The sequence below is a fragment of the Brevibacillus parabrevis genome (assembly GCF_003710905.1).
In the GTDB taxonomy this organism is placed as follows: Bacteria; Bacillota; Bacilli; order Brevibacillales; family Brevibacillaceae; genus Brevibacillus; species Brevibacillus parabrevis.
The window spans coordinates 1-57,671 of the sequence record NZ_RHHV01000032.1 but is presented as its reverse complement, the minus strand read 5'-3'; the positions used below and the strand labels follow the sequence as shown (position 1 = coordinate 57,671).

Below are 57,671 nucleotides of genomic sequence, written 5' to 3'. Positions count from 1 at the left end.
GAGCGCTCTCGTCTGCATCCTGTTTGCCATCGAGTGGCCGCGTCTGTCGCGCTTGCCGAGGCGAGACAAAATGACCTTCATCGCCTTGGTTTTCATCGGCTGGGTGCTGTCCATGTTCGATTTGCCGAATTTGCCGGGACCCACCACGATGATCAATGAAATTTTCGAGCCGCTGGGTCACTACTTGGAATAAAAAAGGGTGGGGTGCTTGCTAGAACAGGGAAAAATCTCTTCCGCGCAGATGGGAAAAATGATTTTCCTGGCTGTCATTGCTTCGGCTGTTACAGCTGTGCCGAGTTATAGCGGAAAATACGCGCAAAATGATTTGTGGCTGTCGCCTGCCTGGGCGTCCTTGACCGGCTTTTTAACGGTGTATGCCGCCATAGCCTTGAACAAACTGTACCCGCAAAAATCCGTCGTCGAATACAGTACCGACATTATCGGTACGATTCCGGGAAAGCTGTTCGGGCTGCTCATCCTGTTTTTTTACATCCACATGACAGGATTGATCGCCAGAGGGTACGCCGAGTTTATCATCGGCAATTTTTTGCCGCAGACACCGATCAGCATCGTCATTATCACGATGATCGCCGTCTGCGCCTACGCTGTGAAAGCAGGAGTAGAATCGATCGGCAGGACGGCACAGCTCTTTTTCTTTTTCTTTATGTTTCCGCTCATTCTCATGCCTTTTTTGCTCCGGGACATGAAGCCCGATTTTCTGTTTCCCATGCTGGAACACGGCTTGCTCCCTTCGCTGAAAGGGGCACTGATCCCGCAAGGCTACTTCAGCGAGGCGTTTCTGATGAGCTTTTTTTTGCCCTTCGTGACCGATCGGGGCAAAGGCATGCGCTCGGGGATGCTGACGATTTTGGGAATTGCGCTGATGCTGACCTGTATCAATCTGTTTATTTTGCTGGTGTTCGGGACGCAGGCTGCGGATTACTTGTATCCGGTCATGGTTGCCTTTCGCTACATCAGTATTGCGGACTTCTTTGAAAATCTCGACTCTGTGGTCATGACCGTCTGGATTCTCGGGATGTTCGTCAAAATATCAATATTTTACTACGCTACTGTGCTGGGAACGAGTCAATGGCTCGGGCTTGCCGATTATCGCCCGATTGTGCTCCCGATCGGTATCCTCATCGCTGCCCTCAGCTTCTGGTCCATCCCCAACCTCAATCAGGCAAGTCGCTTCGATGTAATCTCGTTTCCGTTTTACGGGCCGCTCATGCAGACGATCTGTCCGCTGCTTTTGCTCGGTTTGGCCCTGCTGCGCAAAAAAGGCAAACAGCAAAGCCAAGCGCAAATGACCATGGCACCTGAACAAGCCCATACCCATACCGAAAAGCAAGAAGGATGAGAAACTATGCTTGAAACGGGAAAAATTTCAGCCTTGCAGATGGGGATGATTATCTATCCCGTGCTCGTGTCTACCGCGATGCTTGGAGGACCTAACGTCATGGCTCAAGCGGCCCGGAACGATTTGTGGCTCACGCCGTTTTGGTCATCGCTCATCGGCTTTCTCAGCGTGTTTATCGCGATCCAGCTGCATAAGCGGTTTCCCGGCATGACGATTATCGAGCAAGGAAAAGCAATCGCTGGAACGGTGCCATCTGCGATCATGGGCCTTTTGTACCTGCTCGTCTTGTTGCAGGTAAGCGGCGTCATCGTGCGCGAGTATGCGGATTTCATCGCGATTTTTTTGAAGGAAACGCCGCTCAGTGTCATTTCGTCCGCGCTGATTGTCGTCTGTGCTTTTGCCGTCAAAGGCGGGGTCGAAGTTCTCGGGCGAACGGCGCAAGTTTTCTTTCCGATGTTCATTGTTCCGCTGCTGTTGATGATCGGCCTTGTGTTTCCTGCTCTGGACCCCGGCAATTTGTTTCCTGTCCTCGATCGCGGACTGTTGCCGTCGATCAAAGGGGCCATCACGCCGCTCGGCTGGTACAGCGAAGTGTTTTTGATTTCGTACTTGTTGCCGGTGCTCGCCAATCGCCCGCAGGGGACAAAAGCTGCGGTGTGGACTGTGGCAGGAGCGATGATTACCATGACTATCGTCAATTTGGTCACGCTGTTTTTGATGGGGGATGCTTTGCCGAATATTTTGTTTCCGATCATGGATACCGCCAGATATGTGAGTATTGCCGATTTTTTTGAGAACATGGAATCGGCTGTCATGGCGATCTGGGTGATCGGCGCCTTTATCAAAGTGTCGATGTTTTACTACGCGACGGTACTGGGAACAGCCCAATGCCTGAATCTCACCTGTTACCAGCCGCTTATTTGGCCGATCGGTTTTTTGATCGTGCTGTTCAGCTTTTGGGGAATCCCCAGCTTCGCGGAGCTGGGGGCGATCACCCTGATTGCGATTCCCGCCATCCTCGCGTGGTCTTTCTGCTTCTGGCCGGGATGTCTGCTGCTTTATGCAATCGTGCGTGGAAAGCGCAGCAAAGCGAAGGAGGTTCCGTCAGGATGAGAGGAGTCGTTCTGGTTTTGCTGGTTTCCTGTGCGCTGCTTGGCGGATGCTGGGATCGGACGGAAGTCAACGACCTCGCAATCATTACCGCTGCTGCTGTGGACAAGGCGGGAAAAGACGAAATCGACCTGAGCATCCAAGTGTTTATTCCAAAAGAAGTGGGAGGAGGCGGGCTGGGAGTGCCGACGGGCAGCTCGACCAGGGAGCTGACCACGGTTCTGAGCGGAAAAGGAATCAATATTGCCGACGCGATGTCCAAAGTGCAGGCGAAGCTCTCCCGCAAAGTGTTCTGGGGGCACTGCAAAATTTATTTGTTCGGCGAAGAGATCGCCCGGGAAGGGATAGCCGATCATATTGATTTTCTCGTGCGTCATCCTGAACCACGCAATCGTGCCTATTTGTACATATCAAAAGGAAAAGCAGTCGAGACACTCGGAATCGAAAGCGTCCTGGAGCGCTCTACAGCAGAAGCGTTGCGCGAATACGCGAGCCTGCATATCGGCATGCCTGTAACTTTGATCGACTTTCGCAACATGCTCAAAAGCGAGGCGCAAGCAGTAGCCATTCCCTATATACAGGAAGGGAACAAATTGAAAGACAAGGAGCAAATCCAGAAAAACACGCCGCTGCTCGGAACCGCCATTTTTAAAAAGGACAAGCTGGCAGGAGTCTTGACATCGAAAGCTACGAGGGGGCTGCTCTGGCTGCGCAATGAAATCACCCGGGCATCCATCAGCGTAGACCTGCCAGAGGGCCAAGGGCTTGTCTCTGTCGTACCGATTCGGGCGACGACCAAGCTGATTCCGCGCATTGCGAATGGAAAGTGGTCGATTTTGGTCAAAATTGATACGGAAGGCGACATCGTGGAAAACGCGACGAAGCTGAACATGATGGAGCCGAGCAGCATCGCGCTCGTGCAGAAATCGGTCAACGACGAAATCAAGTCGCGCATCAGGCTCGCTCTCTTTCATTTGCAAAAGGAGTTTGACGCGGACGCGGGCAATTTTGCCGCTGCTTTTCACCGGAAGTATCCGCAGGAGTGGGAGCAAGCGAAACCGATGTGGGACGCGCTCTACCCGCAAATTGATGTGAACATACAGGTTCAGGCCGCTGTCCGCCGACCAGGACTGATTTCCCGACCTGCTGGCTCAACCGATGAGCATGGAAAAGCGGAAAAGTAGCAAACGAGCATGTACCACGCAACGTACCAGACGAAGGCTGGACAGCAAATCTCGCAGGAGGTGGATGAAGTGGGTGGGAGGTGGCTGGATTTTCTCATAGGCTCCTTTGTTGGCACGCTGGTCGCAGGCATCTTGTTTACGCTTCTTGGAATTGTCACGTTTCGCCCGCTGGTACAGTGGTTGCTCGGCCGCTTTATGAAAAGGTTGATGTCGGATCGCTACCCGGAAAATATTTTTGAAATGGTATCGGCCTTGACCAAAGTCAGCCCGCGCTACGTCCTGGAAAACAGCCTGCGGGCGACGACAGGGCAAGCGATTGAGCGGCCGTTTGGCAGTCCGCGCAAGTTTCTCAACTTTGATGGCTTGATTTTTTCCCCAGCCCAACTGGCGGTGCTGCCCGCTGATGAAGATGCCGAGGTCGACATGAAGCTGACGATTGGCCCGAAGGCAAAAAGACCGCTAACGTTGGATATCCCCTTGATGCCCGGAGCAATGGGATTCGGCATCGGGATCAGCGAAAGTGTAAAGATTGCCATGGCAAAAGGAGCGGCGGCAGCGGGATCGTTGAGCAATACGGGAGAAGGGCCGCTTTTGCCGGAGGAGCGCAAATACGCCAAACATCTCATCATTCAGTACAACTCGGGAAAATGGTCCAAGGAACCGGAAATATTGCGGCAGGCGGATGCGATTGAGATTCATTTCGGACAAGGAGCGACCGCAGCCGCTGCCAGCTTCATTCCTTGCGAGTACATCACAGGCAAAGCCAGCCAATTGATGGGCGTCGAGGGAGAAGAAATGGTCGTCATCCCGTCCCGGCAGCCTGAAGTCAACAGCCCGGAAGACTTGCGCAAGCTGGTCGACAAGCTGCGCACGATGACAGACGGGATTCCGATTGGCGTCAAAATATGCGCGAGCGCTGTCCTCGAGCAGGACTTGGAAATCTCCATCCAGGCTGGGGTTGATTTTATCAGTATTGATGGTGGGCAGGCAGGGACAAAGGGCGGCCCGCCGATTTTGGAGGACGACTTCGGTTTGCCGACGATTTACGCGCTTAGCCGGGCGATTCACTATTTGAAAGAGCGCGGGGTCAAAGACCAGATTACACTGCTCTCGGGCGGCGGCTATACGACTCCGGGCGAGTGTCTGAAGGCAATCGCGCTGGGGGCAGACGGCATTTTCATGGGAACGGCGATGCTCTGGGCGATGACGCATGATCAGGTGACAAAGGCGATTCCATGGGAGCCGCCGACTGAGCTGACGAACTATCCGGGGAAGCTCAAGGACAAATTCGACCCGGAGCAGGCCGCCAAGTATTTGACGAATTTTTTGCTTGCTTTTGTGGATGAAATGGAAATCGCGCTGCTTGCCATGGGGAAAACCTCTTTAAAAGAAGTGACGCCAGACGATCTCGTAGCCCTGGATGAGCTGACGAGCAAAGTGACGAAAGTACCGCTTGCCTTCCAGACGTCTGCGGAAACGGCGGAAAGCGGCATATAGCCAAGAGCAAACGGAATTGGGGAGGGGTTCGCATGAGTCAGGGAATCATTCCGATCAAGGAACAACGACAGCATAAAGGCTGGATGATGACGCAGACGTGGGAGCATTTGCTGTTCGCTCACTGGGCTGTCTCGCCCGACCAGGTGCGCAGCCTGATTCCGGCGGGCCTCGAACTGGATACATACGGTGGGCATGCCTGGATTAGCGTCATTCCTTTTCTGCTGACCGGAGTGCGGCTCCGTCGCCTGTTCCCTGTTCCGTACGTCACTTCCTTCCCCGAAATCAATGTGCGAACGTATGTGAAAGCAGGCGAGAAAGCGGGCGTCTACTTTTTGTCTCTGGACACATCCCATCTGCTTGTGACAAAAATCGCCAAATACTGGTATCGGCTGCCTTATTATCCTGCGCGCATGGACTTTCGCGCCGAGCAAAATCAGATCGATTTTCAGTCCCAGCGCCTATCCGCTCGCGGCGCTTCGCCAGTGTTCCACGGCAGCTACTGGCCTGTCTCGGAGCCTATACTAGCACGGTCGGGAACGCTGGAGCACTGGCTGACGGAACGCTACACGCTCTATTGTCAGTGCAAGCGCACGAACCAACTGCATTATGCCGACGTGTATCATGAGCCGTGGCTGTTACAGACAGCCGCAGCGCGCTTTCGCGAAAATTCGATGCCGATGCCGTTCTCGCTGGACGTAAAGGAGCAGCCCGATTTGATGCTGTATGCCCGCGGGGTTCAAAGCTTTGTTTGGCCGCTGCAGAAGCTGATCTCTTCTACGCAAGGAGAAAACAGCCGATGAAGAAGCGGCTTGCCCTCGTTCTTTGGCTATGCTGTGCCTGTCTTGGCGGCTGCTGGGACCGCGTCGAAATCAATGATGTGGCGCTCGTGACAGCAGTCGCAATGGACTTCGTATCGGATCGCGCTGTGGAGCTGTCTGTGCAAGTATTCGTTCCGCGCTCACTCAGCGGCGGGGATGGAGGAGCAAACGAAGCGATGACGCTGATCCGTTCTGCGGAAGGCGTCAATATTGCCGACGCGATGTCCAAAGTGCAGCTGAAAATACCGCGAAAGGTGTTCTGGGGCCACTGCAAGGTGTACATTTACGGACAAGAGCTGGCCAGGCACGGCTTGGAAGAGTATATCGACTATTACGCCCGCCACCCGGAACCGCGCAACCGGGCTTTTATGTATGTAAGCAAAGGAAAAGCAAGCGAGCTGCTGAAGATTATGCCGCCGCTCGAACGCTATTCGGCGGAAGTCGTGCGCAAACTGTCCGAACTGGAGGTCGGGCTTGCAGTCACGCTGCTCGATTTGCAGAAAATGTTTGCAAATCCGACGAATGCGGCCGCCTTGCCGATGATTGACATGATGAAGCCGCCGAAAAAAGAGCGTCCGCAAGCGACCAATCCGTATTTGTTTGGCACAGCCGTGTTCAAAAACGGCAAAATGATCGGCGCTTTGTCCGACCGGACGACGCAAGGGGTGCTATGGCTCAGAGACGAGGTATCGAGCACGACAGTCACGATCAAGATCAAAGACGAGCGAGGTTTCGTGTCACTAAACCCGATTCGGGAAAAGACCAAATTGACACCGCTGATTGAAAACGGGAAATGGAAGATGCTCGTCGATATTGAAACAGAGGGAGACATTGTGCAAAATGGCACAAAGCTGACCTTGAACACTCCGGAGCAAATTGCCCGGGCAGAGGAAGGGATGCGCGAAGACATCCAGACGAGAATCAGGCTGGCCCTCTCCCAGGTACAAAAAGAGTTCAAGGCAGACATTGTCAATTTCGGCCGGGAGTTTCACCGGAAATACCCGAAGGAGTTTGCAGCCGTGCGCGAAAACTGGGACCAAGTATTTTCCGAGCTGGAAGTGGAAACAAAGATCAAGGCTTTCATCCGGCGGCCTGGTCTGATTTCCGTCCCTGGCGGCTTGCCTGAGGCAGAAGTACAAACAAACTAAGAGAGGACATGTGCTAAAAGACCGATGTCACGCCACGACGCCGGTTTTTTTGTGTGCGCGAAGGCCAAAAGTGGGATAAACATAGGCTTTTTTAACCAGACGAGTACCCCGTATGCGGACTTGCTTGACGCAGGCGGGATGGTTATGATGATAGGATGACACTTGTTAATCATGCAGGAAGGATCTGGTAGTTTCATGAGTCGCAAAGAACGCATAGCCGAACTGGATCTCATTCGCGGCTTTGCCTTTCTCGCTGTCGTCTATCAACACGTCATCGGCATTTTTATCAGGGAGCAGGGCTTGAGCACACAGACGGCTATCGTATACGGAATGTTGTTTCACTTGCTAAAATTCGCCGTTCCGGCCTTTATTTTCATCACAGGGTTGGTATTATTTTACAACTATTGTGAAAAGGTGAATTACATCGGCTTTATGCGCAAGCGGGTAACGGAAATTTTGGTGCCATACGGGATCTGGTCGGCGATTTACATGTCTCTGCAAACATGGCCGCAAGGATGGGAGAGCAGCTTTTTCCGGACGGTGATCAAAAACCTCGTGACGGGAACGTCTTCCTATCATTTATGGTTTGTCGTCATGATCTTCCAGTTTTATTTGCTTTATCCGCTGTGGCAAAAGCTGTTTCGCTTTTTGCATCGTCTCGTCGTGAATCGCACCCGGTTTGTCGTGGTCGGCGCCTTGCTTGCTTTCGTATACGGCGGTCTGATGTGGTTTTCGGCTCGCTACATTCCGGCGCATATGGCCGACTTTGGCGGTGGGCCGCTTGAGCTGTATATGATCAAGTATCGCGACCGCAACGCTTTCTACTACTTCTTTTACTTTTTGTTGGGCGGCGTGGCAGCTGTGGCTTTGCCTGCTTTCCGCGCATGGATCGGCAAGCGCTGGATGTGGATTGCGGCAGCGTTTTGCCTGTTGTACGGCTGGATTGGCTACGAGCTGCTTCAGGTGTTTGCCAGCGGAAGCATCAGCCTAAATGTGGCGACATCGCTCAAGCCGTCCATGTTTTTGTATACGGTGGCGTCGCTTCTTGGCGTTTACGGCTTGGCGCTCTTGATCGGGAAAAAGCAATTGGCTGTGACGCATTGGCTCAGTCTTGTCGGCAAGTATTCGTACGGCGCTTATTTGATGCACGCGCTGGTCTTGACTTACCTTATGAAAGCCGTGCGCGGCATCGGTTTGTTTCACACGGGAGTGATCGGCAGTCTGGTCGTTTTTGTCCTGTGCGCCGCTGTTTCGTTTTTCCTGTCGTACGGGCTGGGAAGACTGCCGTTTGGCGCTCTGCTCGTAGGAGCTGCCGAGAAAAAACGGGTGAGTGAACCTGCGAAAAAACAACTGCCACACGCAGGATAATGGAGAGGATTTCGGCACGTGTGGATGGAACAGTAGTAGGAGCACGAGAGGAGGAAAGAATTACCCCATGCTGTTCGCCTACATTCAGTTGGCCCTATCAATGGCATTGGTAGGAATGAACATTTCCATCGGTAAAGAAATGGTTTCGCACGTGCCCGTTTTCCTGTTTTCCGAGTTGCGGTTCCTGATTGCGATCGCGATTTTGCTGCCGTTGCTCTTTTGGCGCGGCGAGTGGAAGTCGTCCTGGAGCAAGGAAGAGGGGAGCGTCCTGTTCTGGCAGTCGTTTTTCGGCGTCTTTCTGTTCAGTGTTTGCATGTTGTACGGCGTGCAGTGGACGACCGCTACAGCCGCAGGGATTATTACGAGCACGGTTCCAGCCTGCATCGCTCTGTTTTCCTTCTGGATTCTCAAGGAAAAGCTTCAACTGAACAACATGCTGGCGATTGCCCTTTCCGTGGGCGGAATCAGCCTGATTACGTTTACGGGAGGAGCACAGGAGCAATCGCTGGCGAGTATGCTGGGCAACCTGCTTGTGTTTTTGGCTGTCGTCAGCGAAGCGCTGTTCACGATTTTTGCCAAGCGCTTGTCAGGCAAAATTACCCCGTTTCAGATGACCGCCGCGATCAACGCCATCAGCTTTGTCATGTTTTTGCCGTTTGCGATCTGGGAGGCGGTTCGCTTCGATTGGGGAGCCGTACCGGCCCATATATGGTGGCTGTTGCTTTATTACGCGGTTACGGCGAGTGTGCTCTCGTTCTTCCTCTGGTACAACGGAGTGGCGAAGGTGGAGGCATCCAAGGCTGGCTTGTTTACCGGAATGATGCCGATTAGCGCAGCGCTCGTTGCCGTGCTGTTTTTGAACGAAGCGTTTACGTGGATGCATGGGGTCGGGATGGTTCTGGTGCTTGCCTCGATTTTTGTAGGAACGCAGCGGATTCGGCGTACCGAGACGAGAATAGAGGGATGATTCAGTTTGTTGAAAAATATGAATAAGCCGCGGCAGGGGTTGACCTAGCTGGGCGGAGTCGTCGAGCCGTGATTGGCGGCGCGAGCTTTTCGATCCTAGACTGGATTTACGCGTCAGGCTTTCCGTTCATCGGGCTGGTGACGCTCGTGGAAAAACAGCAGAAACATCGCGGCGGACAAGAAAAAAGCGCTTTGGCTAGGGGGCCAAAACGCTTTTTGTGCTTATTTTGCCACTGCTTTTTCCAAGTCTTTGACGCCGCTGTAGATCAATTGGAACAGATCGTCGATGTTGTCCTCTTCGATGCAAGAGAAAGCGATGCGCAGATCGGTTTGGCCGAGAGCGATCGTACCTACGCCGTACTGTTCCAGCAAGTGCTGGCGCAATGCTTCCGCTTCGACGGTTTTCAGCTTGAGGCACATGAAGTAACCGGAGTTGAACGGATAGTAGCCCCAAGCGTCGTCGAATTTGCCGCTGTCGAGCAGTTGCTTCACGCGGTTGGCGCGGCCTCTCATGATTTCCAGCTTCTCCTGTTTTTGTGCCTTGAACTCAGGAGAGGTGAGAGCTTGCAGGACGAATGTTTGCGATGGGTGAGATCCGCTGGAAATGGTTGCGCGGATAATGCCCAATGTTTTTTGCTCCAGCGCGGCGAGCAGGTCGCTGGAAGGAGCTGCATATGTGATAAAGCCGACGCGGAAGCCCCAAACGTATTCTTCTTTGGTCGCGCCATCTACTTTAATAGGGAGGATGCGCGGATGTACGTTTGCCAGGCTAGGGAACAGCGACTCGTGCATGGAGTCTTCGAAGAACAGGCCAAAGTACGCATCGTCTGTTACGGCTACGATGTTGATGCCCGCTTCTGCTCCTTCCTTGAGCGCTGCCACGATTTGACGGCCTTCTTCTGCCCCTGGCGTGTACCCTGTCGGGTTGTTCGGGAAGTTCAGGACGACAATCGCTTTTCCTTTATCTTTTTGCGCCAAAATCGCTTCACGCAATCCGGAGGCATTAAACTTCATCTCATCGTTATACAATGGATAGTAGACCATTTCAGCACCGCGACGGATGGAGAAAGTCAGCTCGTAGTTTTCCCAGTTTTTGTCCGGGATGATGACGCTGTCGCCGTTGTCCGCAAACAGGTCTGCAACCACGCTCAGGCCGTGGGTCAAAGCGTTGGTGACAATCGGATTGCTGAACGTCAGGTTCGCCAGCGAAGGCTGTTCCTCCATCATTTTTTGCCGCCATGCTGCACGCAGCTCAGGCTTTCCGGCGGGAGGAGCGTACTCGTACAAATCTTTTGGCGCATAGGCCGACAGATTGTCTTGAATCACTTTCAGGTGCATCGGTTGGCCGTTTTCCAGGGCGATCCCGATTGTTGCATTGTATTTTTTCGCTTTTGCTTTCGCTTCAGCCGATTGGCTCAGAATTCCTTCTTTTGGAAAGTAAATCAGCTTGCCGATGTTGGACATCATCTCAAAAACGTGTGGATTTTCCCGCTGAATCGTCTCATTCAGCTGTGATGCCAGTGAATGCATGGTAGCCTCCCTCTTCCTTTGGAACATCTGTTTATCATCAACAATAAAGATAGCGCATCTACATGCATTTGTCATCTAGCAGGCAGGGATTTTTCAGATTTTTGAACGGATTCTTTTGACAATGGGTGAAAACGTTTGCTACGTTGTAAACACATAGAGGGGCAGGAGGGATTGTACCGATGGCAGAACGGAGTATCGTTCTATTAGGGAATCCGATTTTGCGCGACAGGTCGAGAAAAGTGACATCCATGACTCCCCAGACAGAAACGATTTTGCAAGACATGAAGCATACGCTGTACGCCAAAAAAGGACGGGCCGGATTGTCGGCTGTGCAAATCGGCGTTTTGCAGCGGCTGGTTGTGCTGGATTGCGGCAGCGGCCTTGTCGAGCTGATCAACCCGGAGATTGTGGACGTGAGCGGCGTTCAGATAGGTCCAGAAGCTTGCCTGTCGATTCCGGGGGTGATCGGGATCGTGAGTCGGGCACGCTCTGTAAAAGTGCGGACAGAGACGCGCAGCGGCGGGAAGCACGTCTTTGAGGCAGAAGATTTTTTCGCGCGTTGTCTTCAGCATGAGCTGGATCATCTGGAAGGAATTTTGTTCATCGATCACGTAGAAGCACTGTACTCTGCGAAAACGGGCAAACAGCTCAGGCCAAAAGACGCCAATGCGATCCTGGCATACAGAAGAGACGTCTACCGACAAGCATGACAAGCGCTTGATGTTTTGCGACAACAAGGAGAATGACAAATGAAGCGTTGGAACATCGTATTAACAGGGTTCGGAACCGTAGGCAAGCAAATCGCGCGACTGCTGCAAGAACGTAAGGACCGTTACCGCCAGTTGTACCAGGCTGACGTCAGGCTTGTCGGCGTCGCCCGCTCAATTGGCGGCTTATACGATCCGCATGGACTTGCGGAAGAGGGCTTGAACGCATTTGCGCAAGAAAAGAAAGCGGCTGCTTCGGCATGGAACGCCGAAGCATGGTTGGCGAAAACAGAAGCGGACATCTTGATCGAAGCCGGGCCGTCCGATGTCCAAACGGGAGGAGCGAGCCTTGGCTTTATCCGCCAGGCGCTTACAAAAGGAATGCACGCCATTGCCGTGTCAAAAGGTGCGCTCGTCGTCGATTACAGCGGCTTGTCCGCTTTGGCAAAAGAGCAAGGCGTCCAGTTGAAAATCAGCGGGGCGACTGCGGCGGCTTTGCCGACCATCGACCTGTTTACCTACAATTTGGCTGGCTGTGAAATCAGGCACGTAGAAGGCATTTTTACCGGAACGACCAATTTTGTGCTGACGAGCATGATGGAAGAAGGGATCAGCAGCGAAGAGGCGATCCGGCGGGCGCAAGCGATGGGAATCGCAGAGCCTGACCCGACATATGACATCGAAGGCTTTGACACCGCATCCAAGCTGACGATTTTGGCCAACGCTGCGTTCGCTGCTCCAATCAAGCTGTCCGACATCCCGCGGGCCAGCGTACGCGAGGTGACACCAGAACAAATAGCGGAGTGGAAACAAAGCGGGCGTGTGCCCAAGCTGGTCGGGACGATCAGGCCGACTGCGGACGGGATTCAAGCGGCTGTAGAATTGAAAGCGGTTGAAGCAAGCCACCCTTTTGCCCGTGTAAAAGGCACTACGAAGGCGATTCGGGTAGAAACCGATGTGATGGGAGATCTGATGGTGGTCGGCGGGAAGTCAGACCCTGTAGCAGCGGCAGCCGCAGCGCTGAAAGACCTGGAACATATTCTCAGCAAGTAAAAGCGCAGTTCCTAAACGTCAACAGCTCTGAGCAAGCTTCGTCTCTTTTCCAGCGATCGGCAGGCATGTATTTGCTGCTTTCACGCGCATACTACCGATGTACCACAAACTATCCAAATAGCGGCGAGGGGGCCATACGATGAAGCAATCATCTGATGTCAATGCCGAACTGCAACAAGTTTCTGCCTATCCGACCAAACAGAAGATGAACCAAAAGGATGTCGCTCTGTTTGACGAGCAGAAAGGTTGCGGCTGCACCCCCGAAGCGAAAAACGCGGCAAATACGGAGCAAGGCTAGCTCCACACGAGAAAAGCCGGGTCTCTTTGTGCGAAGAGAAACCCGGCTTTCGTGTGAAACGATTGTTTTATCCGATAAATTCTTGAACCCAGTAGCCGTTCGTGTATCCGACACCGATTTTGGTAAAGGCCGGGTTCATAATGTTTTTGCGGTGGCCTTCACTGTTCATCCATTGCGTCATGACTTCTTCAGGGCTGCGTTGACCCATGGCGATGTTCTCGCCCGCAGTCATATAAGAGATGCCAAACTGCTTCATCATGTCAAATGGCGAACCGTACGTAGGGCTTGTATGGTCGAAGTAGTTGTTGTTCGACATGTCCGCTGCTTTTGCAAGTGCCACTTTGGACAAAGTAGCGTCCATCGTCACGGGAGCCAGTCCTGCTTTGGCGCGTTCCTGATTGACGAGATCAGCGACTTGCTTGGCGAAATCTCCTGTTTTAGCCTGGTCAGCTTGTCCGGTTGGAGCCGCAGGTGTAGTTGCAACTGGTTGCGCAGGTGCTTGCGGTGCTGTTTGCGCTGGTTTTTGTACGGGCTTTTGCACTGGCTGCTGCTGAACAGGTACTTGCTTTACTGGTGGAACAACAACCTGATTTTGCTGGGCATTGGATGCAAAAGGCAATTGTCCCGCATATGGAATCCATTGATAGGAAAATTGATATGGTGTACTGTTACCGTTTTTCAACGGGCAGTTTGCGGAAGTTGCAGCAGAAGCAGAAGTAGTAAATCCGGTCAAGGCCAAGCCCAATCCCAGAGTCATGGCGATGGCAGTAGCTCCAAAACGTTTCATATTCACATCGTCTCCTTTTTTTGGCCTACGAGGTTAGTTGTCGGATTCGGGTTGAGGAAACAACCCTACGCTCCTTCGAGCGATTCACCCCATAGCGGATTTTGTTGACCCGCGTAAAAGATCCCCCGCACTTCCATTCGTGAGGAAGTTTCGGCGTATTGGTTTGGCATGACCCAGAATATCAGACCATCCCGCCCGAAATAAAGGAGTAATATCTGCCAATCTGCTGGAAACGTTGGTGCTAGTGCGTTTATTTCGCTTCGTCTTCGTCGTCCTTCCACGCTGTCAATCCGCCGAGCAGCGCTTTTGCCTCATATCCGTGCTCGCGCAGCAAAGCTGCCGCTTTTTGGGCTTTATTTCCCGTTGTGCATACAGTGATGATCTGTCTTTCTTTGACGGCCCGTTCTGTTTCTTCATCTAATAGTTTGTCGCCCTGCGCAAGCATGTGCACGTATGGAACATTTCGCGTGTCAGCGAGTTTGCTTTCCACAGTGCCTGTCTGAAATTTGGCTTCGTCGCGAACATCAAGGAACAAAATCGGAGTACCCTTTTCCAAAAGTTGCTTGATTTCTTGCTTTGTATACACTTCTTTTGACATGAATCATCCCTCCAGAACCTTAGTGTATCAGGTGAGAAACGGGCCGTGTAGCATCTAAATAGTTGATTATAGCGTATTTGTATGATAGAATGATAGTATTACTTGAATAATTAAGCCTAATTCATCGAGGTGCATAATGATGCTGATGGATAACGTTTTTGGATTCCCGATTCACACTGGCGCGGTCATCGGAGCCGCAAGGATGGGAGAGAGGAAGGGCTTTCGTCGTTTTAGGTTTTCAAAAAGTTTTGGTTTTAACATGGCAGTTCCGTCCTATGACACTTTCATATTGTCGAAGTAGAATAAATTCACATATCATGAAGGCGTATTGCAATCAGATGTTGGAGTATTTCTTCATGATATGTGAGCTTTATTTGCCTCGGTAAATATGACTGCATATTCAAATTGACTTTTGGAGGTTTTTTTACATGCAATCGAACGGAACAGTTAAATGGTTTAACGCAGAAAAAGGTTATGGCTTTATTCAAGTAGAAGGCGGAGACGACGTTTTCGTACACTACAGCGCAATCCAAGGTGACGGCTTCAAAACTTTGGAAGAAGGTCAACGCGTTCAGTTCAACATCGTAACTGGCAACCGTGGCCCACAAGCTGAGAACGTAACAAAACTGTAAACCTCCTTTATAAAAGAAACTGTCCTGAGTGGACAGTTTCTTTTTTGTGTCTGCGGGAACGAATTAGAGAAACGGATTGTTTACATACGCTCCTTTGGTAGCCATGACGAGCAAATTCGTCGCCATGAATTTCGGTGTGTACGGCATGTCGTGTTCGAGCCACAGGTCGTGGAAAAAGCAGTCGCTACTTTTGGCAAAGTAGACGTACTGGTCAACAACGCTGGCGTCAGTACGGATAAAAAGCTGGAACAGTTCGACGTGGAGCAGTGGAACAAAGTGATGAGCATCAACTTGACAGGCTGCATGCTCGGGATGAAATACGCGGTGCCGGAAATGAAGAAAGCGGGCGGCGGCTCCGTCATTCACATCTCGTCCATCGCTGGCTTGGTTGCCCTGAACTACACGAATGCGTATACGGCGGCAAAAGGAGCGCTTCGTTCGCTTGCCAAAGCGTCTGCTGTCGAGCTTGTCCCAGACAACATCCGCGTCAATTCCGTTCACCCGGGAATTATCGTGACGCCGATGATCCAGGAAGCGCTCAATCACGGGGCTGGACAAATGTTTGAAAGGGGAACACCGTTGCCGCGATTGGGCAAACCGGAAGATATCGCTTATGGTGTCCTGTATCTCGCTTCTGATGAATCCAGCTTCGTAACAGGCACAGAACTGGTCATTGACGGCGGTTGGACAGCCCGATAACGATAAGACAAGGCGTTGGGAGATGCATCCCGGCGTCTTTTTTCTCTACCCATACACGCTTGTTCTCCCGTATAATCGAGAATGCTGTCTTTCAAGCAAGAACGGGGAGGGAACAAGATGGAAGAATGGTTGGAATCGCTGCAAAAGGCCGTTCCGCTGCTGCAACAGGCTGTGAGCGTGAACGAAATCAAAAAAGGACATTCCGCAGACAAAAAATACCGTGTCGATTTGCCAGAAGGGCGTACTGTGGTGCTCCGAGTCGCAAGCGAGCAGCAGGCTGAGCAAAAAGCGCAGGAATTTGCTGTCTTGCAGTCGCTTGCGTCGTATCCGATCCGGGCCTCCAAGCCGCTTGCTTTTGGCGTGCGAAAAGAGCTGGGGATTTGCTACATGCTCGTGAGTTACATCGAGGGCGATGATGCCAGAGATCGCTTGCCTTTTTACACGGAAAGCGAACAGCAGCAGACAGGATTTTTGGCGGGGCAGGATTTGGCAGCCATGCATCAGCTTGCGGCTCCAGCGGCGATCCCGCCTTGGATAGACCGATGCGTGCAAAAGCATCGCAGGTACGTCGAGGCGTATCAAACGTTCTCGCCACCGCTTCCGTACGGAGACAAAATCTTGGCTTACATTGAGCGGCACTTGGCCTGTCTGGAAGGACGGCCGAACCAGTTTTTGCATGACGACTTCCATGTCGGCAACCTGATTGTCCGCGATGGCACTTATGCCGGGGTGATCGACTTTAATCGCTACGATTGGGGCGATCCGGTTCACGAGTTTGTGAAGCTGGCTTTTTTCAGCAAAGAAGTGAGCGTTCCGTTTTGCAACGGTCAGTTGGCCGGGTATTGGAATCATCAGGAGATTCCGGACGAATTTTGGACCTTGTTCAACGTCTATACGGCAATGACCGTTTTCTCCTCCATCATCTGGACCAAGCGAGTTGTGCCCGAGCAGCTGCCGGACATGATCGCGCGGGTCAATCTTATCGTCGAAGAGTACGATGCTTTCGAACGGCGTACTTCGCACTGGTATAAACGGATCGAAAAATAAAAAAGAACTATGGCAACTACCATAGTTCTTTGGGAAAAGGGTGCGACAATTACAGACAGTGGCTGTCGATTTCTACAGTAAGCAGCTGGCTAGGAAGCACAGACAAGCCAACTACTTGACCGCCGCCGACAGACGTACGTCCGTAAGTTGTCAGAAGGACATTCTCGGCGTTGCCGTTACGGCCGACAATCAGGCGCACTTCGTAGTGGTTGGTCGCAACAACAGTTGCGTTCAAGGCAATACGAGTGTTGGCTGCAAGGGTTTGTGTTACGTCGAGAAGTGTACCTACTGGATTGGTTTGTGTGACAGCATCGCCCCAGTTCAATACTTGCACACGCACCTCTACAGGTTCGTCGTTGAGGTTGACCAAGTCGATGTGAGCGGTAAGAGCAACGTTCAGGTTGTTTTGCAAAATACCTGTTGTTCTCACCGTCGTTCTGCGATGATGGCCTCCATCTCTGTCGTGTGTGCTTGCAAACTCCATTTCAGACATCCCAGATCACTCCATTCTTCAATCTTAACTGATGGGACAATATACAATATTACGTCTTGTCTCCTTTTGTAACGGCGAACGTAATGGGACGAGTAACCATTTCTGATAGAAAGCGGTGGAAATGTTGAAAGAAGCTTCCATATTCAAGCAATTAGACTATTCGGCGCGTTTCGAATGGGGATATGACGGGGTGGAGGAGCTGGCGGGCCACTCTGATATTCTAGTAATCATCGATGTGCTTTCGTTTACGACCTGCGTCGACATCGTGTGCGGGCGAGGCGGAGTCGTCTATCCGTATCGCACGAGAGACGAGACAGCGGCCTTTTTTGCGCAAAAGCAAGGCGCCTTGCTCGCGGGCAAACGCGGCGAGCCCCGTCCTGTCTGATGACGCTTCCAGAAGGGAGCAAGATCGTTTTGCCGTCGCCATGCTGTACGACTGCGGCTCGGGCTGGGAGCTTGCCGCGAGGGGATTCACAGAGGATGTCACCCTTGCTGCTCAATGGAACCACAGCCAGACCGTGCCCGTGTTACGCAGCGATCTCGCCTACGAAGCCTCCCGTTAATTCCCGCTTTTCTCTGCTTGTTCCCGCATAAAGACTCCCTGGTTCGGAAACCATTCTCATGAACGAGCGAGAATTTGGACAGGGAGGATGAACATGGAAAAAGACAACCAGGCCACGTCAGGCAAAGCAACGGAAGAGGAGCTGCTTACGAACCGCCAAGGTCATCCGATTACCGACAATCAAAACATGCGAACCGTCGGGAACCGCGGCCCTACTGTTCTGGAAAACTACGATTTTCTGGAAAAAATCACGCATTTTGATCGGGAGAGAATCCCGGAACGTGTCGTGCACGGGCGCGGTGCCGGAGCGCACGGATACTTCGAAGCGTACGGAACAGTCGGGGGTGAACCGATCGCCAAGTACACCAGAGCGAAGCTGTTTGCGGAACGCGGGAAGCAGACTCCGGTATTCGTGCGCTTTTCCACGGTTATCCACGGTGCGCACTCGCCAGAGACATTGCGCGATCCGCGCGGGTTTGCCGTGAAGTTTTACACGGAAGATGGCAACTGGGACTTGGTCGGAAACAATTTGAAAGTATTTTTTATCCGCGATGCGATGAAGTTCCCTGACCTCGTCCACGCCTTCAAGCCGGACCCGGTGACGAATATTCAGGATGTGGAGCGGATTTTCGACTTTATTTCCAACACGCCGGAAGCGATGCACATGATTACGTTTCTCTTTTCACCGTGGGGCATCCCGGCGAACTACAGGCAAATGCAAGGCTCTGGCGTCAATACATACAAATGGGTCAACCAGGCGGGCGAGGGTGTTTTGGTCAAGTACCATTGGCAGCCGCTTTCGCAAGGAATCAAAAACTTGACGCAGAAGGAAGCAGAAGAAATACAGGGGAAAAACTTCAATCACGCGACACAGGACTTGTATGAAGCGATTGAGCAAGGGAATTACCCGGAGTGGGAAATGTGTGTGCAAATCATGAGCGACGACGAGCATCCTGAGCTGGATTTTGACCCGCTCGATCCGACAAAGCTGTGGCCGGAGGATCAGTTCCCGTTTTTGCCTGTGGGAAAAATGGTGCTGAACAAAAATCCGCAAAACTATTTCGCGGAAGTAGAGCAGGCGTCTTTTGGGACGGGCGTGCTCGTCGACGGTCTGGACTTCTCGGATGACAAGCTGCTTCAGGGCAGGACGTTTTCCTACTCGGACACGCAGCGCTATCGGGTAGGGGCAAACTACTTGCAGCTGCCGATCAACGCTCCGAAAAAGCACGTTGCGACCAATCAGGAAGGCGGCCAAATGCTCTACCACGTGGACCGCCAACAGCCGCATATCAATTACGAGCCGTCCACGCTCGGCGGGCTGCATGAAGCAAAGCAGGGCGCTCCCGACCATGAGCCGACGGTGTCAGGAAAGATTGTCCGGCAAAAAATTGACCGCACGAACGATTTCAAACAGGCTGGCGAGCGCTATCGGCTGCTGGAAGACTGGGAAAAGGACGATCTGATCGCCAATTTGACCGATGCCTTGTTGTCCTGTGATCGGCGCATTCAGGAAAAGATGCTCGGCTACTTTTTCCAGTGTGACGAGGAGTACGGCGCACGCTTGAAGCGAGGCATCGAGCAGGGTGGTCAAAATGCCGACACCGGACACGGCGGGCCGATGGGAGCGACGAATCCGGATGCTGGCGTGCGCCAGGCCGAGGAAGACGGTCATGCTGCGGAGCCGTATTAATTAGCAAGCAAGACGATTCAACCCCCTTTGCTTCGCCACGGAGCCAAAGGGGGTTTTTTTATGGGAAAATGTTCGGGAAGATACCGTTACTTTTTTTGCCAGTATACGTCTAACCAAGTATTGTTTCCATAAATCCAAATAATGGTGGTGTCATGAGCACGTGTGGAATCGGAATCAACTCAAGGTGCTAGTGTGCAGCGGTTTGACTTTTGTCCTCGTTGCTTCTGGGAGCGTGCAGGCAGAACAAATGGCCACGCCAACGACTCCGGCGCAAAAACAGGCCAGCGGCAGTGGTGCAGCAGCCGACAAAGCCAGCGAAGTAACGATGAAGGCATGCGGCAACATCGCGCAAAAGACTGCGCAAGCAAAGCTGGCTGCAAACTCTCCGGCGGTTTTACAAGAAGTGACCGCCTTGTCCGGCATGGAGAGAATTGCGACGGACAACATTTTTGATGGAGCGGGGTATGGCTGGCGTCCTGGCATTTCCTACGCTTTTGACAACCAGGGCAACGTCTGGGGTTGGGGCGTGCAGGGAGAAAAGGACGCAGATTTTCCGCAAAAGCTCGCGGGATTGCAAAATGTCAAACAAATCTCCGGAGACCATGCGCTGACGAAAGACGGTCAGGTCTGGCGGCTGAACGACATGGCACAGCCGGAAAAAGTGGCGGGGTTGGATCACATTCAGTCGATCAGTGAGTTAAATGGAAACGAAGGCGTGCTCGTACTGCTCAAAGACGATGGGACCGTGTGGACGTGGATGCAAGGAGAGAGCAAGCCTGCCCAGTTGGGTGCTTTCGCCAAGGTGACGCATATATACGGTTCGTCTTTTTCCTTGTTTGTGTTGGAGCAAAACGGCAAGCTGTACTACGTCAGCGGCCAGGGGCAGGAGCTGAAAGCCGAGCTTGCACAGTTGGTGAATGTCCCGGGGGCGGTCAAGCAAATCGCGCTTGATTACTCTGATCGTGCGCTGATACAAACCACAACGGGCGAGGTGCACGTGTTTGACCCGGATGAAAACAAGCTGACGCGTGCTCCGCGCGAAGCCGACGGTGCTGTCAACATGGCAGTGGGTGGCGAAGGGATGTACTTGTTCAGCAAAAAAGACGGCACGGTCTGGGGCTGGGGAAACAACACACTCGGCATGCTTGGCGAAAAGCAGCCGAATCTCGTAAACGTACCTGTGCAAATCGCAGGCTTGCGCGATATTGTTGACATTCAGGCAGGCACAGATCACGTGATCGCCCTGCAAAAATCCGGACACGTATATTCATGGGGCAGCAACATGACGGGACAGCTGGGCAGATTGCCGCATCTGCTCACGGAATGGACGGAGATCGGGGAGTTGAAAGACGTCCGGCAAGTGAGCACGGACATGGGCAAGCCGTTTTTTGTCCGCAAAGATGGCACGCTTTGGGGCATGAACGACAAGCTTGTGCCTTATCAGGTGCAAGGTCCCAAAAATATTCAGGCAATCACCAGCATTTTGAATACAGCGGTAACTGTGGATACAGCGGGGAAAGTCCAGATGTGGACAGATGATTTTGCCACCTGCCAGGAATTGTCCTTGTCTGCCCCTGCGAAAGACGTGGTGGGAGGAGAAAGACGATTGCTGGTGCGTCTAGCGGACGATCGGCTGTACGCAGTCGAGTTGCAGCACGAGTTTGTCGAAAAGCACGGCATTTACGAGCCTGCGAACATCAAAATCGGCAAGGCAGAAGCCGTTCAGATTGATCCGGCTGTCATTTCGCAAATCACCAAGCTGTACGCCAACGCGTATACGTTCCTCGCGACAACAAAAACCGGGGAAGTGCTTTATGCAGAGCAAACAGCCAAGCAGCCAGCATTTGTCAAAGTGCCCGGTGTAAAAGGAGTGCGTGAATTGGCTCCGCAATATTTTGTCCGCTATACGACGGAAGATGTTTCTGTCTATGCGATGACGGATTCGGGAGCGGTTGCGGAGCTGCAATTCCAAGTCGATCGCGATGGCGACGAGTGGAAAGTGGGGAAGGTTGCAGTGTTGCCAAAGCTTGAAGAAAACATCGCCTTGGCAAGTGGGAGACTGAGAATAACGAAGGATGGCGAGCTGTACGAGCACGACTGGAATGAGCTTGCCAAAAAACGCGTTCCCCGCCCTGTCCGACTGGTAGCTTCTTCGTACGATTACGCGATCGAGGGGCCGGGGTCCCACTATCACGTGCTCGTGACCGAAGATGACAAAATCGTTGTGATCGGCTACAATCCGTACGGCCGAAGCTCGCTTGAACCGCAGCTCGTCCAAACGAAATAAAAAACTCACGCTCCGTGCAAAGGAGCGTGAGTCTGCGCACAGGGGAAAATTATTTGCCTCTGTGCTTTTCTTTTGCTTTCTGGACTTTTTGCTGCCACTTTTGTTCTTGCAGCTCGAGCTTTTGCTTGCGACTTAATACTTTCTTCTCAACCTTGCGCGCTTCCCAGTCCAGCTTGATCGCTTCCTGGGCAAAGGTGGAAGCTCCTTTTTGCCGCAGCTCTTTTGCCACTTGACGAGCCAGCCGCTTCGGGTTGATCTTGGTCGCAACGGCTGCTTTTACTTGTACGGACTGTCTTGTGTCATCCAGTCCGGGCAACAGACGATGCAAGACGAAGTCAAGCACCTCGCCGTCTTTTGGCTCGGAACCAAACAGAAATCTGCATGCTGTCAGCCGCGCATTTTCCACATGCTCGACCACGCCAACCCAAAACTGTCCATCGAAATAAACGGTTAGTTTCACCCAAACCGCCCCCTCTGAAAAATTCAAGAGTGTCGGACATCCCGAGGGGGGAAGGTTACTGACAGAGACACGCGCGCATGTTCTGCGCCCGGACTACCAACCGGGAACTGTGTTTTTACACTCTTGCTGTTTATTATCGTAGATGACGGCGCTGTTGACAATCATCTTCATAAAAAAAGGAAGAGATTGGTTGACAGCGAATTTTTACAAACGTAATATTTACTTGTGAACGACTTTTATGATCGTACAAGAAAAGACAGGTGAGAGTATGAATCCAATTCCTAAAATTTCGGAAGCTGAGTGGGAAGTCATGAAGGTGATATGGCAGGAGCATCCCGCAACGGCTGAACAAATCATTGAACGCTTGCCTGCCGATATCGAATGGACCGAACCGACCGTGCGCACTTTTTTGAATCGGCTGCTGAAAAAGCAGGCCATCGGCTACGAAAAGTCGGGACGCAGCTATTTGTACTATCCGCTCGTTCAAGAAAGCGACTGCAGGCGCGTGGAGAGCGAGTCGTTTCTGAAAAGGGTGTTCAATGGAGCTGTCGGAACGATGATGACCAATTTTTTAAACGACGTTCGCCTGTCGGATGAAGAAATTGAGCAGTTGCAGAACATTCTCAAGGAAAAACGGGCGCAAAGGGACAAGGAAGATCAGCGGTAACAGGAGTGGATCTGGGAATCGTGCCCGTTACTTCCAGACAATAACTAGGAGCTGTCCTTGTGGCAGCTACACGCGAGCCATTCGATCAGGGCAAGCCGGGCGCGGCATAAGCTCAAGCGGACGGCGTGCCCGGGTACCACACGCCGAGCCACTGTTCGGCGCCGTAGTCCTCGAACCGCTCCACCTCGGTGAACCCCAGCTTCGCCGCGACGCGCATCGCAGCCTCGTTGGCTGTCTGGGTGGAGAGCACCACCGGCTCGCCGGGATGCGTGTGGGCGAACCAGTCGAGCGCCGCTGCGCACGCCTCGGTGGCGTACCCGCGGCCCCACGCTTGCGGCAAGAACATGTAGCCAAGCTCGGGCTCTCCGCCCTCTGGACGGATGTGACCCTTACGCTCCGGGGCGCGCCGATCGAGCGTGATCATGCCAATCGTTGTTCCGTTGCGCTCGACCACGAAGAAGCCGAAGCGCTGCCCAGGCACTTCAGGCAGCGCGCGCTCAAGCTCGTCGCGCGGTCGGGAGCCGCCGACATAGGCTCCCACCTCTGGTGAGGCGAACAGGTCGATCAGCGCCGCCCGGTCCCGGGCCTCGGACTGGCGGAGCAGGAGCCGCTCGGTCTTGATCGGGGCAGGTGGCCAAGCGACGGGGTGCACGGTGATCTCATCTGGCATGGTGTAATCTCCCTTCTCTGTTAAAAGTTACATAATTTTCTTATTTTATAAAAGTCCTTCGGAGTTTTATGATTGCGTTCGTTACAGCTCCAATTATACCCTGAATTTGTTTGAATTTAGAAACGAAAACAGCATGCGAATCATACTCCGAAATCGCATGTTGTTTTATTTGTTCATTTCAATTTTCTACTCCCATACGGAACCCGTTAAAAAGAAGTCTGCACGCCATTTTGCTGATTTCTTTTTATTTTTGTCATTTTGTAACAATCTAGTTCCACGAATGGATAAACATGGGAAGAAATCGGGAGGAATTTGTTGAATGGTGTCGAAAAGATAGGCAAGACAATACGGCATGAGTCCAGAAATGATATGGTTCAGGCAGCAAAGGAGTTTTGTGGAATGGAGCATTTCTCACACGACGATTTTTCCCGCATCTCTTTAGAGGGGAATCCAGAAGTTTTGGCGCAAATGAATATGATCAATTTGACGCAAAGGGACCTGGAGCTGATCGCAGGGCTGCGTCCTTTGGTCGTGGCACAAATTGAGCACATCACAGCTTCTTTTTATGAAGCGATCCTTCATGTCGATTCGCTCAAAGAAATCATCACCAGCCATACGACAGTGAACCGCCTTCGTCAAACGCTGTCCAACCATCTGATCGAGATGTTCGACGGCTACATTGATGAGGCGTTTATCGAAAAACGGATGCGGATTGCCATGGTTCACCAAAAAATCGGGCTGCCGCCGAAGTGGTATATGGGATCTTTTCAAAATCTGCTCAGTGCCTTGCTGCGAATCGTCGATGACTTGAAAGACACGCATCCCGACTGCCCCGCCCTCGCACAAGCGGTGACGAAGCTGCTCAGCTTTGAACAACAACTCGTGCTGGAAGCGTACGAGAAACAGACGCGCGAGGAAGAACAGCGGGCAAAAGTCATTATTGAATACCAGGCGCTCCATGACGATTTGACCGGATTGCCGAACCGGAGAATGCTGCACCAATCCCTCCAGGAAACAATCGACCAAAGTGCGGAGGCCGACTCCCGTTTTGCTGTTCTCGTGCTGGATATCGACCGCTTCAAAATGATCAATGACTCTCTCGGGCACACCTACGGAGACCGCTTTTTGCAAGAGGTGAGCAACCGGATTCGCAAAAGCACGGCAGGATTCGACGTTGTCATCGCACGGATGGGCGGAGACGAGTTCACCCTGATTTGCAAAAATGTGCAGTCTGATCAGGCGTTTGCCGAGTTGGCCACGCAAGTCGTCAAAGAGATCGAGATTCCGTATCGTCTGCAAAGCAATGATTACTACGTCTCAGCCAGCATCGGGATCGCCGTCTATCCCGATCACGGAACGGGCGTGGAGCAGCTATTGAAAAATGCCGACACCGCCATGTACGAGGTGAAGAAAAACGGCAAAAACGGCTTTCAGTTTTTCTCGAATGAACTGGACAACCAGTTGCTCTTGCGGATCGAGCTGGAAAGCGATTTGCGCAAAGCCGTCAAGCAAAATGAATTTATTTTGTACTACCAGCCGCAAGTACGTGCGTCGAGCAATGAAATTATCGGGGTAGAGGCGTTGGTTCGCTGGAATCACCCGACGAAGGGCATGCTGTCGCCAGGCATCTTCATTCCAGTGGCAGAAGAAACCGGACTGATTTACGATATCGGGACATGGACGCTCAGAGAAGCGTGCAAGCAAATGAAAAAGTGGCATTCCGCAGGAGGCCCGCTGATTCCCGTATCGGTCAATTTGTCCTCGCGCCAGTTCCATCAAGCGAATCTGGTGGAATACATCCGCGATATTTTGCAGGAAACCGGGCTGGAAGCGAAGTATTTGGAGCTGGAAATTACCGAGAGCATGATGATGGACGCGGATTTGTCCACGGAAATTCTCAACAAGCTGAACGACTTTGGCGTCAAGATCAGTCTGGACGACTTTGGAACGGGATACAGCTCCCTCAGCTATTTGAAATTGCTGCCGATTCACAAACTCAAGATCGATCGCTCGTTCATTACCGACATCACGCAAAATACGAGCGACCAGGCGATTGTCGCCACGATTATCTCGATGGCGAAGCATTTGAATATGGACGTCATCGCGGAAGGAATCGAAACCAAGGGCCAACTGGATTTTCTCACGGAAAATGCTTGCAAGGAAATCCAAGGCTATTACTTCAGCCGACCATTGCCGGCAACCGAAGTCGAGGAGACTTTTTTCGTCCCTTACAGACAAACGCTTTTGTAAAGACGACTTTCCACAGGATGCATGGAATGGAATCATCTTGCAATTCCTGATACAATAAACTTGAGTCCCTTCGGGGGCTATTTTTCTAAGGAGGTATTTTCCATGAGGGAGAACCAAGCGTTCATCAAACTCGTCTATGAAAAACAACTGGGGGGTGACATTTATTATGAACCCTAGTATTTTGCAAGGTACGAGAAAACATTTGATCAACCAGCTTGTTTTTTTCGATGAGCAATATTCGCTCTTTTTTGACCATTATGTGCGCGATTATGGAAAAGAAAAACAAACGGTAGACGAAATGATCCAGCGCTACAAGCAGACGCTGGAACAACTGCTCGCCAAAGACGACAGCGAGCTGTTCACGTCGCTGAAAGCTGTTACTTTGCTCGGCAGCAGCGTGAAAGTTTTATTTGAAGAGGATGACTTTGAGGAATCATTCACTGTGGTCTATCCCACAGATATTGATCCGGATAACAACAGAATCTCATTCTTGTCGCCCATTGGCAGGCAGCTGCTCATGGCTGCTCCGCGGGATTCCGTTGTTCTGGAGAGCCCGGTCGGCAAGCAGCAGGTGCATGTGCGGGAGATAAGCTTTACATATATGAGTGATTTTTCAGCACAGTAGACGGCGTGAAAACAGCTTGAAAAGTGAAGAGGAAAGGCGCTAACGTCTCGGTTAGTGTCTTTTCTTTTCTAATGAGGGAAGATCATTTTCGATGATGAGGGAGGAAAGGGATCAGATGACAACAGAAGCAAACAAAGAGGGCGTGCAAATTCCATGGCAACGCTTGACCACGCCTTACGGGAGAGGAACAGAGCTGCCTGCCTTGATCGAGCAGGGCGCTTACGGCGAAATCGGCCAGCTCATTGAGCATCAGGGTACGCTATGGCAAGTTACGCCATGGGTTTTGTCTGTTTTGTTGCAGCAGTTGAAAACAAAGCAGCCAAGCGAGGTAAGCTTGAACGAAATCGTGCTGTACAAAGCGGTGGTGGAGGCGCTGGAAGGGCATCCACTCGCGGATGCTGTCCATGTTCCGGATATGACGATGCTTTTGGACGAGGCGTATTTATGGCCGGAGGATGAAGAGGAGGACGAGGAAGCCTGGGAAGAAGAGCCGGCGGGATATGCCGAGTTGCCGTTTTCCAGCTACTATTACTACAGCTATCTGCTTTTGCAAGAAGCAGTACCGACCTTCGAGAGAGTCGCGCAAGAAAACGAGGAAATCGTTGATCCTGTTTCCCGGCTGATCGAGATGATCTCTCAACTGAAATAAGGAGGGTAAAGCGATGGCGTTTCGAGCGGCGTGCCCTGCTTGCAACTGCGCTGGAGAGTATGATTTGCTGCATAGCTTGAAGCAGACAGAGCTTGGCTGGCAGCTTTTTTGCGAGCTGTGCGGGGAAAGCGTGATACACTTTTCCACAGAAGAAAAAGAGCAGATTTTCAAGGCGATGCAGTTGACAAAGGAGTATGTGCCGGATGTAATCAATGCCTATGGTGAGTTGAATGTGAAGGAGCTATCTTCCCGCGTGGCGTTTGGCGCGATTGCAAAAAAAGAGACAGAGGATAAAGCTTGATCCTCTGTCTACTCCGTCGGGCAATCTTCGTAATTGAACTGCCACTCGATCCCAAATTTGTCGACGACACTTCCGTAGCATTTGCTCCAAAACGTTTCCTGCAGCTCCATGCGGACGTTGCCGCCTTCTTTCAGCTTGGCGAAGTAGCCTTTCAGCTCGTCGAGATTTTCGCTGATGATCGCCAGGCTGATGTTTGTCCCAGCGACATACGGCATTCCTGGAAAGACGTCGGAAAACATCACCCGGCTGCCAGCGAGGACGAGGTGCGTATGCATGACGCGGTTTTTCGCCTCTTCCGGCATCTGGAAGTTCGGATCGGGCGGCGTATCGCCAAAGGTCATGATTTGCGGGGTTTCCGTGCCGAAAACTTGCGCGTAAAACAGGACAGCTTCCCGGCAGTTTCCATTGAAGTTAAGGTAAGCGTGTATCGGCATGATTCATATCCTCTCTACATAATTTTTCCAACCATCTTTTAGGATGGGGTCGTTTGCTGGCAAATATACGTGGAGGACGCACAGGAGGAACAGATATCATGATTGTTATACCTATCGTTGTCCTGCTGTTTTTTCTGTTTTGGTGGTTGTACCCGCTTGTGCAGCCGAGTTTGGTGTCGTTTTGGGTGCCGAGACAACATCGCGTCAAAACGGTTCGGTCGGTGGTGAAATGACCAAGCGGCTCGTGCAATTCGCCGAGCAGCAACTGTTCCGCCCGTAGCTTTCTTCCATCATCACATACGGAAAAAGGCGATCTCGCAAGCTGGCACACTGGCTGAGGGGATCGCTTTTTCTGTTTGGGCAACAGGGGAAGGGGAAGGCGAAGGCAGCGGGCAAGCATTGATAATGAGAACCATTTTCATATATAATGAAGCCAAATACAGCCAGCTAGCGGCGTATCGCAAACAGGTTGAAGGAGTGAGCAGCTGCGATGCGGGTCAGTGAATCATTTGTGCTTTGGAACCATGCTTCTCTGAAAATATTGGACGTTCGTTACTTGGCTTTGTTTCGGGAAGAGGCAAGCCGTGCCTGGCAGCTTCCGGCCAGCAGCTTTTTATTTGCGACCAAAGGGAGAGCCGAGATTTGGCTCGATGGACAGAAGCATTCGGCCCAGCGCTTTTACATGCTCCACGGCGGAAAAGGCGCCAGGCTGCAGATTTGTCCGCTGGAGGACGCTTTTGAATATTATGTGATCTACTACAAAGCGCTGCTCCCTTTGCCGATGAACCAGGAGCTGATCGCCATGCTGGAGCGGCAGAGGCCGTTTGATGCTGCGTACGGCTTTCTCCCGGAAAAAGCGGTGTGTCTGTTGCAAAACATTCAGCTGATGCACGAAGAATGGGAGAAACGGAACGGACTGGAGCATTTTCATGTGCGGGCGCTTTTTTATCAAGTGGTCTACGAGCTTTTGCGGCAGATGCACAACCCACCGTTGTTGCGTAAGCCGAATGATTTGGCTGCTCAGGCGCTCGGATATATCCAGGAAAACTATACGCAACCGCTCTCGCTCGAAATGCTCGCCGAGCTGTTGGACAGCAGTCCGCGCCATTTGTCGAGACTGTTCAAGCAGCGGACGGGCAGCAGTCCGATCGAGTACATGATTTCGCTGCGGATGGAAAAAGCGAAGGAGCTGCTCAGGCGCACAGAAGCCAGTTTGCAGGACATTGCCGAAGAGATCGGCTATCCGGATCGGTACTATTTTGCGAAAATGTTCAAACGGTACACGGGAGCATCGCCGATCCGGTATCGCACGGAACAGGCAAGGCGCGATGAGACATCGAAAATGGCGCGATATGACATTGAGGCAGGTAGAAGCCGCGTTTATAGTGATAATGGTTATCATCATCGTCACGATAAAGGGGGAACATTCATACCTATGCGCTACAGCAACAAATCTTCTTTGGCAACCATCCTGTTTTTGTGCTTGACTCTGATCCTCGGCGCTTGCTCTGCACCGACTACTACAAGCACGGCCAATCCGGGTGCGGAACAGCCGCAGGTGAACTCAGCAGCGTCAGCTTCGACCTCGAACCAGCCAAGCGCAAAGCCGGCAACAAAAATCGTCTCTACGGCCAAAGGTGACGTGGAGATTCCAGTCAATCCCCAGCGCGTGGTCGTCTTTTACTTGCTTGGAGACGTGCTCGCGTTGAACGTAAAGCCAGTCGGCATCTCTGACGTCCAGAAAGGAGCCGCTTTTGAAAAAGAACTGGAGGGTGTCCAGACGCTCGGAACTTGGTTCGAGCCCAACCCGGAGGCGGTTTTGGCGCTTGATCCCGATCTGATCATTGCTCCTTCTGAGAAAATTTACCAAATGATGGAAAAGGTCGCGCCGACTGTGTATATCCCGTTTGACCGCATGACAGTGGAAGAACGTCTGCAAAAGCTCGGCGAAGTGCTGGGCAAGGAGGGCGAATCGAAGAAACTGCTGTCCGACTTCCACGCAAAAGTAGCGGAGAGCAAGAAAAAGTTGGGGGAAGCAGGCATTTTGGACAAGACGGTGAGCATCATGGAGGGCGGAAAAGGCAATATGTCCGTAGTCAGCAGCAAAGACTACGGGCGCGGCTCGCAAATCGTCTACGAATACTTGGGAATGAAAGCCCCGGCTATTGTGCAGGCAAAACTGGACAAGCCATCTGGGGAAGCGACAGCAGAAAGCGTTTCGTTTGAGGTGCTGCCCCAATATGCGGGTGACTTTGTGTTCCGTTCGGCATATGAAGGAATGGTTGACTTGTCCGATAACAAAGTGTGGAACAGCATCCCGGCGATCAAGGAAGGCAGGCTGATCGAGATCGACTTCGGTTTGTCGTACTACAACGATATTTACTCGCTGGACAAGCAGCTTGATTTCATCGTCGACAGTTTGTTGAAAGCGGCGAAAAAATAATCGTTTTGCAAATTCATAGGCTAGTGAAAAGCTGTCGCCAGGCTCTGCCAGACCTTGGGGCAGCTTTTCGCGCATTCGTCAGAGAGAGGCTAGTATGTTGCCACACCGCAAGAGGAGGAGAGAAGATGAAGCGGCTGTACATCGTGAAAAAAGCAGAGAGCTGTTCCTTGAACGAAAACGGACAAGCATTCGTACCAACTTATCCACTGTTTATTTGGGCGGACACTCCGGTACAGCTGCGAGTAGGGGAACAGTGGCAGGAGGTGGCAAAAGGCCAGCTTGCTTTCGTTCACCCGAACGAGCGCATCGAAATGAAACGGGCGAAACAGGCTGTCGACTCGCTGTTTCTCCTCTTTTTTCAAGGATATCGTCTGGAGGAAGAAACGATCGACAAGCTGACGTATCTCGTCGATCACAGCACCTTCCCGGCACATGGCTCTGTTGCGGGCGTTGGCTCGTTGCCGCTCCGGGCTTTCACGATCGTCGAGCAGTTAGTGAAAAGCAACGCGAACGCTTCCGGTAATCCAAGCGATCAGGCAAGTCAGCACGGGCTGCTCGCCGAACTGCTTGACCTGTTTGCCATGGCTGTGTCGACACAAACAGCCAATCCGACAAATCCGATGCACGATGTCCTCGACTTCACGAACCGCTATTACGACCAAAACTTGACCCGTACCCAACTGGCGGAACTGTCAGGCTATGACGCCAGCTATTTCTCGCGTCAGTTTCAAAAGCTGGTCGGGCACAGCTTTTCCGAGCATTTGACGCGGGTCAGGCTCGATCGGGCAAAGCTGCATCTGCTGACAAGCGAGGCGACGCTTCAGGAAATCGCGGAGAAAGTCGGCTACGCAGACGGTTTTTACTTGAGCCGCAAATTCAAGCAAGTGATCGGCACTTCCCCCAGCGCGTATCGGCGGATGCCAAAGCCGCAGCGCATCGTTGCCCTGCAGTTTGCAGGTGACTTGCTCGCGCTCGGAATCAAGCCGATCGCTGCCCGGTTTGCGCCGTGGGAAAGCTCGCCGTTGATTGCAGCGGAGCTGGACGGGGTGCGGAATGTCGAAGAAATACAGAGCGTGGCGGAATGGGAGCAACTATCGCCGGATATGGTGCTTGCACCGGATTATTTGTATTACGTGCCCGATCAATTGGAGCAATTGCGCAGGCTGGAACAGATCGCGCCTGTGCTCGTCCTCCCGTGGGATCGGCTGGATCGCTTGGAAACGGTGCGGCTTTGCGGAAAATTGACAGGCAAAGAGCAGGAAGCAGAGGCGTGGCTGCAACATTATACGGCGCGGGCGGAGGCTTTGGCTGCCAAGCTCGCTGGCGTGATCCAGCCGGAGGAAACGGTGGGGCTGTACGAGCTGTGGGAAGACAACACGATCTGCATCTGGAATCAGACGACCAGGGGAACGTACAACTTGTACAGCAGCTTGAAGCTGACCCCTCCGCCGAAAATTGCCGATGAAGTCTTGCGGCCACAAGCCCACAAGCTGATCCGGGAAGAGCAGCTCGCCGATTATGCCGCGGATCATATGTTTGTGGTCATTCCCCGCGAGCAAGGGGGCGACGATCTTGCTTTGACCGACCATTTCCGGTCGCGAGCATGCTGGCGCGAATTGCTGAAAACGGGACGCCACCGCCTGTACCCTTTGCCATTGGAAGACTTTTGGTGCAATGACGCGCGCGCCTTGGAAAAACAACGCGGGATCATGGTCGACAAGCTGCTGGCAGCAACAGCGCTTGTCCTGGCAAGCAGGTAACCATTGTCCATGACGAAAATGTCACGAATGGAAATAGACAGCAGAGAGGGGGCGAGGTACGATGAAGATGTTTGTGAGAATCATTCTCAACATCATCAGAAAGGAACGAGCATATGCAAAAGCGCAGAAACGATATCGGCTGGGGGATCGTCCTGCTTTGGCTGACCGTGATGTTGCATGGTTGCGGTACGGCAGATTCGGTCCCGAATGCAGGAAAACAAGAGGAGACGCCAGTAGTTAAGCCAGAGACCAGGATTGTGAAAACCGTCCATGGGGATGTCGAAATACCAGCGAATCCGCAGCGAATCGTCACACAAGGGTACTTGGCGCAATTTCTCGCATTTGGCGTCAAACCAGTAGGAGCGCCGTACTGGGAAATCGAAAGTCCGCATGTCAAGGATTTGGCCGCAGGGATTGCGGATATCGGACAGATCGATGGCGGTTCGGTCGAGAAAATTTTGGCGCTGAATCCTGACCTGATTGTGACGGTTGGCGGGGATGAAAAGCTGAACGAGCAATATCGCAAAATCGCGCCGACAATCGTCATCCCTTATGGCACCTACCATGAGGTGCATGAAGAAATGAAAGCGTTCGGCCAGCTGCTCGGCAAGGAGCAGGAAGCAGACAACCGGCTGGCCGCATTTGACGAGGACGTGAAGCAGGCAAAAGCTTCGATCGCGGGATTGGTTCCGGCAGGGACAACCTTTTCGATCATGGGGCCGTTCGACAAGGAGTTTTACATATACGGCGATGGTGTGAACCGGGGCGGCCAGGCGATTTACCAGCAGCTCGGCTTGACACCTCCGGAGAGCGTGCGCACCGATCTGATTCAGAAAAAAGTGGACGCGCAAAGTGTCTCGACCGAGAAAATCGCTGCGTATGCCGGGGATTATATTTTTCTCGACATATCTGGCGGAGCCGAGTTCGATGAAAGCTCGCCTGTCTGGGCCTCGCTCGATGCGGTGAAGAACAATCGCATTTTCAAGCTGAACCCGGATCGCTTCTGGCCGTATGATCCAATCGCGGTGCAGGCGCAGGTGAAAGAAGTGGCAAGCATGTTGCAGGAGAGACTTGGCGAGAAGAAAGCGCAGAAATGATAGATTCGATACGGCGAAGCTTGTTGTGTTCAAAATGAAATATTTTCCAAGTACAGTGCGTGGGTGATATGATAGATTCGCCCACTTTTTTTATTGCTTGGGGAAGGAGCGGATGAAATGAGCAAAGCTGCGATCGTAGTAGGGCTGATCCTTTCCGCTTTCCTGCTTTCAGCCTGTGCGAACCACTCCCCAACGACGGATTCCGCAAACACAACAAGCGCAATCGCAAGCTGGCCCTATCCTTTTGTGAAAGTCGAAGATCGCTTGTATGTCATCGCCGATGATGAAAACGAAGAGCAATGGATCGACAAAGAAAAGCTTGGAGAACAAATCGGTAGCGTAGAAGCGAAGTACGCTTTTGAAGGAGACGAGCAAACAGCGCAAGCAGCGATTGCCTCCAACTACTTGGAAAAAGGGACAAAGCTGTTTGCCATCAAGGACGTTGACCCAAAAGAACAGATTGCATGGGAAAAGAGCGAGGGTGTGTTTGTTCGGGCAACAGCCGAGATTTCAGGCTCCGAATGAGGGGCAGTTGTAGGTGAGAAGGTTTTTTCGCAGCCAAAGAGCGTTGGAAAGAAATGAAGCACCGATCTCTTTGGGCAAAAGGGGAGCGCAGGTATAGGCGAGGCGATACAAGAAGGAAGGAGGGAGGACATGACTCAACTGCTGGATATGCAAATCATGTTCAACGATGTGTTAAGACGAAAGGTCGCCATCGAACAGTTTGAGCAATGGGTTTATGGGCATCCAGACATTGAAGAGCATTTTGGCTCTCCGTTTTATTTGCAACTCATCAGCCTGGACTATCGGGGAACGTACATCGAACTGGACCTGAAGCAGCTGCTGGAGCCTGTCATCCCGTATCCGGAACTGGAAAATCGCAGGTTGAAAGAAAATTTGCAAATAGTTGCAAGCACGAATGATGATATCGCGACTGCTTTGGACACGATCTATGACGACTATTGTGACGGATACAGCTTTCTCCGCTTTCTGGCTTTGGCGTACGCTCTACTCAGTGGAGCTGAGGGGCAGTTGACGATCAGTTACCGTCAGCGCGCACTGCTCCAGGAAGAAGCAAGACGGATTCAATCGTTCTTTGCGGCAGGGAAAATCAAAATGACAGGACTGCACGAATACGCTGATCTTCGCCACGAAAGCGAGCAGATGGAATTGCGAAATATCGAGTCCATGCTGCGAAAACTGGAGGAAAATAATCGCGACACATGACATCTTCCGCCGTCAAGCCCGCCGCCGATCATCAGGCAGCGGGCTTTCCCTTTCCCTTTTCCATTCATTCACACCGCAGCATTGCTCCCTATCATCTCCGCCTGGTCAAGCGAGCGGGGCCGCCCGAGCAAAAAGCCTTGCCCGACAGGAACCCCCAGAGCTTTTGCCGCCGCCAGATCATCAAGCTCCTCCAGCCCTTCCAGCACCAACTGCGATTGTCCCAGACAAAAATCAACAAACAGCGAGACAAGCTTTTGCTTGTTCGGATGGTGGGCAAGCTGGCTGCCGAAATAGCGGTCGAGCTTCACCACGTCCGGCTCGTATTCGACGATTTTGCGCAAAGATGCTGCACCCGAGCCTACGTCATCCAGTGCGATCAAAAAGCCGTACGCGCGCAACTCGCGGATTTTCTGGCCGAGCAGTCGGACATCCCACATCTTGTCCTCCTCGGCCGCTTCATTGATCTCCAGTACAATTCGGCGAGCGATGCCCGGAAACGCAGCGAGAAGCTCGTCCAAAAAAGGTGGAAAGAGCGGATTCAGCAAGGTAGACGGAAAGAGATTGACAAACAAGTACGGCGCATTTCGCCCCGCAGGCATTTCCGCAAAATAAGATGAAACAGCACCGCGCATGGCGGCGGTATCCAATTCGTACAACTGACCAGCTTGACGCGCCGCCTGAAAAAGCTGCTCAGGCGATTGCTTCGATGCGCACCGCAGAAGCGCTTCGTATCCGAAGCATTGTCCGTTCGCAAGCTCCACGAGCGGCTGATAAGCAGCGTAATAGGTGGACGGCTTCATTGACTCAGCCATGAATCGTTTTCCCCTCCTGATCGCGAATCGACATGGCTCCGTGCAAACGTGCGGAGCGATGGAGGAGCCGAGTTTTTCCTCCGAGAAAGATTTTTTCACTTGGAAAAAATGGAATTTAGCTCATTCTACAATACAAATGGCGGTTCGGCAATTATTTTTACCAAAGGAAACATATTTGCATATGTACAAAACGCGTTACTTCTTGTAAACTGTCCTTGTCATCAACCCGAACAGGAGGGATTTTCCAATGAGAGCTTTCCTTTTGCCAAAACGGTCGTATGTTTGCGAACTACGGGAACGGCGGTGCCTGGGCGTAAAAACAACGGAAAGCGTTACAGCGTGAGCAACAGGATGGCGATGGCACGCGAACAGACAACCCGGCAAAAGCTGTTGGTGTACATGAAAAAGCAAGGGACCGTCGATGTCCAGCAATTGGCGGAGCACTTGCAAATGACCAAGGTCGCGGTACGCAAGCATTTGGATCTTTTACATAGAGAGCATTACGTAGAGGCAAGCATCATGCGCAGACAGATTGGGCGCCCAGTCTTTGTGTACAAATTGACGCCAGCGCCCGAGCGATTGTTTCCCACGCACTACGACGAATGGGTGACAGAGCTGATGGAAAATGTGGAGGAGCTGTTTGGCGAATCGCATGTGGCGATGCTGTTCGAACGCAGGATGAAGCGCATCCAGCAAAAATATCGCGAGCAGATGGCAGGCCAATCGTTCGAGGAGCGGCTTGACACGTTAGCGAAGCTACAGGATGCAGACGGCTATATGGTCAAGCTGGAGCAAAAGGCGGACGGGGTCTACTCGTTTATCGAAACGAATTGCCCGATCGCGAGAGTAGCCAGCGAGTTTCCCCAAGCGTGCCAGTGCGAATGGAGCTTGTTCGCTTCGCTGTTCAACGACGCGCAAGTCGACCGGACAGAATGCATCGCAGAAGGAGGGACGTGCTGCCGCTACCTTTTGACGAAAAAGCAACAGACTTGAAAGCTCATGCCAAATTAGGCATGAGTTTTTGCGTTGGCAGCGGCAGAAAAGGACAGACGACTATTCCCCAAGCGAAAGCTCGGGCGTATGGATATAGCAAGGCGAAAAAGCGAAAAACGCGAAGCATACTTGCGAGCCAACCAAGAAGGAGAGGAGGTGAAAACATGGCTATGCCCCAACCCAGGCGGACACCTGCGCGAAAAACGCCCTTTTTAAACCATCTAGAACTGCGGCGCGCTCCAAAAAGCCACCAGCAAAACTTTTTGCGTGTCAAACAATCCATGCCAAAGCAGGACATGGCTGTCGACAAATACGAAGCACCGCGGCCCAAGCGCCAGCTTCCAGCGAAAAGCAAAAGTCAAAGCCCCGTCGCAAGTGACGTTTCCCGCCAAGCGCGAAAGGTTGGAAAAGCTTTCGGGAAAAAAACAGCGCCCATCAAGCCGCCGAAAATACGGACGCCGCTGGCAGCTCCCGATCCTCTCGAAGAGTTGCCGCACCTCGATTCATCGAGCTTGCTTGCGAGCGAGCCTTTGCGCATGGCGGACAGCGGCGCAGTCACAGCGCCAGTACGGGGTCAACAGGAAACCGGGACTGCGGCAAACGCAGGCAGCAGCAGCAGCCAGGTTGTTTTCGCGGATGTAGCGTACACCGAGCAGGGAGAAAATGCGTATGTGCAAGTTTCGATTCTGGAAGAAGCGTGGGAAGTGAACTGGGTGCACCCGATTCATGCCCACTGGCAGCAGGAATGGCTGGAAATCCATCCGAAAATCTCGCTGGATGTGCAGGAGACGCGCCATGAGAGCAATGGGCGGGTGGTCTGGGTGCGCGGAGATTTTGAGCTGACCGTCATTGGCACGACAAGCGAAGCGGGAAAAGTCGCCCATGAGACGCTGCGCCTGCCTTTTACATCAACGGTTTTGCGCCCGCCAGTTGCCTCGGAAAAGCAGGGAGCGGGAGCATTTCCCGACAACAGCCCGCTTGCCAGCACGGAAAGCTGGATCGAAACAGGCGATTGGAAGGCGAGCCTCATGTCCGAGCCATTCATGAAAAAAGGAGCCGGCACAAGCGAGTACAACGGGGTGGCGATCGTCAGCGGGCGAATTTGGTGGTTCCGCAAACAACTGATTCCGCTCAGGCACGTAGGCCAAGACTGACGTGACGGCTTGTCTTCGCCATGGTCAGCAGGCCAGATCGGCAAGCGCAGGGAGCCAGTCCGCTTTTCCCCATGCGGGCAGCAAGCGCACGGCTTGTCTTTCGTACATAGGGAGTATCGCTGAGCAAATAATTACCTAGTTAACCAAAACTCCCAAGCAATCCGATCACAAGCCGGCTCCAAAAGGCAAAAAATGGGTATATCACGCTCGGCAACAGCCAAGTCGTTTGCCAAGGCCAGGCCATATGATGAAGAGAAAGACAATGCTCTGATAAAGGAGGCGATCAATCAAATGGGAAAACACGACGATTCAAAAGACTGCAAGTTCCGGGTTGAATACCATTGCGACGACAAACACGACAAGCATGACAAACACGATCACAAAGACAAACATGAATGCAAAGACAAGCACAAGCATGAGCATAAACACGAACATAAGCACAAACACGAGCACAAGCATGAGTACAAATGCGACCACGACCACAAGGACAAAGACAAGCATGACAAGGATCATTGCCACAGCAAGCCTGGCCATTCCTGCGGCGTGGACAATGTACGCGTATTTGGCTCCAGCACAGAAGCGACTACTTTTCCGAAAACGATCAAAGTGCCTGTCACCCTGGCAGAACTCTCGGTCGTAGTTTGTGTCGAAGCAGATATTCAATTGGAAAAACCTGCGCTGGAAATCATCCGGGCGTGGAAAAGCGTCATTCTTGAGCAATGCGAGCTGGTTCCGACATTCAATCCGTACGCGGCCAAACTGTTCGGAAGCGGCTTCATCCGCAAAAACCTTGAGTATGCCACAGCAGACCACGTTTCGGGCAGTGCCGTATGCGGGGATATTCGCCACATCAGCGCGCTGATTCCGTTCGACTTTTGCGTAGGAATTACGTTCCCTACATCTGGCCCATCCTTGCAGCTCATCCCCGATTTCACCTCTTCCGGCGAGCTGGGCAACAAGACAGGCACAGCAGCACAGTTGAACATGGGGCTATTTGGCAACCGCCAATTTTACAACGAAAAACCGTACTGTGAGCTGGTCTTTTCCGAGTTCACCGAGCTGGACATCGGGCAAGATTTGCGTAAAGTCAAATGCAACGAGCATGCTTTTTCACACGTACGCGAAAAAATTGTTCTCAATCTTGGGCTGAAAGTTTTGCAAGATCAGCAAGTTCCCTTGCCTGTGATCAATCCGCCAAAACCGCCGCACTACCCTTGCAAATAACCGCCAGCCAAGAAACGTAAAGACACTGACGCATCCGTTGGTGTCTTTGGTTTGTACAGAACAAAAATCCGCTTTTGTCTTCTCCGGCTCCCGATTTGACTGTCGCGCCACGCTCCGGGTATGAGAAAGTATGTTTGGCTCGCGGAGGCGGCACTTCGCTGCTTGTCGCGAGTAAAAACAGTTCGTCCAGGGAGTGGAGAGACAGATGAAGCTCGTACATGTTATGGCAACGCTCACGTGCCTGTTCTTGCTGGCTGGTTGCGCCAGTCCGGAGGCAGGCGGCCAAGGGGCTGCGGGGAATGCCGCCCGAAAAGAAATCGTGAATCCCGGGGGCGAGAAGGTTAGCATCCCGTTGCAGCCGAAACGCATTGCCGATTTGTCCGGGTCGACGGAGGAGCTGCTTTTGCTGGGGATGGAGCCTGTCGCGACGGGCAATATCGACTATGGCAACCGCGCCGAATTTTCTCCGACGATCAAAGAGCGGCTGGCTAAAGAGACAGTCAACCTCGGTTGGTACGCCGAACCGATCAGCCTGGAAGCCGTCATGGCCGTTGAGCCAGACTTGATTTTATTGGGGCCGCTGTTCAACGAAAATTTGTACGAGCAGCTATCCAAAATGGCTCCGACGATCAAAATTCCCCACCCGTACTACGAGTGGCGCAAGCGGTTGGACTTTTTGGCAGACACGTTTGAACAGCAGCCGAAAAAGGAACAGTGGCTGAGCGAATATGCGAAAAAAACAGCGGAATGGAAGCAAAAGCTCGGCCCGATTCTCAAAGACGAAACATTTGTCGTGGTCGAAACGTATCCGCAAAACTTGGTCATTTATTCGTCAACGGGGGCAGCCGAGCTGATCTACAGCGACTTGGGACTCAAGCGAGCGGAGGGCATCCCTGCGCCGGAGCATTGGGGCGGAATCGAAATCAGTCTGGAAGCGCTGTCTGCCCTCCATCCACAGCATTTGTTACTGATGGAAAACAGCGAAAACAAACTGAGCGACAGCAAGGTGTGGAAAAGTTTGGAAGCGGTGCAAAAAGGCAATGTGTACAAAATCAGCAACGTAGACAATTACAACTATTCCTACACAGCCATCGGCCGGATGCAATTGTTGGACAAGCTGGGCAACCAGATCGTGCAGGTGCACGGACAGAAGCAGTAGCAGTAGCCACAAAGCAGGCGGGACTAACAGCCATGGCGTGTACCATGTTCCAATCCGTACCGTTTTTTGCTCCGGCATGAAATCATTTCGCGAAAAAATCCGTTTTACAGCATTATCTCTCCGTCATTAGGTAGTGGCTACCGTGCCTTTTTCCATAAGATTAGGGGCAGGGAGTGACGAAAGGAGTAGAGTAAAAACATGGGACGAGTACGAATTAGTGTCTTTTTCAGCGTCTTCGTCGCAATGGTTGGCTTGATGATCATCGCCCCTGTCATGCCTCCATTGATTCGTGAATTGGGATTGAGCGAAACCCATTCCGGTTTGATTATTTCACTTGGTTCCGTAGCCATGGCGATCATGGCGCCCGTCTGGGGGAAATGGAGCGACACAAAAGGCAGAAAGCCCGTCATTTTAATAGGCTTTCTGGGAATGTTCGTCGCCTATGTGTTGTTTACGCTCACGATGTACGCAGGGCTTGCGAAGCTGATCAGCGGAGGTCTGCTCGTGTTCCTGCTGATCTTGGCCCGGGCGATGGTCGGCATGTTCATTCCTGCCGTTCCGTCTTCGGCGCAAGCGTACATGGCTGATGTGACGGAGGAAAAGGACAGGTCGTCCGGGATGGCGCTGATCGGTGCTGCCAATGGAATGGGGCTTGTCCTCGGGCCAGCGATCGCGGGAGTTTTTGCCCTGATCGGTCTGATTTGGCCGCTGTACATCGGGGCGCTGCTGCCGATGATCGCGTTTATCGTGGTGCTTCTCTTGATTCCGCCGCACAAGCCGGTTGTTGCGACAACCAAGCCGCCCAAGCTGAATCCTTTGCAAAAAGGACTGCGTCTGTACTTGTTCGCAGGGATGGCTACCATGCTGAGCATTGTCACCTTGCAAGTCGTCGGCGGGTTTTATTTCCAGGATCAGCTGCTTTTGACCACAACAGATACGGCGCGGATGCTTTCCATGGGCATGATGCTGAGCGGAGTCGCGATGATCATTACCCAAGGGGTGCAGATGAAAAATCCGAAATGGCAGCCGCGCTCGCTGATTCTCGTCGGTTCCTTGCTGGTGCTTGGCGGTGTAGCGCTGTTCCTGCTGTTCATTCATGCTGTCGGCTTTTACATCGCGTTCTTCTTATTTGGTGTAGGTACGGGCTTGATGATGCCAGGCTTTATGGCAGGCGCTTCGCTTAGCGTTTTGCGCGAGCAGCAGGGCGGAGTAGCCGGATTGGTGGGAGCCGTGCAAGGCATATCGGCTGTAATTGCGCCGATCTTGAGCACAAGTCTGTACCAGGTAGAGCGGCATTTGCCTTTTGGTGTCGTTGCCATTGTCGTGCTTTTGATGGCGATCACGCTGTTCGCTTCCAAAGGCGCACCTGTGTCAGCCAATGTGCTGGCGACGAAGCATTCGGAATAAGCAGTGGACCACCGAAGGACCTGTCTTCTGACCATCTGTGGGGGGCGGGTCTTTCTTTTTTACCATGCAATGATAATGATTCTCGTCAACCATCTGCGACAGGAAAGGAGAGTCGGGTATAAAAATGAAAGCAGAAATGTCCGGGCTCTTGCAAATCGCCAAAGAGAAAAAAGGGCTGCTGACCGCGGCCAGCTTGCTTTCGACGGTTTCCAGTCTCCTGCAAATCGCTCCCTTTGTAGCCGTGTACAAAATCGTGGAAGAACTGCTCTTGCACGCGCAAAGTCCTGCGGGAATCGACAGGGAGCTGATCACGTATTGGGGCGTCGCCGCTTTGGTAGCGCTGGTTGCCGCCTTGCTCACCTTGTACGTCGGGCTGATGTGCTCCCATGTGGCTGCCTTCCAAATTTTGTACCAGTTGCGGGTACGGCTGGCCGAGCACGTGGCGAAAGTCCCGATGGGCTACCATACGAAAACGGCCACAGGCGAGTTGAAAAAAGTGATCGAGGTCAGTGTCGAAAAAATCGAGAAATTCATTGCCCACCAGCTGCCTGACATGGTGACAGCCATTTTGATCCCGCTTTTGATGATCGGGTATTTGTTTTGGCTCAATGGGTTGCTTGCTCTCGTGCTGCTCGTCCCGGTTGTCTTCGGTCTATGGGTTCAGGCGCGCATTTTTACAAGTGAACTCGGCCGAAACGCTTTTCGCGATTATCAGTTTGCCGTGGAAGAAATGAACGCGACAGGCGTGGAATACGTGCGCGGCATGCCCGCTGTCAAAATTTTCGGGATCAAGGCGGATGAATTTTTGACTTTCCAGCGTGCGGTGAGCAGCTATCGCGACATTGCGCTGCGGATCACGGCGCTGTGCAAGAAGCCGTACAGCCTGTTTTACGTGCTGGTCAGCTCCTTGTTTACGTTTATTGTCCCGATCGGCATTTTGCTTGCGAGCGGTCAGCCGGGGAATCAGGCGTTTGCCATTACGTTTACGCTGTTTTTGATTATTACGCCGAGCTTGTCCGTGCCTTTGCTGCGGCTGATTTACGTCGGGGGCGGGCTGCGGGAAATTATCGAAGGCAACAAACGGATTGCAGCGGTGTTTGCCGAGCCGATCGTAGCGGAGCCAACTGCTCCTCGCGTCCCTGTTGCTTACGACGTCGCCTTCGACCGCGTCTCCTTCGCCTATGAAAACAAGGAGAGCAAAGACTACAAGCCCATTTTGCAAAACGTCGACTTCTTCGCCAAAGCGGGTGAAATGACGGCGCTAGTCGGGCCTTCCGGCGGGGGGAAATCGACGATCGCCAACTTGCTCTTGCGCTTTTGGGACGTGCAGGAGGGAACGATTAGCATTGGCGGTGTCCCGATCCAGGAGATGGGCACGGAAAAACTGATGGACACCGTGTCGTTTGTGTTTCAGGATGTGCACCTGTTTTACGACACGATCGAAGCGAACATCCGGATGGGGAACACGTCCGCATCCAGGGAGGCGGTCATTGCTGCGGCGAAAACAGCTTGCTGCCATGAGTTTATCGAAAAGCTGCCGCTCGGCTACGAAACAAAGATCGGCGAAGGGGGAACGTATTTGTCCGGCGGCGAAGCCCAGCGTCTCGCGATTGCCCGCGCGCTGTTGAAAAACGCCCCGATTTTGGTTCTCGATGAGGCAACCGCCTACGCCGATGCGGAAAACGAGAAAAAGATTCAGCAAGGCTTGATTGAGTTGGTGAAAGGCAAAACCGTGATCATGATTGCCCATCGGCTGTCGACGATTCGCGCAGCGGAGCAAATTTTGGTCGTGAACAAAGGCGAGATTGTCGAGCGCGGGACACACGACGAGCTGCGCCAGCGAAACGGCCTGTACGAAAAGATGTGGCAAGCGCATGTCAGCGCCGCTACGTGGAAGCTCGGCGCGAACCATACGGACGCACACAAACCCGAGATGAGAGGGGAGGCCCCAGCGAATGCTTCCTTACTTTACTAACATTTCCGGCGGCAACGTGCGGAGCTTGTGGCCCGCTGCTTTTGCTGCCTTGCTGGACGGGATTGCCAAAGTCATTCCTGCCGCTTTGCTCGTCGACATTTTCCAGACGATTTACCTTTCCTTTGCCCAACCGGAGTCAGGGCTTGATACTGCCCGCTTGTGGACCGTCTGCGTCATTTTGTTTGTCTGGCTGATCGTGTCGTACGTCACCTATGCCCATCTGTACGAAAAATCGTACACGGCAGCCTATCGTTTGGCGGCCACCGGGCGGATGAAGCTCGCCGAACATTTGCGTCATTTGTCGTTAGGCTTTTTTGGCAAACGCGATCCCGGCGACGTGACGAACCTGCTGCTCAGTGATTACGCGCAGGTCGAACATACGATTTCCCACAACGTTCCGCAGCTAATCAGCGCAGTCATGCTGCCTGTGCTCGCTTTGCTCGGACTTGCCTTTTTGGACTGGAAAATGGCGCTTGCCATGTTTGTCGCGCTTCCGTTCGGTGCGCTGCTGTTGTGGCTGACCGATTCGTTGCAGGCCCGGCTCAGCGAGAGTCACGTCCGGGCGAAAAATGAAGCGGCCAGCAGGCTCCAGGAATATTTGACGGGTATCCGCGAAATTAAAGCGCACAATGCTGGCGGAAAGCGCTTTGAGCGCCTGCGGCTTGCCTTTGATCGGCTCATGCGGGCTTCCATCCGGCTGGAAGGGCTGGTCGGGCCGCTGATCATGGGCGCGCTTTTGCTGACGCGCTCCGGGATGACGATCATGATTTTGGTCGGCAGTTATTTGCTTGTGGGCGGAACTTTATCGCTATCGGTCTTTCTGCTGTTTCTGTTGATCGGGACACGCGTGTTCGAGCCGCTGACCGTCGTGTTGATGAGCTACGGAGAAATGCGTTACTCGGCTTACAGCGCACAGCGGATCATGGATGTGCAGACAGAGCAGCGACAGCCGGGAACGGCGCTCATTCAGCCGCACGGGCCCATCGTCTTTGAGCGGGTGACGTTCGGCTACGACGAGAACAATCCTGTTTTGCAGGAGCTGTCCTTTACGATCCAGCCGAATACGATTACCGCGCTGGTCGGTCCGTCCGGAAGCGGAAAAAGTACGGTGACCCGGCTGATCGCCCGCTTTTGGGACGTCCAGCAAGGAACGATCACCATCGGCGGCATGCCTGTGCATAAGGCTGACCCCGAATTTTTGCTCAAGCAGATGTCGATGGTTTTCCAGGACGTATACTTGTTCCAGGACACGATTGGCAACAACATTCGCATCGGCAAAATGGATGCGACCCAGGCAGAGATTGAAGAGGCGGCCAGGCGCGCCTGCTGCCATGAATTTATTTCCCAATTGCCGCAAGGATACGCTACACCTGTTGGCGAAGGTGGTTCTACTCTGTCTGGCGGCGAAAAGCAGCGCATATCGATTGCCCGCGCGTTGCTGAAAGACGCTCCGATCGTCCTGCTTGACGAAGCGACAGCCTCGCTTGATCCCGAGAACGAAACGGCTGTCCAGCAAGCGATCAACGAGCTGGTCAAAAGCAAAACGGTCATTTTGATTGCCCATCGCCTGAAAACCATTCAACATGCGGACAAAATCATCGTGCTGGATCAAGGACGTCTTGCCGAGGAAGGGACCCACAGCGAATTGGTGGAAAAATCCGGGCTGTACGCCCGTTTGTGGAGGTTGCAGCAAGAGGTCGACGGCTGGCGCGTGAAGTAAGAAGGATCATCCCGTCCGAGCGGCGGGGTTATTGTCGTTGGATCACAGATGAGAGAAACAACACAGAGGTGAACGACCCCATGAGTCAGGCGGGACACTGGTACGCAATCGAGAATCGCAAGGACAAGCATTGTGCGCTCGCAACCGATTTGAATGCGCTCTATCAAAATGGTTCGTTTCAGCAAACGTTATCGTTGCCCGATCAGATCGGCAAAGGGTACTGGCAGAAAACCAGCCTGAACACGATGCTGGAAATAATGGTTTGCGACATCGTTTTACACGAGGAATTGAGCATGAGCAGCACGGAACAGGACGACTGGATGAAAATATGCTTTTGCCTGGGAGAAGGGATGCAATGGCTGTCAACGGACACACATCGGGACTATGGAATCGCTTCGGGTGAAGTGACCGCCTTCGGGAGAGCGATGACGAGCAGCACGTGCCAATTCGATCCCGCGCGCAGGTTTCACAGCCTGACGCTAAAGCTGGATGTAAACAGACTGATGCAGGCGTGGCCCGTCGCTTCGCTTGAACAGCAATGGGCACGCTTGACGGCACATGACAGTCTGTACGACAACAAAAAAATGACGCCTTTGGTGAGGCGCATCCTCCACGAGATGCTGGATTGTCCCTATCAAGCCGCAGTCAGACGCATGTATTTGGAAGGAAAGGTGCTGGAGCTGTTGGCCGTGTACATCGATGAGATTTTGCGGGAAAAAGACACGTTGCCTCGTGAAGTCACCTTGTCCAAGACGGACTTGACCAGTTTGTGGCAAGCCAAACAAATCGTCGATGCCAATCTGCTGTCGCCTCCCAGTCTTGCCGAGCTGTCCCGGCAAATTTGCCTCAATGAATACAAGTTGAAAAAAGGCTTTAAACAGCTGTTCGGCTTGCCTGTGCATGCTTATGTGATCGATCAGCGGCTGGAGCAGTCGAGACGCTTGCTGGAGGAGGGCAGCGTCAATGTCACGTATGCCGCCAGCATGGCAGGGTTCAACAACCTGGGACAATTTGCTGAGAAGTTCCGGAAAAAGTACGGGGTGAATCCGTCTGCTTACTTGAAGAGCAGGGGATTTCGGACTGTTTAATTACGAACTATAATTTGTTATGGCGGTAATAATATTCGCCTATTTTCTTTATGATCGGCTCGAAGTGAAAAAAATCACGGGGGTAATACTTTTCGCCGTCCATGATCATGAGGTTAAAGGCGAACATTAAGAAAATAGCCAAGGCATTCTTTTCCCGACTAGGCATTTGGACGGATTTTCATGTCATTCTCTGGAAAAGTGGCTGAAATCTACTATAATGAGAGAAAACCGGGGAAGAGAATGTATGTTCTGATAGGCTGTACGCTCCCCCTTGGAAGATATGGGAGGCTGAAACGATTGTGATCCATTCTACATTGGAACCAACAGTGAATAAGATGGAGCAAGCCATTGACAAATGGTTCGCCTACATCGAGGAAAAAGACGCCGATGAGATTGTCCGCCGCACGACTTTGCAAGTGGGCATCCATGACTCTGCCATGCTCGAATACAAAAATGATCGGGCCAGCGTTGTCCTGATGGAGCTGGATGATTGGGAGCTTGATTTTGACGACACGCCAGGAGACTTTCGGCGCTTAGGATCGAAGCAGGCGGATTTGTCAGAGACAGACGTGCTGGAACAGGTCGTCCCGCATCTTGCCGCCTATATAAAAGAAAAGCTGGAAACTCTCTCGTCACAAGCGCTGATTAACTACCAGTTTTCGTTTTGGGGCAAGTTTCAGACAGACACGGGGGAAGTAAAGCTGCCGATTGTCGAGCTGTTCAACGCGGAAAAACAGCAACGCCTGCTGGCGGAGATTTCCGCTTATCGCACGCAACTGTTTTCGGCTTCAACTGGCCCGACCAAACCGCTGGAGACGTTTTTCCTTTCGCGTCATCTGCTGAACCGCTCGCTGTTTCCCGAGACGGATTGCCACGAAGCCATCCGGGTGTTTGATCGCATTTTGGAAGTAAACAAAAGCAAAAAAGAACAGCTTGGCGAACATCAGCACAAGATCGTCAATGCCTTGACGGACTGGGTGGAAGGCTCGTTTTTGCCGCTTTATTTTGATGTCGTGACCAAAACGTGGCAGGAAAAGACTTATCAACGAAAGAGCGGCTTCGATCCTAGGCACATCGACGAAGGGGCTATGGAGTTGTTCCTGTATGCCGCCGTCGCTGTGATCAAGTATGAACCGTCCTACAGTAGACAAAAAGGAATTACCTGGCTGGAGCGGGCTGTTGAACTCGGCAGCAAGCGCGCTTCGCAGTTCATGAAGGAAGGCAGCGGCACGCTCTCCCGCGAGCTGACCGTTCTGCGTGACGAACAGGTCGAGTGCCTGGCAAATGACGTCTTTGCCACCGTGACGATCTCGATCAAGCAGGAGCGCGAAGAGAGCTATGCGCAGGCCCTTGCATTTCTTTGCGCGTTGTTGCAGAGCGGTTTTCCGAAAAGCTATCAAATCAAGCTCAAATCCGGCGTCAAGCAGTTTTTGCCGATCAAAGGATTGGCGAAGTCGGGAACTCATCGCTTTTTTGCCAACGCGCTGGCTTATCCGAACTTGCACCCGTTGCTTGCCGATTACGCCCGCGTTGCCATGGTCACTTATGAGTGGTATACGGATGCCGATGATGAGAGAAATGCACTGCCTGGCACATATGCCGTCTTCGGGCTGGGATTGGCGGACGCTGAGTATTTTGCTTTGGTGGAGGAGTATTTGGACACGATCGATCTGGAGCATCAGTCCGTGCAAGATTATTTTACGGCTGCCTTCGTCGAGAAGCACGGCGTCCATCCAGAGTCGCTCCCGACATTGGTCGCGTGCTTGGTGCACGGCACCGACGCAACGAAAGTGAAGATCAAGTCAGAGCTGGAAGAAGAGCCTAATTTGAGCTTGTTGCTCGATTTGCTGCAAACACAAGAGCCGCTTGAAGTCGAGCATGTCATTTACATCGTCTGGGGTGGTTTGGACAAGCTTGCAAAGATCGCTGCCAAAGCAAAAGGGGAGAAAGCAGAACGGCTGTCGGCCTTGCTGGATTTGGCGAAAGACCAGTCTGGAAAATGATGGTTGTATAAGAGGGGACACTCTGTCTGAGCGGTCGCTGTATGGTTTTTGGGAGCGGGTGGTTGATTTGATTCGCACGTAAATTCATAGGGCACGCGCTTGATTCATGTTCCAATTCATTTCGAACTGGTGTGATTTAGGCACCAGTTTTTTTGTACAGGAAATGTGATACGTCGACGGTGGAAGCAATTCGTACACTGGGCGCAGTGGCTGTGGAGATCCTCATTCGTTCCGCACGATATGGCAACGAGGCGGAAGCGTTCGTCATGTTGCACCCTAGGAGCGAGCTTTTGCTGTGACGGCTGCTGCTCTCGGCGTGCGGATCGGCATTGGACGCGTAGTCATAACCAACCTATAGCCATGCATACATATTGGTGAGAATGTAGGCATGGGAGGTAGAGGAATGGACGACAAGAACGCTCGCGATCAGACGCACAATCAAAGGTGGCAAGGCGGTCCGCAACCGTCGCGCTACTCGCAGACGGTTGGGAAGCGTGGACCGATTCTAGAACAAGACACCATGCTGCACGAAAAAAATGAAACGTTTATCCATGAGACCATATTAGAGCGCCCGTTGCATGTGAAGGGGTTCGGAGCCTTTGGCTATTTCGAGACGTTTCACTCGATGGCGGCTTACACGAAGCTTTGTTTCCTGCAGCATCCGGGCCAGCAAGTACCCGTTGCTGTCCGATTCTCGCTGGCGGCCAGCAACAGGGGGACGCCGGACACTTCGCGCAATGTGCGCGGCTTCTCGACTAAATTTTATACCGAGCAAGGTATCTTCGACTTAATATGCAACCATCTTCCCGTGTTTACGGTGCGGGACCCCATGCGGTTTGTAGAGACGGTCAGCGCCTTCAATCCGTCGCCCGTCAACAACTTGATGGACCCTAATCGGTTCTGGAGCTTCTACGCGGACAATCCGGAAGCGACGCATTTCGTGCTGCAACTGTACTCCGACCTGGGGACGGTCAAGAGCTTCCGTCACATTCCGGGTTACAGCGTGAGTACTTATGTTTGGAAGAATGAGCAGGATGTCCGCAATTATGTGAAATACAACTGGGTTCCGCTGGCTGGCGTGCAGTATATCGATAGCCAGGAGGCGGCGAGGCTCGCCTGCGAGAACCCGGATTATGCGGGCAAGGATCTCTATGACACGATTGCTCAAGGAAAAACAGTGGAATACGGGCTGTATGTACAGCTCATGAATCCGCAGGACGAAGCTACGCTGCCGTTCGATCCACTGGACGATACGAAGGTGTGGGATGTGCGGCAGTACCCACTGCTGCCAGTCGGCAAGATGGTGCTGGACACCAATCCCGACAATTATAAGGAACAGGTGGAGAAGCTGGCCTTTTCTCCGTCCAATATGCTGGACGGCGCCGAGTTTTCATTGGATAGAGTGCTTCAAGGCCGCGCCAATATTTATACGGATTCACAGCGTTATCGGTTGGGACCGAATTTCCGCAGCATCCCGATCAACCATCAGGCGGACTGGAAGCCATCTGACGAGGTAACAAGCGGCACCGGCAACTATGTGGCAGGGCGGCTTGAGCGCACTGCACCTCCAAAAGGGGATGACTTCACGCAGCCGGGGCAATTTTACAACTCGCTGTCGCCTGTGCTTCAAGAACACTTAGTCCACAACATTGCCTCCGATCTTGGAGCTGCGGTGCCGGAGTTGCAGCGGATTGTGCTAGGCTATCTAACCCAGGCGAGCCCGGAACTGGGGGAACGCGTTGCCAGGCAGATCGGGAGCAACGGGAAGAAGTAGCAACGACAGAGAATCCGAGACGTCCCGGAATAAGACGCTGAGTTTCCCGACATTCGGAAAAAATGCCAAGAGCGAAGAAACGAACACCCGTCAGCGGCTTTTGACGGAAATCACGCCATAACCGTAAGTAGACGGTTACTTCAAGCACCTTAATCTCAATCATAGAGGACGAACTAGCCGCAGGCGCAGTATGCCTGTGGCTGTTATTTTTTTATGTGAATGATAATCGTTTTCATTTATAATGACGAGAGTTGGAACGGAAACAAAAAGATGGAGGGATTGCATGGACGTGAAGGGCGTCATCGAACATATCATGCTCTGGAATCATGCGTCCATCAAAGTGTTGGATGTGCGTCACCAGCTATTGGGAAGAGAAATCGGCTCGCGCTCGTACAAGCTGCCGGCCAGTACGTTTTTGTTTGCTGCGCAAGGAAAGGCGCAGATTTGTCTGGATGGCAGCGAGTACGCGATCAAGCCATACGATATCGCCCATAGTGGAAAAGGGACGCTTATGGACATTTTTTTGACAGAGGACGCATTTGAATACTACTTGATTTTTTATCGGGCCGCGATCCCGTTGACCAGTCGGCAGCAAATCGTCAACTTGCTGCGAAAAAGCGACCCGTTTCAGCTGCCTTACAGCTTTCAGCCGTGCCAGCCGATTGAGCTGCTTGCACTCGTCAAGCAAATGGACGAACAGTGGCAACGCACGGGCGAGCTGGAGCGCTTCCAGACGAAGGCACTCTTTTACCAGTTTGTAAGCGCCGTGCATCGTCAACTGCTCGATTCGAAAGGGGCACGGCTGGAAACCGATCCCGCCGCCCAGGCGAAGCAGTACATTCAGAACCATTACGCCGAACCGATCACGCTGGAGGCGCTCGCGGAAATGCTGCGCTACAGCGTCCCACATTTATCGGCCTTGTTCAAGAAAAAGACAGGCTACAGCCTGATCGACTACCTGATTCGCGTACGAATGGAAAAGGCGGCAAGCCTGCTGGTGGAAACAGATCGGCAGTTGCGCGAGATCGCCGAGAGTGTCGGCTACCGCGACCCGTATTATTTCGGGCGCTTGTTTAAAAAAGTATACGGAATATCGCCCGCGCGTTTTCGGGCGACAAAAGCACAGACGCCGCAAACAGCAGATCGTCCGGCAACCATCATCGGATCGTCCATTGCCGCTCTCGATTTTCGCCGTTATATTGATAGCGAGAATCATTATCCATACAAGAAAGAGGGACGCAAAACCATGTACAGACCTGCCAAACCATCTGCTGCGGCAACCGTCATGCTCTGCCTGACCCTGATGCTTGCCGCGTGCTCCGGCAATGCGGGAGCGCCAAGTCAGGCGGCGAACGGGAACCAGACGGAAACAAGCGCTGCATCAGACGCCAATCGCTCGACGCAAACGAGCTCTGCGCCAGCGGATGCGAGTTCGCAAACCCAAGTCATTTCCACCGTCAAAGGGGATGTCGTCGTTCCAGCCGCACCAAGGCGCATCGTCGCCGATCAATATTTGGGCACACTGATTACACTCGGTGTCACACCGATCGGAGCGCCCGGCTTGCATCGCCAAAACCCGTATATTACCGAGGCGCTGAAAAATGTCGAGGACATCGGGGATGTCAACGGCTCCTTGGAAAAAGTGATCGACTTGCAGCCTGACTTGATCGTCACGGAATCATCCGACGACCAGGGCCGCTATGATCAGTTGTCCAAAATCGCCCCGACGATCTCCATTCCGTATGGACAGTTGAAAAATATTCAAGAGGAATTGACTTTCTTCGGCAAGCTGCTCGGCAAGGAACAGGAAGCAAAAGACTGGCTGGCGGATTACGAGAAGCGCATCGCCGCCGCGAAAGAACGCGTGCACAAAGTCATTCCCGAAGGCAAGTCGTTCTCGATTATTGAGCTGACCGACAAGCAGATGTTCGTCTATGGCGACAACTTTGGCCGGGGCGGACAGGCTGTCTATCAGGCGCTGGGCTTGAAGCCGCCAGCTGCGATCGCCAAAACGCTGCAGGAGAAGCAGTGGCTGGAGCTGTCCAGCGAGCTTTTGTCCCAATACGCCGGAGACTATATCATCTTGACTTCGAACAGTCACACGCTGGAAGACTTGAAAAAAGATCCGCTCTGGTCGTCGCTCGACGCTGTGAAAAACAACCATGTGTACGTCTGGAAGGAAGAACGTTCCTGGTACTACGACCCGATTGCGGTGTTGTCGCAGACGGAAGAGATTGCCGATTGGTTGACGAAGCAGTAATCCGTTTGACCATTTTGGAAAAAGCGAAAGCCCGCGCAAAGTTCCTTGTCAACTCTGCATGGGCCTTTTTTGCTTTATTTTCTTCCTGCAAAGCCTGCAGGAGGTGACTTTACCTGTGGCTCTGGCTTGGAGGAACGTGACTTGGTTTTAAATAAGGTAGGGTCGATATCGAACATGCTGATGGCAAGCTGATCTTTCCCGTGTACTTGAGCAATGATTTTTTCGTGTCCACTAAAAGGCGCCTGGGCAGATGAGCCGCCGTATTCACCTGTATTGGCAAGAATGACAGGCTGGAACATATGATAATTCAAGGCGGAAACCATGTTGTCAAACGTCCCGATGTCTTTGTTCAGGGCCGAGATGACAAACATGTCGGAAATATCACGAAGGTCAGCCGTCAGTGCTATGTCGGTTGCATCGTAACAAATAGCTCCCGCCACGCGTATAGATTGATTGCCTTTTTGAAACTCGACATAGGCTTGGTAAGGTCTGTGGCTTTGGATATTCATTTTGCGTTCCAGCTTCGTCATATGCTGCTTGCCTTGCCACACGGCAACAAGTGGATTTTCGTCTGAATTGAGAATCCAAATCGCTTGATTCACCGTGGCTTGATCGGATGCTCTTTTTTGAAAACCTAATCCCGCAAAAATGCTTGCTTTCGTTTTGTGGGAGAGTCTCAGCAAGTAGTCGATGTCGTCGGGATGGACAGACAGCTCAGGAAAGACGATCAGATCAGCAACATAAGCGGACTCCTTGCCTGATCTTTTTATAGCAGCGTGCCAAGTTGCCAGATGCTTCTCAACCATGTGGCAAAGGTCCGCAATATGAGCACGGTGTTTCTCGCGGAAGTCCGAAGACCAGTGCATCGGATCTTTGGCGTTAAAATCGTCCATGTATGGCAGCAAGGATTGGACGATGGCGACACGGAACAGGCGGTCGTCCTGACGCTTTTGCAGTTTGACAGGCAATACGTATCCTGGCGTGTTGGACAATTTGCCAAATACTTTCTGCTGCTCTTGCATACGGTTCTGAATGATTTTCAGCCATTTTTTGCGGTCGGACTGTGCAGCAGAAATCCCGTGAACAAACCTTTCGCGATAATCGATACCCGGCCATTGCAAAAGCAGGAACAACAGCTCGCTCATCCAAGGGGACAAGGGCAACGGCTCCGGGAAGAGGCTGCTCGCCAGGCTGGACATGCCAAAGCGGCGTGAAAACCAGGTGGAGCGCAATCCTCTGTACCCAGCCGAAACGGAATGGTCTTGTCGCATCAGAAACGAGTTCGTCGTGTAGTCGTATTCGCCAGTCAGGCAAGCTCGTAAAATACAACCGAGATTGTACATCCACCGACATTCTGCTTTTACCCAGTGCGGGGTTGGCAAAGAGTATGAGCTTTTTGTATTGGTTACCGTGATGGCAAACGGCTTTTTATAAGGATTTTGCCAAGCTTCTTTGTCCGTCATCGTTATTTGCAAATCTTCGATGGACAGGCCGTTTTCGCTGTTCAAGCGGGTAAATGCATCTTCTTTGCCCGAGCCAGGTTTCAGCAACTCCAACATCAAATGCAGCAAAGCATTTTCTTGCTGAAAAGGATTATCTGCGCTCGTAATGAGACTGGCGAGACTGACAGGCGTATTCGTTGCAGTTGCAGAAGACCAGTCTGCTTGTTTCTTGAGCGAGTTGCGATAGATGATGGAGGATAGCTCAGGCACCTGCTGGACGATCTCTGTTTCGATGGTCAGGCTTGAGAGAATCCTCTGAAGCAGATCAGGGCGATTCGCGCAAAGGAATTTTAACGACCGAATTTTTTGCGTAGGCTGCCGCTTCCATTTCTGATAGGCTTCCGCAAACCACGAACTGAACCTGTCAGGATTTGGATGAAGCTGTTGGACGATCAAGGCCATCGTTAGCATATCCTTACGATTTTTACTGGTGATCGCACTATAAAGAAGTGCACGATGTAAAAGTGCGTAAGGCTGCAACTCGCTGCTTTCATCATTCAAAACGTAAGCTTGGCCAACCGAAGCAAGATAGAGAGCAGCTTGTTGTTTCACATACCAGGACATTATGTCCTGAGCGTCTAGTATCTTCCTTGCAAAAACGGCGAGATGTTCGCGAAAAGCAAGCAAATCCGCATGTTCAGGATCATGCTTTTTCGAGTGGTGACCAATCCAGACAGAACACGCGCACAGGATATCCGCCGAAACGTATTCCATCACGAGTTTTTGGTGGCTGAGCTCTGTATCATTGCTAACGTTCATATAAAGCTTTTGCTCAAGAGCTTCCGTTACGACTTTCAACAGTTTTGCGCTAGGAAAGAGATCGAGCCCAAACTTCAGCAGGGAGCTTAACGATGGATTTTTCGACCAAACGGCAATTAATTTCCTGGCGTACAGTTCAAAATCGTGGCCGATATGACTGTTTACGGTAGGGTTCTGATCGCTGGAACCGATCATGCTTTTTTGCAGCCTTAACGCGTCTACAAGTCGTTTCGCTGCAAACCGCTTCAATGTGTCGGATTTTACGTCCGCATTCTTGACGGCGATTTTTGACAGGGCAAGATTGTTTACATGTTCGACAGCCGAATCGCCAAGTTGCTCAGACAATTGGATGAGACCGTCTAAACCCCCGACAATTTGTCGCAAAGCTTCGATATCCGGGGTGCCGCTTAACGTTCCTTGCAGGATTTGCATGCGGCCAGAGAGGTCACTCTGATTGGAAATTTCTTCATAGCTTTGGATGCTGACTTTATCGGGGTGAATCTCCAAGAAATCTGGTTCAGCCCCCATTTGGCTCAAATGCGAATTGAGCTTGGCTTGAATATGCTCTGTCACCATTTGTTTCAGTTGCTCGATTTCAACGGTGTCAGCAGCTTCTACTACCAAACGGATATCGTCGACATAGCGGCAGTAATCGCGAATGATAAACGGTTCGGAAAAGTCTGATGAGGCAACTTTTTGATGAATGCTTTTTCCTACTTCTTGATCAAATCGCAGCAGGTAGATATTCGAAAAAAAACCGCCCGCAACAAGACCTTGTGGAATACCATCAGGGAGCGTGTCTTTGTTGAGCACTTGTTTTGCCATGGCTTGGTCGGAGTCGTTCCATTCCCAATCGAAAACAGTTCGGGCCATTTCCCAAAAATCAGGATCAGCTTGAAGCGAATCGTCTAGCGTGAACCTTTCCACGTATTCGTTGTAAAGCTCTTCTGCTTCGTCAATTAATGCGGCTCTGTCAATACTGTCGTAGAAGCTCTTCAGGTCGAGTGAAAAGACGTAATGCTTTGTGCCCCGACGATTCAGATGCGTGTACAGTTGGCAAAAGTGCTTCGGACGTTCCAGGAACTTTTGGTAGTCATCGTAGTACATTCGATAGCATTTCGAGTTGCCCCACGGGAATGTAGCGATGGATTCTCCGTCTTCATTTTTGTCCCAGTGGCAATACAGACGGTTTCCGTAGTTAAAAACTTGTTTTCGCTGAGCTTCATGATAATCCGGAATGTCTGTCGGGCCTTGCAGTGTTTCGATGGCATTGGCCAAGCACAGCATGATCGCCGTTGCGATGGTTTGGTCCTGGATTTTGATGTGGGCGAGCGGTCTCAAATAGGTTTTGTCGCTTTCAAGCTTCTCTTTAATAGGGTGCCAGCCGTTAGAAGTAAACTCCCAGGTGCAGGTTTTGGGAGCGGGAACCAGTCTGAGTTTTGCGGGACAGTATTCTTCGCTTTCCAAAGATTGAGACCACTCATTCAAGCGATTTTCCAGGTCGAGCGTGGAAAGATCGAGTTCCAATACATTTGCATACCAATTATGCCTGCGGATGTAATTGTGTGACTTTTTCCATGCCTGAGCCAAGATGACTGTATCCGTTACGTATTGTTTCTGAGGGGACAAAACCCCGTATTTTTTGTCGATAATAGACATGTTTCCTCCTACTGCTATGCCCGATCGGGACAGTTCCCAGATGCTGGTCGCACATCGGTGCCAGTTTTGTTGTTTCCGAAAAATAGTGACTGATAGCCATAATAGTAGCACACATGGCACACTGGACTAAATCCCATGCATGCTTTTCCCCGTCACTTTGGTAAAATGAACAAAACACGACAAGACAAAAGGAGCCGAGGGAAACGATGACCCAAGCCCATACTGAGGCAGGATGGAATTTCGACAACAGCTATGCTTCCTTGCCTGACACCTTTTTCACCAAGCAAAATCCTACCCCTGTGCGCTCGCCGCAGCTCGTTATTTTCAATCGCCCGCTGGCAGCCGCACTTGGCTTGCAAGCCGATGCACTGGATGGGCAAGCGGGGGCGGAAGTGTTTGCCGGAAACCGGATTCCCGCAGGGGCAAAGCCGCTCGCGCAGGCGTACGCGGGGCACCAATTCGGCCACTTTACGATGCTCGGAGACGGGCGCGCTATCTTGATCGGGGAGCAAGTGACCCCTGAGGGCGAGCGGTTTGATCTGCAATGGAAAGGTCCCGGACGCACACCGTATTCCCGGCGCGGCGACGGACGGGCCGCACTCGGGCCGATGCTTCGCGAATATATCATCAGCGAGGCCATGTACGGCCTTGGCATCCCGACGACCCGCAGTTTGGCGGTGGTGACGACGGGTGAAGTTGTCATTCGCGAAGACGATCTGCCCGGCGCGGTACTCACGCGGGTCGCTTCCAGCCATATTCGCGTCGGGACGTTCCAGTACGCCGCCAAGTGGGGCAGCGCCGAGGAGTTGCAGGCGCTTGCCGACTATACGATACATAGACATTATCGCGAAGCCGCCCAAGCGGAAAACCGTTATCTCGCCTTTCTGGCCGAAGTGATCCGCCGTCAAGCCGAGCTGATCGCCAAATGGCAGCTCGTCGGGTTTATTCACGGAGTCATGAACACGGACAACATGTCGATTTGCGGAGAAACGATCGATTACGGGCCGTGCGCTTTCATGGATACGTTCGATCCGGCGACGGTGTTTTCCTCGATTGATCAGCAGGGGCGCTACGCTTACGGAAACCAGCCGCAAATCGGCGTGTGGAATTTGGCGCGATTTGCGGAAACGTTGTTGCCGCTCTTGCATGACAATCAGGCCCAGGCGATTCAAATGGCGGAGAAAGCCCTTTCCCAGTTTGCCGAGCAATATTACGGCACATGGCTGGCCGGGATGAGGGGCAAGCTGGGGATGTTTGGCGAAGAAGCCGACGATGTTTCGCTGATGGAAGAACTGCTTAGCTTGATGCAAAAGCATCGGGCGGACTATACCAACACGTTTCTCGCCCTGACTTTTGATCGCTTGAACGGTTCCGAGCTGTTTGCCACCCCCGAGTTTGCCGCGTGGCAGGAGAAGTGGCAAGCGAGACTGGCGCGTCAGTCTCAATCTGCGGATGACGTTTTGCAGTTGATGAAACAGAGCAATCCTGCCGTGATTCCGCGCAACCACCGTGTGGAGGCGGCGCTGGAAGCGGCTGTGCAAGACGGCGACTACAGCGTGCTTCGGCAGCTGCTTGCCGCGCTTGCCAATCCTTATGCGCACTCCGCGGAGCAGGCGGAGTACGCGTCGCTGCCGCCGGAAGCGTGCGGGCCTTATCGGACGTACTGCGGCACGTAATACGTGATCGACTTGACAATTGCGCGATCCATTCCAAGCTAAGCTTGGTAAAGAAACCTTTGCTGTTTAGGGACTGACCCCCGTCCGTA

Annotated in this window: 50 protein-coding genes, 1 pseudogene and 1 riboswitch (1 of these 52 running past the window's edge); of the genes and pseudogenes, 42 read left to right on the top strand and 9 right to left on the bottom strand. The window is 52.4% G+C overall.

The features are described 5' to 3' along the window. The 9 genes from EDM60_RS28020 to EDM60_RS27980 all read left to right on the top strand — a co-directional run. Window positions 1-193: the 3' portion of a hypothetical protein gene (locus tag EDM60_RS28020; RefSeq protein ID WP_122966857.1), read on the top strand. Its footprint begins 26 nt before the window's first position; only the last 193 of its 219 coding nucleotides appear in the window; its start codon lies off the left edge, out of view; it ends in the stop codon at window positions 191-193. A gap of 6 nt (window positions 194-199) precedes the next feature. Next, window positions 200-1,360 (top strand): GerAB/ArcD/ProY family transporter, encoded by a 1,161-nt coding sequence (locus tag EDM60_RS28015; RefSeq protein ID WP_122966856.1) that lies wholly within the window; start codon window positions 200-202, stop codon window positions 1,358-1,360. Window positions 1,361-1,366: 6 nt separating this feature from the next. Next, entirely contained in the window at window positions 1,367-2,473 is a 1,107-nt protein-coding gene (locus EDM60_RS28010; protein ID WP_122966855.1) for a GerAB/ArcD/ProY family transporter, read from the top strand. Beyond that, window positions 2,470-3,654 (top strand): Ger(x)C family spore germination protein, encoded by a 1,185-nt coding sequence (locus EDM60_RS28005; protein ID WP_233454171.1) that lies wholly within the window; start codon window positions 2,470-2,472, stop codon window positions 3,652-3,654. The genes EDM60_RS28010 and EDM60_RS28005 overlap by 4 nt, the downstream gene beginning before the upstream one ends. Window positions 3,655-3,723: 69 nt before the next feature. Beyond that, complete coding sequence (locus tag EDM60_RS28000) at window positions 3,724-5,151, top strand: FMN-binding glutamate synthase family protein (RefSeq protein ID WP_122966854.1); 1,428 nt, start codon at window positions 3,724-3,726, stop codon at window positions 5,149-5,151. A 32-nt stretch (window positions 5,152-5,183) separates the two neighbouring features. Then, complete coding sequence (locus EDM60_RS27995) at window positions 5,184-5,951, top strand: YqjF family protein (RefSeq protein ID WP_122966853.1); 768 nt, start codon at window positions 5,184-5,186, stop codon at window positions 5,949-5,951. Next, the gene (locus EDM60_RS27990; RefSeq protein ID WP_122966852.1) at window positions 5,948-7,117 is read left to right on the top strand and encodes a Ger(x)C family spore germination protein; all 1,170 of its coding nucleotides are present in this window, start codon (window positions 5,948-5,950) and stop codon (window positions 7,115-7,117) included. Before EDM60_RS27995 ends, EDM60_RS27990 begins: the two co-directional genes overlap by 4 nt. Window positions 7,118-7,312: 195 nt before the next feature. Continuing rightward, complete coding sequence (locus tag EDM60_RS27985; protein ID WP_122966851.1) at window positions 7,313-8,485, top strand: acyltransferase; 1,173 nt, start codon at window positions 7,313-7,315, stop codon at window positions 8,483-8,485. 67 nt (window positions 8,486-8,552) lie between these two features. After that, on the top strand, window positions 8,553-9,452 hold the full coding sequence (locus tag EDM60_RS27980; protein ID WP_122966850.1) for a DMT family transporter: 900 nt from the start codon (window positions 8,553-8,555) through the stop codon (window positions 9,450-9,452). A 221-nt stretch (window positions 9,453-9,673) separates the two neighbouring features. On the opposite strand, the gene EDM60_RS27975 is transcribed toward EDM60_RS27980, so the two are convergent. Continuing rightward, window positions 9,674-10,981, bottom strand: coding sequence for an aminotransferase class I/II-fold pyridoxal phosphate-dependent enzyme (locus tag EDM60_RS27975; RefSeq protein ID WP_122966849.1), 1,308 nt, complete (start codon window positions 10,979-10,981; stop codon window positions 9,674-9,676). A gap of 179 nt (window positions 10,982-11,160) precedes the next feature. Between EDM60_RS27975 and def the strand changes: the two genes are divergently transcribed. The 3 genes from def (at window position 11,161) to EDM60_RS28890 (ending at window position 13,039) form a co-directional block, all read left to right on the top strand. Next, entirely contained in the window at window positions 11,161-11,691 is a 531-nt protein-coding gene (gene def / locus EDM60_RS27970; protein WP_122966848.1) for a peptide deformylase, read from the top strand. A gap of 39 nt (window positions 11,692-11,730) precedes the next feature. Then, complete coding sequence (locus EDM60_RS27965) at window positions 11,731-12,741, top strand: homoserine dehydrogenase (protein ID WP_122966847.1); 1,011 nt, start codon at window positions 11,731-11,733, stop codon at window positions 12,739-12,741. Window positions 12,742-12,880: 139 nt separating this feature from the next. Next, complete coding sequence (locus EDM60_RS28890; protein WP_167470398.1) at window positions 12,881-13,039, top strand: hypothetical protein; 159 nt, start codon at window positions 12,881-12,883, stop codon at window positions 13,037-13,039. A 67-nt stretch (window positions 13,040-13,106) separates the two neighbouring features. Here the strand turns inward: EDM60_RS28890 and EDM60_RS27960 are convergent, their stop codons facing one another. Both EDM60_RS27960 and EDM60_RS27955 read right to left on the bottom strand, forming a co-directional pair. Continuing rightward, the gene (locus tag EDM60_RS27960; protein ID WP_122966846.1) at window positions 13,107-13,826 is read right to left on the bottom strand and encodes a CAP domain-containing protein; all 720 of its coding nucleotides are present in this window, start codon (window positions 13,824-13,826) and stop codon (window positions 13,107-13,109) included. Window positions 13,827-13,833: 7 nt separating this feature from the next. Next, window positions 13,834-13,992: riboswitch (cyclic di-AMP (ydaO/yuaA leader) on the bottom strand. Window positions 13,993-14,076: 84 nt separating this feature from the next. Then, on the bottom strand, window positions 14,077-14,424 hold the full coding sequence (locus EDM60_RS27955; RefSeq protein WP_122966845.1) for a rhodanese-like domain-containing protein: 348 nt from the start codon (window positions 14,422-14,424) through the stop codon (window positions 14,077-14,079). Between the two features lie 428 nt (window positions 14,425-14,852). Here EDM60_RS27955 and EDM60_RS27950 point away from each other — a divergent pair, with 428 nt between their 5' ends. The 3 genes from EDM60_RS27950 (at window position 14,853) to EDM60_RS27940 (ending at window position 16,802) form a co-directional block, all read left to right on the top strand. After that, window positions 14,853-15,056, top strand: coding sequence for a cold-shock protein (locus EDM60_RS27950; RefSeq protein ID WP_063231283.1), 204 nt, complete (start codon window positions 14,853-14,855; stop codon window positions 15,054-15,056). A 150-nt stretch (window positions 15,057-15,206) separates the two neighbouring features. Continuing rightward, a complete protein-coding gene (locus EDM60_RS27945; protein ID WP_233454172.1) occupies window positions 15,207-15,755 on the top strand; it encodes an SDR family oxidoreductase in 549 nt (182 codons plus the stop codon). A 117-nt stretch (window positions 15,756-15,872) separates the two neighbouring features. After that, window positions 15,873-16,802 carry a phosphotransferase family protein gene (locus EDM60_RS27940; protein WP_122966844.1) on the top strand — a complete coding sequence of 310 codons (930 nt, stop codon included), beginning with the start codon at window positions 15,873-15,875 and terminating at the stop codon, window positions 16,800-16,802. Between the two features lie 49 nt (window positions 16,803-16,851). Here EDM60_RS27940 and EDM60_RS27935 read toward each other — a convergent pair whose 3' ends face one another. Then, window positions 16,852-17,295 carry a hypothetical protein gene (locus EDM60_RS27935; protein ID WP_122966843.1) on the bottom strand — a complete coding sequence of 148 codons (444 nt, stop codon included), beginning with the start codon at window positions 17,293-17,295 and terminating at the stop codon, window positions 16,852-16,854. A 121-nt stretch (window positions 17,296-17,416) separates the two neighbouring features. Between EDM60_RS27935 and EDM60_RS29345 the strand changes: the two genes are divergently transcribed. From EDM60_RS29345 to EDM60_RS27920, 4 genes are all read left to right on the top strand, one after another. Beyond that, window positions 17,417-17,680, top strand: coding sequence for a 2-phosphosulfolactate phosphatase (locus tag EDM60_RS29345; protein WP_233454173.1), 264 nt, complete (start codon window positions 17,417-17,419; stop codon window positions 17,678-17,680). Next, on the top strand, window positions 17,622-17,858 hold the full coding sequence (locus EDM60_RS29340) for a hypothetical protein (protein ID WP_244226815.1): 237 nt from the start codon (window positions 17,622-17,624) through the stop codon (window positions 17,856-17,858). Before EDM60_RS29345 ends, EDM60_RS29340 begins: the two co-directional genes overlap by 59 nt. A 93-nt stretch (window positions 17,859-17,951) precedes the next feature. Continuing rightward, the gene (locus tag EDM60_RS27925; RefSeq protein WP_122966842.1) at window positions 17,952-19,547 is read left to right on the top strand and encodes a catalase; all 1,596 of its coding nucleotides are present in this window, start codon (window positions 17,952-17,954) and stop codon (window positions 19,545-19,547) included. 160 nt (window positions 19,548-19,707) lie between these two features. Then, complete coding sequence (locus tag EDM60_RS27920) at window positions 19,708-21,834, top strand: RCC1 domain-containing protein (RefSeq protein WP_233454174.1); 2,127 nt, start codon at window positions 19,708-19,710, stop codon at window positions 21,832-21,834. Window positions 21,835-21,883: 49 nt separating this feature from the next. Here the strand turns inward: EDM60_RS27920 and EDM60_RS27915 are convergent, their stop codons facing one another. Next, window positions 21,884-22,294 (bottom strand): YjdF family protein, encoded by a 411-nt coding sequence (locus EDM60_RS27915; RefSeq protein ID WP_122966841.1) that lies wholly within the window; start codon window positions 22,292-22,294, stop codon window positions 21,884-21,886. 268 nt (window positions 22,295-22,562) lie between these two features. Between EDM60_RS27915 and EDM60_RS27910 the strand changes: the two genes are divergently transcribed. Then, window positions 22,563-22,961 (top strand): BlaI/MecI/CopY family transcriptional regulator, encoded by a 399-nt coding sequence (locus EDM60_RS27910; protein WP_122966840.1) that lies wholly within the window; start codon window positions 22,563-22,565, stop codon window positions 22,959-22,961. 112 nt (window positions 22,962-23,073) lie between these two features. Here the strand turns inward: EDM60_RS27910 and EDM60_RS27905 are convergent, their stop codons facing one another. Further along, window positions 23,074-23,631, bottom strand: a complete 558-nt coding sequence (locus EDM60_RS27905) for a GNAT family N-acetyltransferase (protein ID WP_122966839.1) — start codon at window positions 23,629-23,631, stop codon at window positions 23,074-23,076. Between the two features lie 474 nt (window positions 23,632-24,105). On the opposite strand from EDM60_RS27905, the gene EDM60_RS27900 reads away from it, so the two are divergent. From EDM60_RS27900 to EDM60_RS27885, 4 genes are all read left to right on the top strand, one after another. Continuing rightward, complete coding sequence (locus EDM60_RS27900) at window positions 24,106-25,881, top strand: putative bifunctional diguanylate cyclase/phosphodiesterase (protein ID WP_233454177.1); 1,776 nt, start codon at window positions 24,106-24,108, stop codon at window positions 25,879-25,881. Window positions 25,882-26,047: 166 nt separating this feature from the next. Next, window positions 26,048-26,506: a GreA/GreB family elongation factor gene (locus EDM60_RS27895; RefSeq protein ID WP_122966838.1), complete on the top strand. Its 459-nt coding sequence runs from the start codon at window positions 26,048-26,050 to the stop codon at window positions 26,504-26,506. Window positions 26,507-26,621: 115 nt separating this feature from the next. Further along, window positions 26,622-27,155: a hypothetical protein gene (locus EDM60_RS27890; protein WP_122966837.1), complete on the top strand. Its 534-nt coding sequence runs from the start codon at window positions 26,622-26,624 to the stop codon at window positions 27,153-27,155. A gap of 13 nt (window positions 27,156-27,168) precedes the next feature. Then, entirely contained in the window at window positions 27,169-27,456 is a 288-nt protein-coding gene (locus EDM60_RS27885) for a hypothetical protein (protein ID WP_122966836.1), read from the top strand. Between the two features lie 8 nt (window positions 27,457-27,464). Here the strand turns inward: EDM60_RS27885 and EDM60_RS27880 are convergent, their stop codons facing one another. Further along, on the bottom strand, window positions 27,465-27,890 hold the full coding sequence (locus EDM60_RS27880; protein WP_122966835.1) for a VOC family protein: 426 nt from the start codon (window positions 27,888-27,890) through the stop codon (window positions 27,465-27,467). Window positions 27,891-28,050: 160 nt separating this feature from the next. On the opposite strand from EDM60_RS27880, the pseudogene EDM60_RS29335 reads away from it, so the two are divergent. From EDM60_RS29335 to EDM60_RS27850, 6 genes and pseudogenes are all read left to right on the top strand, one after another. After that, window positions 28,051-28,170, top strand: a pseudogene (locus tag EDM60_RS29335) (alpha/beta-type small acid-soluble spore protein); the annotation flags it as partial. A gap of 210 nt (window positions 28,171-28,380) precedes the next feature. Next, the gene (locus EDM60_RS27870; protein ID WP_122966833.1) at window positions 28,381-30,333 is read left to right on the top strand and encodes an AraC family transcriptional regulator; all 1,953 of its coding nucleotides are present in this window, start codon (window positions 28,381-28,383) and stop codon (window positions 30,331-30,333) included. Between the two features lie 125 nt (window positions 30,334-30,458). Further along, complete coding sequence (locus EDM60_RS27865; protein ID WP_122966832.1) at window positions 30,459-32,093, top strand: helix-turn-helix domain-containing protein; 1,635 nt, start codon at window positions 30,459-30,461, stop codon at window positions 32,091-32,093. A gap of 113 nt (window positions 32,094-32,206) precedes the next feature. Beyond that, complete coding sequence (locus EDM60_RS27860; RefSeq protein ID WP_122966831.1) at window positions 32,207-33,190, top strand: ABC transporter substrate-binding protein; 984 nt, start codon at window positions 32,207-32,209, stop codon at window positions 33,188-33,190. A gap of 117 nt (window positions 33,191-33,307) precedes the next feature. After that, window positions 33,308-33,715, top strand: a complete 408-nt coding sequence (locus tag EDM60_RS27855; protein WP_122966830.1) for a hypothetical protein — start codon at window positions 33,308-33,310, stop codon at window positions 33,713-33,715. A 129-nt stretch (window positions 33,716-33,844) separates the two neighbouring features. Continuing rightward, window positions 33,845-34,417, top strand: coding sequence for a hypothetical protein (locus tag EDM60_RS27850; protein ID WP_122966829.1), 573 nt, complete (start codon window positions 33,845-33,847; stop codon window positions 34,415-34,417). A 68-nt stretch (window positions 34,418-34,485) separates the two neighbouring features. Here the strand turns inward: EDM60_RS27850 and EDM60_RS27845 are convergent, their stop codons facing one another. Beyond that, on the bottom strand, window positions 34,486-35,229 hold the full coding sequence (locus EDM60_RS27845; protein WP_122966828.1) for an EAL domain-containing protein: 744 nt from the start codon (window positions 35,227-35,229) through the stop codon (window positions 34,486-34,488). A gap of 339 nt (window positions 35,230-35,568) precedes the next feature. Between EDM60_RS27845 and EDM60_RS27840 the strand changes: the two genes are divergently transcribed. From EDM60_RS27840 to EDM60_RS27790, 11 genes are all read left to right on the top strand, one after another. Next, entirely contained in the window at window positions 35,569-36,222 is a 654-nt protein-coding gene (locus EDM60_RS27840; protein WP_233454175.1) for a helix-turn-helix transcriptional regulator, read from the top strand. Window positions 36,223-36,386: 164 nt separating this feature from the next. Beyond that, a complete protein-coding gene (locus EDM60_RS27835) occupies window positions 36,387-37,376 on the top strand; it encodes a hypothetical protein (protein ID WP_122966827.1) in 990 nt (329 codons plus the stop codon). A 291-nt stretch (window positions 37,377-37,667) separates the two neighbouring features. Continuing rightward, window positions 37,668-38,600, top strand: coding sequence for a CsxC family protein (locus EDM60_RS27830; protein WP_229049676.1), 933 nt, complete (start codon window positions 37,668-37,670; stop codon window positions 38,598-38,600). A gap of 205 nt (window positions 38,601-38,805) precedes the next feature. Continuing rightward, the gene (locus EDM60_RS27825) at window positions 38,806-39,759 is read left to right on the top strand and encodes an ABC transporter substrate-binding protein (protein WP_122966826.1); all 954 of its coding nucleotides are present in this window, start codon (window positions 38,806-38,808) and stop codon (window positions 39,757-39,759) included. Between the two features lie 198 nt (window positions 39,760-39,957). Then, window positions 39,958-41,166 carry an MFS transporter gene (locus tag EDM60_RS27820; protein ID WP_122966825.1) on the top strand — a complete coding sequence of 403 codons (1,209 nt, stop codon included), beginning with the start codon at window positions 39,958-39,960 and terminating at the stop codon, window positions 41,164-41,166. A gap of 124 nt (window positions 41,167-41,290) precedes the next feature. Then, window positions 41,291-43,141 carry an ABC transporter ATP-binding protein gene (locus EDM60_RS27815; RefSeq protein WP_254223102.1) on the top strand — a complete coding sequence of 617 codons (1,851 nt, stop codon included), beginning with the start codon at window positions 41,291-41,293 and terminating at the stop codon, window positions 43,139-43,141. Then, the gene (locus EDM60_RS27810) at window positions 43,122-44,861 is read left to right on the top strand and encodes an ABC transporter ATP-binding protein (protein WP_122966823.1); all 1,740 of its coding nucleotides are present in this window, start codon (window positions 43,122-43,124) and stop codon (window positions 44,859-44,861) included. The genes EDM60_RS27815 and EDM60_RS27810 overlap by 20 nt, the downstream gene beginning before the upstream one ends. Window positions 44,862-44,941: 80 nt before the next feature. Then, window positions 44,942-45,949, top strand: coding sequence for a helix-turn-helix transcriptional regulator (locus tag EDM60_RS29330; protein WP_233454176.1), 1,008 nt, complete (start codon window positions 44,942-44,944; stop codon window positions 45,947-45,949). Window positions 45,950-46,248: 299 nt separating this feature from the next. Further along, complete coding sequence (locus tag EDM60_RS27800) at window positions 46,249-47,952, top strand: DUF6138 family protein (protein ID WP_307723380.1); 1,704 nt, start codon at window positions 46,249-46,251, stop codon at window positions 47,950-47,952. Between the two features lie 403 nt (window positions 47,953-48,355). Then, a complete protein-coding gene (locus EDM60_RS27795; protein WP_122966822.1) occupies window positions 48,356-49,726 on the top strand; it encodes a catalase in 1,371 nt (456 codons plus the stop codon). A gap of 283 nt (window positions 49,727-50,009) precedes the next feature. Beyond that, entirely contained in the window at window positions 50,010-51,986 is a 1,977-nt protein-coding gene (locus EDM60_RS27790; protein ID WP_122966821.1) for an AraC family transcriptional regulator, read from the top strand. Between the two features lie 74 nt (window positions 51,987-52,060). On the opposite strand, the gene EDM60_RS27785 is transcribed toward EDM60_RS27790, so the two are convergent. Next, a complete protein-coding gene (locus tag EDM60_RS27785; protein WP_122966820.1) occupies window positions 52,061-55,906 on the bottom strand; it encodes a reverse transcriptase domain-containing protein in 3,846 nt (1,281 codons plus the stop codon). A 206-nt stretch (window positions 55,907-56,112) separates the two neighbouring features. Here EDM60_RS27785 and EDM60_RS27780 point away from each other — a divergent pair, with 206 nt between their 5' ends. Next, window positions 56,113-57,582 (top strand): protein adenylyltransferase SelO, encoded by a 1,470-nt coding sequence (locus EDM60_RS27780; RefSeq protein WP_122966819.1) that lies wholly within the window; start codon window positions 56,113-56,115, stop codon window positions 57,580-57,582. The last annotated feature ends 89 nt before the right edge of the window (window positions 57,583-57,671 follow it).

What these genes read in the sequence shown, in the direction of transcription:
- EDM60_RS27925 (WP_122966842.1), top strand. Translation starts at nt 17,952, where the DNA reads ATGGAAAAAGACAACCAGGCCACGTCAGGCAAAGCAACGGAAGAGGAG.
- EDM60_RS28890 (WP_167470398.1), top strand. Translation starts at nt 12,881, where the DNA reads ATGAAGCAATCATCTGATGTCAATGCCGAACTGCAACAAGTTTCTGCC.
- EDM60_RS28005 (WP_233454171.1), top strand. Translation starts at nt 2,470, where the DNA reads ATGAGAGGAGTCGTTCTGGTTTTGCTGGTTTCCTGTGCGCTGCTTGGC.
- EDM60_RS29330 (WP_233454176.1), top strand. Translation starts at nt 44,942, where the DNA reads ATGAGTCAGGCGGGACACTGGTACGCAATCGAGAATCGCAAGGACAAG.
- EDM60_RS27885 (WP_122966836.1), top strand. Translation starts at nt 27,169, where the DNA reads ATGGCGTTTCGAGCGGCGTGCCCTGCTTGCAACTGCGCTGGAGAGTAT.
- EDM60_RS27785 (WP_122966820.1), bottom strand. Translation starts at nt 55,906, where the DNA reads ATGTCTATTATCGACAAAAAATACGGGGTTTTGTCCCCTCAGAAACAA.
- EDM60_RS27980 (WP_122966850.1), top strand. Translation starts at nt 8,553, where the DNA reads ATGCTGTTCGCCTACATTCAGTTGGCCCTATCAATGGCATTGGTAGGA.
- EDM60_RS27865 (WP_122966832.1), top strand. Translation starts at nt 30,459, where the DNA reads ATGAAGCGGCTGTACATCGTGAAAAAAGCAGAGAGCTGTTCCTTGAAC.
- EDM60_RS27850 (WP_122966829.1), top strand. Translation starts at nt 33,845, where the DNA reads ATGACTCAACTGCTGGATATGCAAATCATGTTCAACGATGTGTTAAGA.
- EDM60_RS27795 (WP_122966822.1), top strand. Translation starts at nt 48,356, where the DNA reads ATGGACGACAAGAACGCTCGCGATCAGACGCACAATCAAAGGTGGCAA.
- EDM60_RS27870 (WP_122966833.1), top strand. Translation starts at nt 28,381, where the DNA reads ATGCGGGTCAGTGAATCATTTGTGCTTTGGAACCATGCTTCTCTGAAA.
- EDM60_RS27830 (WP_229049676.1), top strand. Translation starts at nt 37,668, where the DNA reads ATGGGAAAACACGACGATTCAAAAGACTGCAAGTTCCGGGTTGAATAC.
- EDM60_RS27780 (WP_122966819.1), top strand. Translation starts at nt 56,113, where the DNA reads ATGACCCAAGCCCATACTGAGGCAGGATGGAATTTCGACAACAGCTAT.
- EDM60_RS27965 (WP_122966847.1), top strand. Translation starts at nt 11,731, where the DNA reads ATGAAGCGTTGGAACATCGTATTAACAGGGTTCGGAACCGTAGGCAAG.
- EDM60_RS27790 (WP_122966821.1), top strand. Translation starts at nt 50,010, where the DNA reads ATGGACGTGAAGGGCGTCATCGAACATATCATGCTCTGGAATCATGCG.
- EDM60_RS27905 (WP_122966839.1), bottom strand. Translation starts at nt 23,631, where the DNA reads ATGCCAGATGAGATCACCGTGCACCCCGTCGCTTGGCCACCTGCCCCG.
- EDM60_RS27880 (WP_122966835.1), bottom strand. Translation starts at nt 27,890, where the DNA reads ATGCCGATACACGCTTACCTTAACTTCAATGGAAACTGCCGGGAAGCT.
- EDM60_RS27940 (WP_122966844.1), top strand. Translation starts at nt 15,873, where the DNA reads ATGGAAGAATGGTTGGAATCGCTGCAAAAGGCCGTTCCGCTGCTGCAA.
- EDM60_RS28010 (WP_122966855.1), top strand. Translation starts at nt 1,367, where the DNA reads ATGCTTGAAACGGGAAAAATTTCAGCCTTGCAGATGGGGATGATTATC.
- EDM60_RS27815 (WP_254223102.1), top strand. Translation starts at nt 41,291, where the DNA reads ATGAAAGCAGAAATGTCCGGGCTCTTGCAAATCGCCAAAGAGAAAAAA.
- EDM60_RS27985 (WP_122966851.1), top strand. Translation starts at nt 7,313, where the DNA reads ATGAGTCGCAAAGAACGCATAGCCGAACTGGATCTCATTCGCGGCTTT.
- EDM60_RS27855 (WP_122966830.1), top strand. Translation starts at nt 33,308, where the DNA reads ATGAGCAAAGCTGCGATCGTAGTAGGGCTGATCCTTTCCGCTTTCCTG.
- EDM60_RS27950 (WP_063231283.1), top strand. Translation starts at nt 14,853, where the DNA reads ATGCAATCGAACGGAACAGTTAAATGGTTTAACGCAGAAAAAGGTTAT.
- EDM60_RS27825 (WP_122966826.1), top strand. Translation starts at nt 38,806, where the DNA reads ATGAAGCTCGTACATGTTATGGCAACGCTCACGTGCCTGTTCTTGCTG.
- EDM60_RS27810 (WP_122966823.1), top strand. Translation starts at nt 43,122, where the DNA reads ATGCTTCCTTACTTTACTAACATTTCCGGCGGCAACGTGCGGAGCTTG.
- EDM60_RS27895 (WP_122966838.1), top strand. Translation starts at nt 26,048, where the DNA reads ATGAACCCTAGTATTTTGCAAGGTACGAGAAAACATTTGATCAACCAG.
- EDM60_RS27990 (WP_122966852.1), top strand. Translation starts at nt 5,948, where the DNA reads ATGAAGAAGCGGCTTGCCCTCGTTCTTTGGCTATGCTGTGCCTGTCTT.
- EDM60_RS27860 (WP_122966831.1), top strand. Translation starts at nt 32,207, where the DNA reads ATGCAAAAGCGCAGAAACGATATCGGCTGGGGGATCGTCCTGCTTTGG.
- EDM60_RS27995 (WP_122966853.1), top strand. Translation starts at nt 5,184, where the DNA reads ATGAGTCAGGGAATCATTCCGATCAAGGAACAACGACAGCATAAAGGC.
- EDM60_RS27910 (WP_122966840.1), top strand. Translation starts at nt 22,563, where the DNA reads ATGAATCCAATTCCTAAAATTTCGGAAGCTGAGTGGGAAGTCATGAAG.
- EDM60_RS27975 (WP_122966849.1), bottom strand. Translation starts at nt 10,981, where the DNA reads ATGCATTCACTGGCATCACAGCTGAATGAGACGATTCAGCGGGAAAAT.
- EDM60_RS27890 (WP_122966837.1), top strand. Translation starts at nt 26,622, where the DNA reads ATGACAACAGAAGCAAACAAAGAGGGCGTGCAAATTCCATGGCAACGC.
- EDM60_RS27955 (WP_122966845.1), bottom strand. Translation starts at nt 14,424, where the DNA reads ATGTCAAAAGAAGTGTATACAAAGCAAGAAATCAAGCAACTTTTGGAA.
- EDM60_RS27900 (WP_233454177.1), top strand. Translation starts at nt 24,106, where the DNA reads ATGATCAATTTGACGCAAAGGGACCTGGAGCTGATCGCAGGGCTGCGT.
- def (WP_122966848.1), top strand. Translation starts at nt 11,161, where the DNA reads ATGGCAGAACGGAGTATCGTTCTATTAGGGAATCCGATTTTGCGCGAC.
- EDM60_RS27835 (WP_122966827.1), top strand. Translation starts at nt 36,387, where the DNA reads ATGGCTATGCCCCAACCCAGGCGGACACCTGCGCGAAAAACGCCCTTT.
- EDM60_RS29345 (WP_233454173.1), top strand. Translation starts at nt 17,417, where the DNA reads ATGTTGAAAGAAGCTTCCATATTCAAGCAATTAGACTATTCGGCGCGT.
- EDM60_RS27845 (WP_122966828.1), bottom strand. Translation starts at nt 35,229, where the DNA reads ATGGCTGAGTCAATGAAGCCGTCCACCTATTACGCTGCTTATCAGCCG.
- EDM60_RS27935 (WP_122966843.1), bottom strand. Translation starts at nt 17,295, where the DNA reads ATGTCTGAAATGGAGTTTGCAAGCACACACGACAGAGATGGAGGCCAT.
- EDM60_RS27820 (WP_122966825.1), top strand. Translation starts at nt 39,958, where the DNA reads ATGGGACGAGTACGAATTAGTGTCTTTTTCAGCGTCTTCGTCGCAATG.
- EDM60_RS27960 (WP_122966846.1), bottom strand. Translation starts at nt 13,826, where the DNA reads ATGAAACGTTTTGGAGCTACTGCCATCGCCATGACTCTGGGATTGGGC.